Source organism: Roseobacter sp. HKCCD7870 (assembly GCF_037830315.1).
Taxonomy (GTDB): Bacteria; Pseudomonadota; Alphaproteobacteria; order Rhodobacterales; family Rhodobacteraceae; genus M30B80.
In genome coordinates this window covers 1-56,710 of record NZ_JBBLYO010000003.1, presented here as the reverse complement: position 1 = coordinate 56,710, position 56,710 = coordinate 1, and the positions used below count along the sequence as shown (strand labels likewise).

At 53.7% G+C, this 56,710-nt stretch carries 59 protein-coding genes (1 of these 59 cut by a window edge); 25 read left to right on the top strand and 34 right to left on the bottom strand.

What is annotated here, in order from left to right:
* The 4 genes in view from chlG to idi are tightly spaced (at most 4 nt apart) and all read left to right on the top strand, a layout consistent with a single transcriptional unit that may run on beyond the window.
* Positions 1–611: the 3' portion of a chlorophyll synthase ChlG gene (gene chlG, locus AAC637_RS11675; RefSeq protein ID WP_340303730.1), read on the top strand. 304 nt of this gene lie to the left of the window's left edge; only the last 611 of its 915 coding nucleotides appear in the window; its start codon lies beyond the left edge, outside the window; the stop codon is at positions 609–611.
* A 4-nt stretch (positions 612–615) separates the two neighbouring features.
* Positions 616–1,908, top strand: coding sequence for a BCD family MFS transporter (locus AAC637_RS11670; RefSeq protein WP_340303729.1), 1,293 nt, complete (start codon positions 616–618; stop codon positions 1,906–1,908).
* Between the two features lies 1 nt (position 1,909).
* Positions 1,910–3,094, top strand: a complete 1,185-nt coding sequence (locus tag AAC637_RS11665; RefSeq protein ID WP_340303728.1) for a geranylgeranyl diphosphate reductase — start codon at positions 1,910–1,912, stop codon at positions 3,092–3,094.
* Between the two features lie 2 nt (positions 3,095–3,096).
* The gene (gene idi / locus AAC637_RS11660) at positions 3,097–3,630 is read left to right on the top strand and encodes an isopentenyl-diphosphate Delta-isomerase (protein ID WP_340303727.1); all 534 of its coding nucleotides are present in this window, start codon (positions 3,097–3,099) and stop codon (positions 3,628–3,630) included.
* Here idi and dxs read toward each other — a convergent pair.
* From dxs to AAC637_RS11595, 13 genes are all read right to left on the bottom strand, one after another.
* Positions 3,627–5,576 (bottom strand): 1-deoxy-D-xylulose-5-phosphate synthase, encoded by a 1,950-nt coding sequence (gene dxs, locus AAC637_RS11655; protein WP_340303726.1) that lies wholly within the window; start codon positions 5,574–5,576, stop codon positions 3,627–3,629. The genes idi and dxs overlap by 4 nt on opposite strands.
* A 165-nt stretch (positions 5,577–5,741) precedes the next feature.
* On the bottom strand, positions 5,742–6,842 hold the full coding sequence (gene pufC / locus AAC637_RS11650) for a photosynthetic reaction center cytochrome PufC (RefSeq protein WP_340303725.1): 1,101 nt from the start codon (positions 6,840–6,842) through the stop codon (positions 5,742–5,744).
* A 1-nt stretch (position 6,843) separates the two neighbouring features.
* The gene (gene pufM, locus AAC637_RS11645; RefSeq protein WP_317657096.1) at positions 6,844–7,845 is read right to left on the bottom strand and encodes a photosynthetic reaction center subunit M; all 1,002 of its coding nucleotides are present in this window, start codon (positions 7,843–7,845) and stop codon (positions 6,844–6,846) included.
* 3 nt (positions 7,846–7,848) lie between these two features.
* Positions 7,849–8,709: a photosynthetic reaction center subunit L gene (gene pufL, locus AAC637_RS11640; RefSeq protein ID WP_340253523.1), complete on the bottom strand. Its 861-nt coding sequence runs from the start codon at positions 8,707–8,709 to the stop codon at positions 7,849–7,851.
* A 139-nt stretch (positions 8,710–8,848) separates the two neighbouring features.
* A complete protein-coding gene (gene pufA / locus AAC637_RS11635) occupies positions 8,849–9,004 on the bottom strand; it encodes a light-harvesting antenna LH1, alpha subunit (protein ID WP_340262652.1) in 156 nt (51 codons plus the stop codon).
* A gap of 10 nt (positions 9,005–9,014) precedes the next feature.
* Positions 9,015–9,167, bottom strand: a complete 153-nt coding sequence (gene pufB / locus AAC637_RS11630; RefSeq protein ID WP_213674587.1) for a light-harvesting antenna LH1, beta subunit — start codon at positions 9,165–9,167, stop codon at positions 9,015–9,017.
* Between the two features lie 213 nt (positions 9,168–9,380).
* Positions 9,381–9,599: a cytochrome PufQ gene (pufQ, locus tag AAC637_RS11625; protein ID WP_317657094.1), complete on the bottom strand. Its 219-nt coding sequence runs from the start codon at positions 9,597–9,599 to the stop codon at positions 9,381–9,383.
* Positions 9,599–11,077: a chlorophyllide a reductase subunit Z gene (gene bchZ, locus AAC637_RS11620; protein ID WP_340243944.1), complete on the bottom strand. Its 1,479-nt coding sequence runs from the start codon at positions 11,075–11,077 to the stop codon at positions 9,599–9,601. The genes pufQ and bchZ overlap by 1 nt, the downstream gene beginning before the upstream one ends.
* Complete coding sequence (gene bchY, locus AAC637_RS11615) at positions 11,077–12,663, bottom strand: chlorophyllide a reductase subunit Y (RefSeq protein ID WP_340303724.1); 1,587 nt, start codon at positions 12,661–12,663, stop codon at positions 11,077–11,079. The genes bchZ and bchY overlap by 1 nt, the downstream gene beginning before the upstream one ends.
* A 6-nt stretch (positions 12,664–12,669) precedes the next feature.
* Positions 12,670–13,674: a chlorophyllide a reductase iron protein subunit X gene (locus tag AAC637_RS11610; protein ID WP_340300066.1), complete on the bottom strand. Its 1,005-nt coding sequence runs from the start codon at positions 13,672–13,674 to the stop codon at positions 12,670–12,672.
* Complete coding sequence (gene bchC / locus AAC637_RS11605; RefSeq protein ID WP_340303723.1) at positions 13,671–14,606, bottom strand: chlorophyll synthesis pathway protein BchC; 936 nt, start codon at positions 14,604–14,606, stop codon at positions 13,671–13,673. Before bchC ends, AAC637_RS11610 begins: the two co-directional genes overlap by 4 nt.
* Before the next feature lie 133 nt (positions 14,607–14,739).
* Positions 14,740–15,891: a methyltransferase gene (locus tag AAC637_RS11600; RefSeq protein ID WP_340303722.1), complete on the bottom strand. Its 1,152-nt coding sequence runs from the start codon at positions 15,889–15,891 to the stop codon at positions 14,740–14,742.
* 3 nt (positions 15,892–15,894) lie between these two features.
* Positions 15,895–16,767 (bottom strand): polyprenyl synthetase family protein, encoded by an 873-nt coding sequence (locus AAC637_RS11595; protein ID WP_340253503.1) that lies wholly within the window; start codon positions 16,765–16,767, stop codon positions 15,895–15,897.
* A gap of 132 nt (positions 16,768–16,899) precedes the next feature.
* Here AAC637_RS11595 and crtD point away from each other — a divergent pair, with 132 nt between their 5' ends.
* From crtD to hslU, 4 genes are read left to right on the top strand one after another with little or no spacing between them, the layout of a single operon-like run.
* Positions 16,900–18,441 (top strand): 1-hydroxycarotenoid 3,4-desaturase CrtD, encoded by a 1,542-nt coding sequence (gene crtD / locus AAC637_RS11590; protein ID WP_340303721.1) that lies wholly within the window; start codon positions 16,900–16,902, stop codon positions 18,439–18,441.
* A complete protein-coding gene (crtC, locus tag AAC637_RS11585; protein ID WP_340303878.1) occupies positions 18,438–19,313 on the top strand; it encodes a carotenoid 1,2-hydratase in 876 nt (291 codons plus the stop codon). Before crtD ends, crtC begins: the two co-directional genes overlap by 4 nt.
* Before the next feature lie 46 nt (positions 19,314–19,359).
* Positions 19,360–19,914, top strand: a complete 555-nt coding sequence (gene hslV, locus AAC637_RS11580) for an ATP-dependent protease subunit HslV (protein ID WP_340253497.1) — start codon at positions 19,360–19,362, stop codon at positions 19,912–19,914.
* Entirely contained in the window at positions 19,911–21,224 is a 1,314-nt protein-coding gene (gene hslU, locus AAC637_RS11575) for an ATP-dependent protease ATPase subunit HslU (RefSeq protein WP_340303720.1), read from the top strand. Before hslV ends, hslU begins: the two co-directional genes overlap by 4 nt.
* Before the next feature lie 3 nt (positions 21,225–21,227).
* Here hslU and AAC637_RS11570 read toward each other — a convergent pair whose 3' ends face one another.
* From AAC637_RS11570 to AAC637_RS11560, 3 genes are read right to left on the bottom strand one after another with little or no spacing between them, the layout of a single operon-like run.
* On the bottom strand, positions 21,228–21,812 hold the full coding sequence (locus AAC637_RS11570) for a Smr/MutS family protein (RefSeq protein WP_340303719.1): 585 nt from the start codon (positions 21,810–21,812) through the stop codon (positions 21,228–21,230).
* 3 nt (positions 21,813–21,815) lie between these two features.
* Positions 21,816–22,751 (bottom strand): murein transglycosylase A, encoded by a 936-nt coding sequence (gene mltA / locus AAC637_RS11565; RefSeq protein WP_340303718.1) that lies wholly within the window; start codon positions 22,749–22,751, stop codon positions 21,816–21,818.
* A 21-nt stretch (positions 22,752–22,772) separates the two neighbouring features.
* Entirely contained in the window at positions 22,773–23,432 is a 660-nt protein-coding gene (locus AAC637_RS11560; protein WP_340303717.1) for a Tim44/TimA family putative adaptor protein, read from the bottom strand.
* 146 nt (positions 23,433–23,578) lie between these two features.
* Between AAC637_RS11560 and AAC637_RS11555 the strand changes: the two genes are divergently transcribed.
* Both AAC637_RS11555 and secB read left to right on the top strand, forming a co-directional pair.
* Positions 23,579–24,040 (top strand): FxsA family protein, encoded by a 462-nt coding sequence (locus AAC637_RS11555; RefSeq protein ID WP_340303716.1) that lies wholly within the window; start codon positions 23,579–23,581, stop codon positions 24,038–24,040.
* 55 nt (positions 24,041–24,095) lie between these two features.
* A complete protein-coding gene (gene secB / locus AAC637_RS11550; RefSeq protein ID WP_340303715.1) occupies positions 24,096–24,602 on the top strand; it encodes a protein-export chaperone SecB in 507 nt (168 codons plus the stop codon).
* Between the two features lie 3 nt (positions 24,603–24,605).
* On the opposite strand, the gene dnaQ is transcribed toward secB, so the two are convergent.
* The 4 genes from dnaQ to AAC637_RS11530 are packed head-to-tail and all read right to left on the bottom strand — an operon-like array spanning position 24,606 to position 27,305.
* On the bottom strand, positions 24,606–25,292 hold the full coding sequence (gene dnaQ, locus AAC637_RS11545; protein WP_340303714.1) for a DNA polymerase III subunit epsilon: 687 nt from the start codon (positions 25,290–25,292) through the stop codon (positions 24,606–24,608).
* A complete protein-coding gene (coaE, locus tag AAC637_RS11540) occupies positions 25,292–25,882 on the bottom strand; it encodes a dephospho-CoA kinase (RefSeq protein ID WP_340303713.1) in 591 nt (196 codons plus the stop codon). Before coaE ends, dnaQ begins: the two co-directional genes overlap by 1 nt.
* Positions 25,879–26,712, bottom strand: coding sequence for a shikimate dehydrogenase (locus AAC637_RS11535; RefSeq protein WP_340303712.1), 834 nt, complete (start codon positions 26,710–26,712; stop codon positions 25,879–25,881). Before AAC637_RS11535 ends, coaE begins: the two co-directional genes overlap by 4 nt.
* Positions 26,709–27,305, bottom strand: coding sequence for a Maf family protein (locus tag AAC637_RS11530; RefSeq protein ID WP_340303711.1), 597 nt, complete (start codon positions 27,303–27,305; stop codon positions 26,709–26,711). Before AAC637_RS11530 ends, AAC637_RS11535 begins: the two co-directional genes overlap by 4 nt.
* Positions 27,306–27,834: 529 nt before the next feature.
* Between AAC637_RS11530 and rho the strand changes: the two genes are divergently transcribed.
* The 6 genes from rho to AAC637_RS11500 are packed head-to-tail and all read left to right on the top strand — an operon-like array spanning position 27,835 to position 34,634.
* The gene (gene rho, locus AAC637_RS11525; protein WP_317657073.1) at positions 27,835–29,106 is read left to right on the top strand and encodes a transcription termination factor Rho; all 1,272 of its coding nucleotides are present in this window, start codon (positions 27,835–27,837) and stop codon (positions 29,104–29,106) included.
* Between the two features lies 1 nt (position 29,107).
* A complete protein-coding gene (gene mnmE / locus AAC637_RS11520) occupies positions 29,108–30,409 on the top strand; it encodes a tRNA uridine-5-carboxymethylaminomethyl(34) synthesis GTPase MnmE (RefSeq protein WP_340303710.1) in 1,302 nt (433 codons plus the stop codon).
* A 10-nt stretch (positions 30,410–30,419) separates the two neighbouring features.
* A complete protein-coding gene (gene mnmG / locus AAC637_RS11515; protein WP_340303709.1) occupies positions 30,420–32,294 on the top strand; it encodes a tRNA uridine-5-carboxymethylaminomethyl(34) synthesis enzyme MnmG in 1,875 nt (624 codons plus the stop codon).
* The gene (gene rsmG, locus AAC637_RS11510; RefSeq protein WP_340303708.1) at positions 32,291–32,917 is read left to right on the top strand and encodes a 16S rRNA (guanine(527)-N(7))-methyltransferase RsmG; all 627 of its coding nucleotides are present in this window, start codon (positions 32,291–32,293) and stop codon (positions 32,915–32,917) included. Before mnmG ends, rsmG begins: the two co-directional genes overlap by 4 nt.
* Positions 32,910–33,701, top strand: a complete 792-nt coding sequence (locus AAC637_RS11505) for a ParA family protein (RefSeq protein WP_340303707.1) — start codon at positions 32,910–32,912, stop codon at positions 33,699–33,701. The genes rsmG and AAC637_RS11505 overlap by 8 nt, the downstream gene beginning before the upstream one ends.
* 9 nt (positions 33,702–33,710) lie before the next feature.
* Positions 33,711–34,634: a ParB/RepB/Spo0J family partition protein gene (locus tag AAC637_RS11500; protein WP_340303706.1), complete on the top strand. Its 924-nt coding sequence runs from the start codon at positions 33,711–33,713 to the stop codon at positions 34,632–34,634.
* Here the strand turns inward: AAC637_RS11500 and hemW are convergent.
* The 3 genes from hemW to rph are packed head-to-tail and all read right to left on the bottom strand — an operon-like array spanning position 34,631 to position 37,105.
* Positions 34,631–35,794, bottom strand: a complete 1,164-nt coding sequence (gene hemW, locus AAC637_RS11495; protein WP_340303705.1) for a radical SAM family heme chaperone HemW — start codon at positions 35,792–35,794, stop codon at positions 34,631–34,633. The two genes, AAC637_RS11500 and hemW, sit on opposite strands and share 4 nt — an antisense overlap.
* Positions 35,781–36,392 (bottom strand): RdgB/HAM1 family non-canonical purine NTP pyrophosphatase, encoded by a 612-nt coding sequence (gene rdgB, locus AAC637_RS11490; protein WP_340303704.1) that lies wholly within the window; start codon positions 36,390–36,392, stop codon positions 35,781–35,783. The genes hemW and rdgB overlap by 14 nt, the downstream gene beginning before the upstream one ends.
* Entirely contained in the window at positions 36,392–37,105 is a 714-nt protein-coding gene (gene rph / locus AAC637_RS11485) for a ribonuclease PH (RefSeq protein ID WP_340303703.1), read from the bottom strand. Before rph ends, rdgB begins: the two co-directional genes overlap by 1 nt.
* A 116-nt stretch (positions 37,106–37,221) precedes the next feature.
* Between rph and hrcA the strand changes: the two genes are divergently transcribed.
* Positions 37,222–38,286 carry a heat-inducible transcriptional repressor HrcA gene (gene hrcA, locus AAC637_RS11480; protein WP_340303702.1) on the top strand — a complete coding sequence of 355 codons (1,065 nt, stop codon included), beginning with the start codon at positions 37,222–37,224 and terminating at the stop codon, positions 38,284–38,286.
* Between the two features lie 10 nt (positions 38,287–38,296).
* Complete coding sequence (locus AAC637_RS11475; RefSeq protein WP_340303701.1) at positions 38,297–38,869, top strand: nucleotide exchange factor GrpE; 573 nt, start codon at positions 38,297–38,299, stop codon at positions 38,867–38,869.
* On the opposite strand, the gene mutS is transcribed toward AAC637_RS11475, so the two are convergent.
* Positions 38,866–41,499, bottom strand: coding sequence for a DNA mismatch repair protein MutS (mutS, locus tag AAC637_RS11470; protein ID WP_340303700.1), 2,634 nt, complete (start codon positions 41,497–41,499; stop codon positions 38,866–38,868). The two genes, AAC637_RS11475 and mutS, sit on opposite strands and share 4 nt — an antisense overlap.
* Before the next feature lie 119 nt (positions 41,500–41,618).
* Here mutS and AAC637_RS11465 point away from each other — a divergent pair, with 119 nt between their 5' ends.
* Positions 41,619–43,880 (top strand): NADP-dependent malic enzyme, encoded by a 2,262-nt coding sequence (locus AAC637_RS11465; RefSeq protein WP_317657061.1) that lies wholly within the window; start codon positions 41,619–41,621, stop codon positions 43,878–43,880.
* Between the two features lie 30 nt (positions 43,881–43,910).
* Here AAC637_RS11465 and dnaJ read toward each other — a convergent pair whose 3' ends face one another.
* From dnaJ to AAC637_RS11450, 3 genes are all read right to left on the bottom strand, one after another.
* Positions 43,911–45,062, bottom strand: a complete 1,152-nt coding sequence (gene dnaJ, locus AAC637_RS11460) for a molecular chaperone DnaJ (RefSeq protein WP_340303699.1) — start codon at positions 45,060–45,062, stop codon at positions 43,911–43,913.
* 76 nt (positions 45,063–45,138) lie between these two features.
* Positions 45,139–47,037, bottom strand: a complete 1,899-nt coding sequence (gene dnaK, locus AAC637_RS11455; RefSeq protein WP_340303698.1) for a molecular chaperone DnaK — start codon at positions 47,035–47,037, stop codon at positions 45,139–45,141.
* Between the two features lie 255 nt (positions 47,038–47,292).
* Positions 47,293–48,012: an ABC transporter permease gene (locus AAC637_RS11450; RefSeq protein ID WP_340303697.1), complete on the bottom strand. Its 720-nt coding sequence runs from the start codon at positions 48,010–48,012 to the stop codon at positions 47,293–47,295.
* A gap of 158 nt (positions 48,013–48,170) precedes the next feature.
* Here AAC637_RS11450 and cysQ point away from each other — a divergent pair, with 158 nt between their 5' ends.
* From cysQ to AAC637_RS11420, 6 genes are all read left to right on the top strand, one after another.
* Positions 48,171–48,968, top strand: a complete 798-nt coding sequence (cysQ, locus tag AAC637_RS11445; protein ID WP_340303696.1) for a 3'(2'),5'-bisphosphate nucleotidase CysQ — start codon at positions 48,171–48,173, stop codon at positions 48,966–48,968.
* On the top strand, positions 48,965–49,765 hold the full coding sequence (locus AAC637_RS11440) for a 3-deoxy-manno-octulosonate cytidylyltransferase (RefSeq protein ID WP_340303695.1): 801 nt from the start codon (positions 48,965–48,967) through the stop codon (positions 49,763–49,765). Before cysQ ends, AAC637_RS11440 begins: the two co-directional genes overlap by 4 nt.
* Positions 49,762–50,985, top strand: a complete 1,224-nt coding sequence (locus AAC637_RS11435; protein ID WP_340303694.1) for a glycosyltransferase family 2 protein — start codon at positions 49,762–49,764, stop codon at positions 50,983–50,985. Before AAC637_RS11440 ends, AAC637_RS11435 begins: the two co-directional genes overlap by 4 nt.
* 105 nt (positions 50,986–51,090) lie before the next feature.
* Positions 51,091–51,984 carry a UTP--glucose-1-phosphate uridylyltransferase GalU gene (gene galU, locus AAC637_RS11430; protein WP_340303693.1) on the top strand — a complete coding sequence of 298 codons (894 nt, stop codon included), beginning with the start codon at positions 51,091–51,093 and terminating at the stop codon, positions 51,982–51,984.
* A gap of 10 nt (positions 51,985–51,994) precedes the next feature.
* The gene (locus AAC637_RS11425) at positions 51,995–52,138 is read left to right on the top strand and encodes a hypothetical protein (RefSeq protein ID WP_340303692.1); all 144 of its coding nucleotides are present in this window, start codon (positions 51,995–51,997) and stop codon (positions 52,136–52,138) included.
* Positions 52,135–52,338, top strand: coding sequence for a hypothetical protein (locus AAC637_RS11420; RefSeq protein ID WP_340303691.1), 204 nt, complete (start codon positions 52,135–52,137; stop codon positions 52,336–52,338). Before AAC637_RS11425 ends, AAC637_RS11420 begins: the two co-directional genes overlap by 4 nt.
* Here the strand turns inward: AAC637_RS11420 and AAC637_RS11415 are convergent.
* The 7 genes from AAC637_RS11415 to AAC637_RS11385 all read right to left on the bottom strand — a co-directional run bounded on the left by AAC637_RS11415 (position 52,335) and on the right by AAC637_RS11385 (position 56,479).
* Complete coding sequence (locus tag AAC637_RS11415) at positions 52,335–52,799, bottom strand: PTS sugar transporter subunit IIA (protein WP_340303690.1); 465 nt, start codon at positions 52,797–52,799, stop codon at positions 52,335–52,337. The genes AAC637_RS11420 and AAC637_RS11415 overlap by 4 nt on opposite strands.
* Before the next feature lie 39 nt (positions 52,800–52,838).
* A complete protein-coding gene (gene hpf, locus AAC637_RS11410; protein ID WP_340303689.1) occupies positions 52,839–53,405 on the bottom strand; it encodes a ribosome hibernation-promoting factor, HPF/YfiA family in 567 nt (188 codons plus the stop codon).
* Positions 53,406–53,609: 204 nt separating this feature from the next.
* Positions 53,610–54,371 carry an LPS export ABC transporter ATP-binding protein gene (gene lptB / locus AAC637_RS11405; protein WP_340303688.1) on the bottom strand — a complete coding sequence of 254 codons (762 nt, stop codon included), beginning with the start codon at positions 54,369–54,371 and terminating at the stop codon, positions 53,610–53,612.
* A 3-nt stretch (positions 54,372–54,374) separates the two neighbouring features.
* Positions 54,375–54,869 carry an LptA/OstA family protein gene (locus AAC637_RS11400; protein WP_340303687.1) on the bottom strand — a complete coding sequence of 165 codons (495 nt, stop codon included), beginning with the start codon at positions 54,867–54,869 and terminating at the stop codon, positions 54,375–54,377.
* 8 nt (positions 54,870–54,877) lie between these two features.
* Positions 54,878–55,471: an LPS export ABC transporter periplasmic protein LptC gene (gene lptC / locus AAC637_RS11395; protein WP_340303686.1), complete on the bottom strand. Its 594-nt coding sequence runs from the start codon at positions 55,469–55,471 to the stop codon at positions 54,878–54,880.
* A gap of 9 nt (positions 55,472–55,480) precedes the next feature.
* A complete protein-coding gene (locus AAC637_RS11390; protein ID WP_340303685.1) occupies positions 55,481–56,092 on the bottom strand; it encodes a ribonuclease D in 612 nt (203 codons plus the stop codon).
* Between the two features lie 150 nt (positions 56,093–56,242).
* A complete protein-coding gene (locus tag AAC637_RS11385; RefSeq protein WP_340303877.1) occupies positions 56,243–56,479 on the bottom strand; it encodes a diacylglycerol kinase in 237 nt (78 codons plus the stop codon).
* Positions 56,480–56,710: the final 231 nt, after the last annotated feature.

Genomic DNA, 56,710 nt, shown 5'->3' with positions numbered 1-56,710 from the left:
GATTGTGGATTGCAATTTTCATGTCAGGCGCCGCCGCCATCATCGGGCTTGCGCTTGGCCCTTGGGGATTTGGCGCAACGCTTGTGGCGATCGCCGCTGCTTGGGCCTACTCCGCCGAGCCTGTGCGCCTGAAAAGATCTGGCATTTTGGGGCCTGGATTGGTTGGTCTGTCCTATGAAAGCTTGCCTTGGTTCACGGGCGCTGCGGTTTTATCGGCAGGTGCGCCGTCTTGGCCCATCGTGATAACGGCGCTTCTATACGGGATTGGCGCGCATGGGATCATGACGCTCAACGATTTTAAGGCCTTGGAAGGCGACCGCCAAATGGGCGTGAATTCGCTGCCCGTAACCCTTGGCCCACGCCGCGCCGCATTGGTGGCGGCATGGGTGATGGCCATTCCCCAACTCATCGTCATTCTTTTGATGTTCCACTGGGACAGGCCTTGGTTCGGCTTTTTCATAACGGCCTCGCTGTTGGCGCAAATCGCCGCGATGCAGGTTTTGATGCAAAACCCAAAAGAACGCGCGCCTTGGTATAATGCCACAGGCGTCTCGCTTTATGTCTCTGGCATGATGATCGCGGCCTTTGGCCTGCGCGGCTTGGGGGGATAGCGGCATGAGCCTGACATGGGTGCAGATTATTCGCGTTGGATTTATTCAGCTGTGCCTTGGCGCGATTGTGGTTTTAACAACCTCGACCCTAAACCGCCTAATGGTTGTGGAATTGGCCCTGCCTGCGATCCTGCCTGGCCTCTTGGTTGGACTGCATTACGCCATTCAAATCACTCGACCCCAATGGGGTTATCGCTCGGATACAGGCCGTTCGCGTAGCCGTTGGATCATCGGGGGCATGGCTATTTTGGCGAGTGGCGCAGTTTTGGCGGCTTATGCGCTGTCGCTTTTTGCAAGCCATTACATGCTCGGCCTATCCGTCTCCATCTTGGCCTATGTGATGATCGGTGTTGGGGTTGGGGCATCTGGCACATCACTTTTGGCGCTTTTGGCAACCGCAACCGACCCTGTACGCCGTCCTGCTGCGGCCACCATCACATGGCTTTTGATGATATTCGGCATTGCCGTAACCGCTGGAGTCGCTGGTCAATTCCTCGACCCCTATAGCCATGCGCGACTGATGGCTGTGGTCAGCGTGGTGTCATTTGGCGCGGTGGGTCTGACGATTTTGTCGATCTGGGGCATTGAAGCCACGGTCACCGCCCGCGCTGAGGAACAATCCGCACCCTTTTTGGAGGGCTTGCGCGAAATTTGGGCCGAGCGCAAAGCGCGCCATTTCACGATCTTCGTGTTCCTCAGCATGTCTGCCTATTTCATGCAGGAATTGATCCTAGAACCCTATTCGGGCCTCGTGTTTCACTTCACCCCAGGTCAATCAACCTCCCTCTCTGGCGCACAAAATGGTGGCGTGTTTTTGGGTATGGTCTTAGTGGGCGTTGCGGGAACCGCGCTGCGCCTTGGCAGCCTCCGCCAATGGGTGGTGGGTGGGTGTTTAGGGTCTGCTGCCGCGCTCCTCGTGATTGCATGGCTTGGTCAAATCGGGCCAAGCGCACCGCTTTTGCCCGCTGTGGTGGCCATGGGGTTTTTCAACGGCGTTTTCGCTGTTGCGGCCATCGGATCTATGATGGCGCTTGCAGGCGAAGGCCGCACCGCCCGCGAAGGCACAAGAATGGGCCTTTGGGGGGCAGCCCAAGCAATTGCCGCAGGGTTTGGTGGTCTGATCGGCGCCGCCCTTGTTGATCTGGCGCGCCCTGTGATGGGCGATGCCGATGGGTTTGCTACCGTGTTTTTATTCGAGGCCGCGCTTTATATCGCATCCGCCCTTATGGCGGCACGCGTGATTGCAGGGCCCGCGCAACCAAGACTTTCCACGCCCCTTTCAGTGCCAGGAGAATAGAATGGATTATGATGTTGTAGTCGTAGGGGGTGGCCCATCAGGGGCGACCGCCGCACATGATCTGGCGCTGTCTGGCCATCGTGTTGCTTTGTTGGATCGTGCGGGACGGATCAAGCCCTGCGGCGGCGCAATCCCACCCCGCTTAATCGCTGATTTCGACATTCCAGACGCGCAGATCGTTGCAAAGATCACAACGGCGCGGATGATCTCACCAACAGGGCGCAAAGTGGATATCCCGATTGAAAACGGCTTTGTCGGCATGGTGGATCGGGAAAATTTCGATGAATTCCTGCGTGTCCGCGCTGCCGATGCAGGGGCTGAGCGTTTCACAGGCACCTACACAAAGATTGAACGCGATGCACAAGGCACACATGTCATCTATCGCGACAAAGAAACAGGCGACACCCGCCGTTTGACCTGTGCGGTGGTCATTGGGGCGGATGGCGCGCGCTCGAACGTGGCGCGGGACGAGGTCAAGGGCGGTGATCGCATTCCTTACGTCATTGCCTATCACGAAATTGTCGAGGCCCCCGAAGGCGGCACCGATGCTTATGACCCGGATCGTTGTGATGTGGTCTATGACGGACGGATCAGCCCTGACTTCTATGGTTGGGTTTTCCCACATGGGAAATCCGCATCCATTGGTATGGGGTCGATGGATAAAGAGGTTGATTTGAAAAAAGCCACCGCTGATTTGCGCGCGTTTTCACATCTGGCCAATTGTAAAACCATTCGCCGCGAGGGGGCGCCTATTCCCCTCAAACCGCTTGACCGTTGGGACAATGGGCGCGATGTCGTGCTTGCGGGCGATGCAGCAGGGGTGGTTGCCCCCTCTTCGGGCGAGGGAATTTATTATGCCATGGTGGGTGGCCGTGTGGCGGCCACAGCCGCCGCAGCAAAGCTGCAATCAGGCCGTATCAAAGACCTAGATCTGGCGCGGCGGTTGTTCATGCGCGAACATAAGGGCGTGTTCAAAGTTTTGGGTGCGATGCAAAACGCCTATTACCGATCCGATGAGCGGCGTGAGCGGTTTGTCAGCCTGTGTCACGATATTGATGTGCAGCGCCTGACCTTCGAGGCCTATATGAACAAGAAACTGGTCAAAGCGCGGCCTTTGGCGCATATCAAGATCGGTGTTAAAAATCTGGCCCATTTGACGGGTTTAATTTCTGCGACACGTGTGTAGCGATGGATGATGTAATGATCCCTGCATGGATCGGGGATGAGCTAAAACCCGTAGACAAGCTGTTGGCGCATCAGTGCGGACTGCGTCATAAGGCGATTTCCGTCTTTCTGATGCGCGGGACAAAGGTATTGATGCAGCGGCGCGCCTTGTCCAAATACCATACACCTGGACTTTGGACGAACACCTGCTGCACCCACCCACATTGGAACGAAGATGCACTTAGCTGTGCGCAACGCCGATTGGGCGAGGAACTGGGCCTACCCATCATCGCGTTGGAAAAACGCGATCGCGTGGAATACCGCGCGGATGTTGGCGGCGGGCTCATCGAGCATGAACTTGTCGATATATTTGTCGGCGCGTTGCCCCCTCAGATTGAGCCAACACCCAATCCCGATGAGGTGGTCGATATTGCTTGGATGGATCTCGATGGTCTATCCGCCCGCGTCAAAGCAGCGCCGCAGAGCTTTACCCCTTGGCTCAGGATCTATCTTGAGGAACACGCGGCAAAGATTTTTGGCGCTGACGCAAAGGTCTAGCGTTTCAGTTTTGCGACTTTGCTGTCTTGCTCAAAATTCGGCGCGGCGATGCCAAGCGCGGCCAAGCCTGCGCGCATAATATCATCAGCCGCCAATCCCGCATCGCGATACATCGCCTTGGGGCTTGCATGTTCAATGAACCGATCAGGCAAATGCATGGTGCGGATAGACACGCCACCATCCAAGCGCCCTGTGGCGGCAAGATGATGTAAAACTATGGCACCAAACCCAAGTGCAGAGCCTTGTTCGACTGTGACAATAGCCTTGTGATTGGCGACCAGATCATTGACCAAATCTGTATCCAGCGGCTTGGCAAATCTTGCATCCGCGATGGTGACAGAGATACCGCGCGCGGCCAAGGCGGCGGCAGCTTCCTGCACTTCGGACAAATGCGCCCCAAGGCTGAGGAGGGCAATATCACTGCCTTCTTGCAGAATGCGGCCCTTACCAATTTCCAATATCTGCCCGTTTTCAGGCATGGCAACGCCAGTGCCCTCGCCGCGCGGATAGCGCAGCGCAATTGGCCCATCGTTATAAGCCACAGCGGTCGCGATCATATCGACCAGTTCTGCCTCATCCGCGCAAGCCATCACCACCATATTGGGCAGCGCCGCGAGATAATTTATATCAAATGCGCCCGCATGTGTCGGGCCATCGGCGCCCACCAATCCTGCGCGATCAATCATAAAGCGCACGGGCAAATTTTGCAGCGCCACATCATGCACGATCTGATCATAACCGCGCTGAAGGAAGCTGGAATAAATCGCACAAAATGGCTTCAGGCCACCTGCAGCCAGTGCGGCGGAAAATGTCACCGCATGTTGTTCAGCAATACCCACATCGAAAATACGATGGGGCATGGCCTGCTGCATCACGTTCAGACCCGTGCCGCCTGGCATGGCGGCTGTGACACCCACAACTTTTGGGTCATTTTGCGCCTCAGCCAAAAGACGTTTGCCAAACACGCCCGTGTAACTGGGCGCGTTCGCAGTAGCCTTTTGTTGAACACCGGTTTTCGGATCAAACTTCGCCACACCATGATAACAATCGTCCGCCATTTCGGCAGGCGCATATCCTTTGCCCTTTACTGTCACCGCGTGGATCAAAACAGGACCTGTTGCATGGGTTTTCGTATGGCGCAGCGTCTCAAGGAGCGCGCCCATATCATGACCATCAATCGGTCCGATATAGTCGAAACCTAGATGCTCAAACAGGTTTTCCTCATGCGGCAAGTCGCCAATTTGCGCTTTTACCAACTCTCGCGCGCGGGTTGCGCCCGCACGAAATGGCTCGGGCAAGAGGGGCACCATACCATCGGCAATATCCTTTAATGCCGAAAGCGGCGAATGTTTCGCCAAATCTTGCAGATAGCGGGACATGGCCCCAACTGGAGGCGCAATGCTCATATCATTGTCATTCAAGATCACGAACAAGCGCCGCCCTAAATCGCCCGCGTTGTTCATGGCTTCATAGGCCATGCCTGCTGAGATCGAACCATCCCCGATAACGGCAATCGCATCACCAGTGGCCTCACCCAATTCACGCGCCATGGCAAAGCCCAGCGCCGCCGAAATTGAGGTTGAACTATGCGCCGCACCAAACGGGTCAAAAGCCGATTCACTACGTTTTGTAAAACCTGACAAACCGCCCTCTTGACGCAAGGTGCGGATGCGATCACGCCGACCTGTCAGGATTTTATGCGGATAACATTGATGCCCGACATCCCAGATCAGCTTGTCATAGGGGGTGTTGAACACGGCATGGATTGCCACGGTCATCTCTACGACACCAAGGCTTGATCCCAGATGGCCGCCCGTTTCCGACACAGCGGAGATCGTTTCGGCCCGCAACTCATCCGCGAGGCGAGCCAATTCGTCATCACTCATGCGGCGCAAATCTGCGGGGCTATGAATGCGGTTAAGAAGCTCGGTCGTTGGTCGTGTCATCTTTCCAGCCCTCCCAAGCCAGAAAAAACCACGGGTGGGGAAACCCCAAACCCGTGGCAAGGCGCACCTACGAAGGGACGATAGGTGAGTTCTGATGGTCTGATCTGTTCCGCGATATAGGGTCTATACCGCAGAACAGGGTTTTATTTTGGCCGCAGCCAAACATCACTGAAAGGCCGAATAGTCAGGCTCGCCTGATGTTGTGGCAAGCTCAGGCCAATTCGCGATCACGTTCAAGCCACGCAGTGGACGCTGCTGCCCTTGGTGACAGGTGCGACAGGCCAGTTTAGGCACATCACCATGTACAGGCCCAAGTCGTTCTGCAGGCAGAACATCGGCCAATGGCAGGACGTAAAGGTCAAGCGCCTCTTGCACCATCTGAATGCCAAGCGTTGCGGTCGCCCATTGTGGGGTGACCTGTGCCGCATCGTAAAAGGCCCGCGTGTTGTGACAGAAGGTGCAGTTCACGCCCAAAGAATTCGCAATATAATTCATGAAGGCATAAGTGCGTTCTGCATGTTGAATCAGCGGATCTCCTTCCATCTGCTGCACGCGCGAAGCTAGATCATGCACACCGATGCGGTTATACTGGCCATCTTCGTTCAAGAGCAGGTAGGTTTCCAGATAATCCGAGGGCAATGATGTCGAGTTTGACACCATCGTCACGCGGTTCTGGTTTGCTGACCAACCGCCTGCGTTTTCATTCACAGGCGACACTTCGAACCAGATATTATTTGGCACGGGCTGACCACGGTGACAGGTGTAGCAGGTGACACCCACTTCCGCATTGGCGTTAACGTGACCCCCCCAGAATTCATTAATATTCTGGGTCATCTCGATCATGTTCCGCGCCACCACGGTTTGGTAGTTTTCCTCGCCTGCAAAGAGGTCGGGGATGCCTGTCCAAATACGCATTGCCTCGACCAATCGATCATAATTCTCAGGTGTCAAATAACCCAAGGTTGGCTCTGCATCTGCACGCACGATACGGATCGGACGCGCATTGGCTTCGGGAACAATTGGCTCGGTGGTGTAGAAATTATCCGCGTCAGGATAAGAGGCCGCCAAGTCAGCTTGGAATTCAGGCACACCCATCCCTGTCCCGCGCGGGCCAGTTTGCAGCGTGTCTGTTTTGAACGGCTGACCGAAATTCACCAGCATTGCTGCTACAAAGACCGCAGCTCCGGCCGCACCAACTAAAATGGCAGGGCCAAATACATTAGTTGGATTTTTCTCGTTCCATTCGTTGAACCATTTAGGCAACATCTTAGTTTCCTCCCGTGGTTTGACCAAGGAAGCCCTCGTAGCTACCGTAAGCTTCATAACCATAGGGCGCGAGATACTCTGGTGCAAAATTATGCTCCTGCGCCCAGATGAACCAATTATCCACCACGGTTCCTGTCAAAAGGATGCCGATGCCACCTGTGATCGGGGTTAAGACCGCAAACCACCAAGCCCAACGGTGAATCCCCTCCATTGTGGCGTTAAAGCCCATCGTCCAGCGCCAGAACAAAGCAGCGCGTTCGGATGCCGTGCCACGATCATAGATCTGTTCCAATTCACGGTCGCCACCAAAGCGCGACACCGCCAGAATGGTCGCGCCATGCATCGCAAAGAGCAGAACCGAACCATAAAGGAACACAATCGAAAGTGCGTGGAACGGGTTATAGTAGAGGTTCCCGTAACGGATTGAGAAGGCTGTCGTCCAATCAAGGTGTGGGAAAATGCCGTAAGGTACTGCCTCACTCCACTGGCCCATCAAGACGGGACGGAACAGACCCAACACAAGGAACAACCAAATCGCTGCCAGAAAGGCCCAAGCGATATGTTTGCCCATCTTATGCTGTTCAGCCAAAAGATAGGTGCGCAACCACCAAGACATCACCGAAACAAGCAGAAAGAAGCTTGCGATGATATACCAGCCGCCTTCGTTCAGCGGTGGAATGCTCAGACCATATTCAGGCCCAGGAGGTTCAAGCGCCAACCAGAACAGTTGACGAATAAACTCGGGGATCGACCAACCCACTTGGGACAGCATGTTGAGGCCAACGATGTTGAACCACAGCAAACCTGTCGCCAAGCTGATCGTGCCTGCCCAACCCAGATAAACGGGGCCAAGCTGCGCGTTGCCAATCAAACCTGCGAGGGTCGAGAAGGAGGCCGACTTCGTGCGCTCGGCCGCCAAGTTGTTTTCATTGTCCATCCCCATCTCGGGATGGCCCTGCACCTGCACCTGCGTGAAGATGTTTTGATATTCGAAATAGGCCATGGTTTACATCCCTCCCGAAACCGCGTGGATCGGGCTTGGATCTGGCCAGATCGGCAGTGTCAGCCACCAATTCCACCATTCAGGCCAACCGCTTGTCCAAACGGGGCCAGAGATCACGATACAAACCGCGCTCCAGAAACCAGCATTCAAAGCCAGCAACAGACCCAGGCGGTGGATGCCCAAAGTGCCGATGGAATAGCCGATGAAATCACGGAAGAACGTGTCTTCGTGATCAGGGCTTTTCGCTTCTTCACCTTTTTCAGGGTTCGCCGCGGATAGGATCAAACCACCATGCAGCGCCAAGGCAAAGGTCGTGGTGAAGAAGAAGGTCACCGCGATCATATGGGCTGGGTTATAGTGGAAATGCAGATAGGAATACCCAACGTTGGATACCCAATCGAGGTGGCTAAAGATGCCGTAGGGGAAGCCATGTCCCCATGCGCCAAGCAACAAGGGGCGCACAACAACCAATGTCACATAAGCCAAAATCGCGAAGCTAAAGGCAAATGGAACATGATAGCCCATGCCAAGCTTTCGGCTGATTTCAACTTCTCTTAAGGCCCAAGATACAAAGGCACCAACGGCGCAAATCGTGATGATTTGCCAAAGGCCGCCTTCGAGCAGCGGGGCCATGCCCAACCCGTATGAGAGGTCAGGTGGGGCAATATTGATCGTCCAAGGGTTGAACGTGCCTTGCATGGCCGCCCCCCAGAAGATCAGGATGGTTCCAAGGGCAGCGAAGAAGATCGTGGTCACCCCAAAGAAGCCCACATAGAAAGGGCCAACCCAGAAGTCGAACAGATCGCCGCCAATCAGCGTCCCTCCGCGGACGCGATATTTTCTTTCGAAGCTTAGCAAAGCCATGCGTCTGTCTCCGCGTTTGGCGGCTTTGGATCATCTCCACTTAGCCGTCCGTTATTGGTCGGTTAGCTGCGGGCGGGCAGCCCGCCCGCAGCGATGTCATAAGGCATATCAGGCGCGCCGCAGGCGGCAGGCCTAACTCTTACATGCCTGCTGCAGCTGCACTCTCAAACCAGTTGAGACCCGAGCTCAGAACCACCAAGTGGATCATTGCAGCGAGCAAGAAGAGAAAGACGCCCTGAGCCACGAAGACGCGGCGCGGGTCGAAGATCAGCCAGATTTTGTAAAATTTGGACATGTCTTACTCCTCAGCCGAACCACGGGCGCCAGATATACGTGGCGATATGAGCAAGCAGGGCGATACCTGCGAACAGCCAAAGGCCGCTCATATACACCGAGTGGAGCTCTTGCGCCTGCTCGTCGGTCAGACCTGTAAAGGACAGATCGGTGTTACCAGCCATGAACTTTCCTCCGGAACGTTTGACTAGTGCCGCACACCCTGCGGCCGGGCCCCGACAAAACCTCATTGTCTTGTCGGCATTCCACCCACGCGGGTAGTCACCCCGCATTGGCGAACTTGTGTCGGCTCCGGTCGTCACGCCGAGAATTTTATCGTCTCACCTATGCGCCTCGACTGGGTCTAATCAGTCTCGAACGGCGGCTGAGTGAGAGGATCAGGCCGAAAAAATCATCGGCGTGATAATCCGCGCTTGGCTCCAAGCGCGCTTTACGGGGCCTTTTTCCGTCAAGCTTCCTGTGCGCAGCGCAGCCAAGCCCCAAGTGAGCGTGGCAAGCGGCAAGGTCGCGAGAAAAATGATCCCGAAGTAAATCATGAACTCCGTTTTGGGCGGCTTTGACCGCGCAATCTGGGTGTTGGAGCTAATATCTGTCATTATACGCCTCCCTCGTTCAGCGTCTCAAAACGGCGCGGCGCGAGTTGCGCCACCGTTTCTTTCACGACCCGCTCAGCCCCGCTTTCAAGCGCGGCTTTTTCTGCGGCATCGCGTAAAGTTTTGGCTGCCGAAATCCGTGTCAAAACGGGGTGTTCGGCAACAATTTTGTCGAGCAACGCCTGCGCATCAGCGTCCCATGGGAAATCGCGGCGCAATGTTGTCGGGGTTGCTTTGGCGCTGTCCATCTCGCTGCCAAGCGGAAGAATATGGAACAAGGCATCAAACAGGCTGTTGCAGATTTCCTGCAAAAGATAAGTGGCGCCTGCATATCCCATGAAGGGCGTGCCCGTGGCGCGGCGGATCGCGGCGCCAGGGAAACTTGCAGGGATGAAAGACGGGCGAGGGCCATGGCCCGCGCTCATTTCCGCGAGATACATCTTCTCGTTGATGGATCCCATCAAGACCAAGGGACGCTTTGCAGAAATCAGGCTGCGCACTTCGTCATTGTTGGTTTTTTTGCCTGCTGTGCGTGCCACGGCAAAGGCACAGGGCAACCCAAGATCACTTTCAAGGAAATGCCGAATGCCGCGGGTATAGGTTTCATTCGCCACGATGCCAAAATTGGCCGTTGCGAAGAAATCTTGCGTGACCGACCGCCACAGATCCCAAACAGGCTTGAGGGTCGAATGCTTTTCGCGGGTGATAAAAGGCTCGGGATCTAGGCCCAGCATCTCGCCCAATTGGCGCAGGAATTTCGTGGTCGACTCAACCCCAATGGGCGCTTGCAAATAGGGCTTGCCCAAAACCTCGGCCAAACCGCGCCCAAATTCGCGATACATCACGATATTGGCATCCGCGTTAACCAAGTTGCGCATTTCGGCCAAATGGCTGCCCAATGGCATGACCATATTCACTTCGGCCCCGATACCTTCCACAAGGCGGCGAATTTCGTGCAGATCAGAGGCCATATTAAAGGTGCCATACATCGGCCCAAGAATATTGACCCGCGGCGCAGACCCTTCTTCACGCTGTTTCTCGGGCGGCATACGCCCCTTGGTCATACCAAATTCCGTGAAAATCCACGTCATGGCACGATCTGCGGCCTCCCATTGATCCTCATCAATGGTGCGCGGCAAAAAGCGTTGAATATTGGTGCCTTGCGGTGTGACCCCCCCGCCAATCATCTCGGCAATCGAGCCCGTGACAACAACGGCAGGAAGCGCGGGGTCTAGCGTGCCCCACGCGCGTTTCATCGCGCCCTCAGTGCCATCACGGCCCAATTCTTCCTCGCCAAGACCCGTGGTCACAATCGGCAATTCATGGGGTGGCAACGCATCGGTGTAATGCAGAACCGATGTGACGGGCAGGTTTTCACAACCCACTGGGCCATCGATGACCACCTGCAATCCTTTGACGGCGGTAAAGGCGTAAACCGCCCCCCAATATCCGCCCGCGCGATCATGATCTTGGATCAACATCAGATCATCTCCTGCGCTTTGGCGGCACGGGCCGCTTTGTCGAGTTTTTTCTGATGCGTGGCGCGGAAATCAGGCCGCTCATTTGGGCTGCCTTCCCAAATGCCTGCTGTATCCGCGTGACCAACACCTTCAAAGAAGGCGCGCATATGATCCATACGATCTTTGTTTGACATGGCAGCGTTGACCACCTGCGCCAAAGACCCTGCACCCGCTGGCCCCATCAAAGGACGCGCGGAAATCAAATTGGTGAAATACAGGCTTGGGATGCCAAGCTCTTTTCCCTTCTGCACAACAGGGGTCGTGCCGATGGCAAGATCAGGCTTGATTGCTTCCATCGCGGCGCAGTCATCTTCGAGACTTGCGCGGAATTTAACCTTAACGCCCTTAGCTGTTAGCCAGTCCAAATCAGGCTCTGACCAAGGTGTTTTCGGGCAGGCCGTGCCAACATAGGGCACATCGGCCCCACTTTCGATCAACAGGCGCGCGACCAAAAGCTCTGACCCCTCATAGCCCGACAAGGTGATCGCTCCGTTGATCTTTTGGGCGGCAAGCGCACCTTTGATCGCGGGCAAAAAGGCGTTTTGTGCAGCAGCAATCTGATCCGCTGCAACACCATAAGCCGCACCAATCGCAGACAGCCATGCGGCTGTGCCGTCATATCCAACGGGGGCGCTGCCAATAATCGTGCGGCCTGCGGCCTGAAATTCTCGGATGGCGGATGTGTAAAACGGGTGGATTGCTGCCACCACTTCGCTATCCAAGGCAGAATAGAGCTCGCGCCACTCACGGCAGGGAACGACCGGACCTGCCGCCAGACCGAGCGGCGCGAGCATCCCACCAATCCCAATGGGATCAGCTGGGAACATCTCGCCCAACAGGGTCACTGTCGGGCGATCTGATTTGCCCGAAACAGGGGCTTGGACGGGGCCAGCCTCCACCTCTTTACGGGCATAATTCAACATAGCGCCTGCAAGCACATCTTTGGCTTCGGCATGGGTGGGAATTCCAAATCCTGGCACATCAATGCCCACGATCCGAACACCGTTAATCTCCTGCGGCAGGAGACGCAGCGGAACACCAGAGGCGGTCGGAACGCAAAGATTGGTCACCACAATCGCGTCATAGCGCGCGGGATCTGCCATCTCGTGAACGGCATCCCGAATATCCTCGAAGAGCTTGCCCGTAACCAAACTTTCCGAGTTGAAAGGCACATAGCCGACTGAACGGCGCGCGCCATAAAAATGGCTGACAAAGCTGAGGCCATAGACACAGCAGGCCGAGCCAGACAAAACCGATGCCACGCGGCGCATCCGCAACCCTACGCGCAAACTGCCAAAGGCAGGGCACATGCTTTGGGGTTTGTCATGCGGCCCCTGCGGGTAATCGCGGGCATATTGATCAAGGATTTCGGATTTCCCCGCCATGCGCGCGGCGGCTTCCATTTCGGCCGCCCCTGCATGGCAACCCATACCCTGCCCCAATTCGGGCGGGGTCTGCCCATCCGAAGCGGCAGATGCATCAGCGCGATCTTGGCCGAGGATTACCTCGACCTCATCGGCGGCATCATATCTCACTTCTTCGGACATTCTTCCTCAAACCTCGTCATAAATTACTTCAAGCGACTTTTTCGGCGCGGCGTTCTTGCCGCGCATATCGGCTTCGGTTGCAGGCTCTAGGACAATGCCCGCACCTGTATCCTTGCCATCGAAAAGGCCGATCAATTCATCTTGGCTCAGTGCCGTTGGTCGCAACGGCGGCGCTTCGCCGACATTTTCACCCAAAGCCGCAAAAAGCGCGCCCCATTGGCTTTGGTTCGTCCCAACGATTTGGTAATTCGCAGATTTCTTGCGCAGATCATCATCCGCAGGGATCGAGGCCAAAACGGGTATATTCACCGCATTGGCAAAGGCCTGAGCTTCGCCCGTGCCGTCATCTTTGTTGATGACCAAACCCGCGACACCCACATTGCCGCCCATTTTGCGGAAATATTCCACCGCCGAGCAAACATTGTTCGCCACATACAGAGATTGCAGATCATTTGATCCAACCAGAATCACCTTCTGCGCCATGTCACGGGCAATCGGCAGGCCAAACCCGCCGCAGACCACATCGCCCAAGAAGTCGAGCAGGACATAGTCAAAATCCCAGTCGTGGAAGCCTAGCTTCTCAAGCAGCTCAAAGCCGTGGATGATCCCACGCCCACCACAGCCGCGGCCAACTTCTGGCCCACCAAGCTCCATCGCGTAGACACCGCCACGCTTGAAGCAGACATCTCCGATTTTCACCTCCTCGCCTGCCAATTTCTTTTTGGTCGAGGTTTCAATGATCGTTGGGCAGGCTTTGCCGCCAAAAAGCAGGCTGGTCGTATCGGATTTCGGATCACAACCAATCAAGAGAACCCGCTTTCCTTGCTCGGCCATGATATGGCTGAGATTGGCAAGGGTGAAACTTTTACCGATGCCGCCTTTCCCATAAATCGCAATGATCTGCGTTTTCTTGGTGGGTTCGCCCTGAGGCACTTCGAGGGTCGGCTCTTGCTGCGCCTCATCGCGCAGGCGGGCATCGAAATCCTTGAGATTGGGAACATCGAGGGTCATTCTGGCTTCTCCCAATTCAAAATCATTTTCAGACAAGCGGCATCTTCAAAGGCTTGAGGATAGGCGAGGCTTGCCTCTGCGGCGGGCAGTTGATGCGTGATCAAACCACCAAGGCTGAGCTGTCCCGCTTCGATCAAATCGCGGGTAGCGACCAAGTCGGAGCGCGTCCATTCCGCCGCGATCCGCAGCCGCGCCTCACGCATGAAGGCGGGCGGAAAGGCGAATTCGAGAGATTCGGGATAGAAACCCGCCAAGACGACTTCACCGCCCTTGGTCAGGCGCCCGATCATTTCATCCAACAACGCCGCCACGCCCGAAGCATCGTAGATGCAGCGATAATCACGGCGCGTATCATCGGTGGAATTGGTAACGAGATATCCCTCTGCGCCTGTAACACGGGCAGGATTAACCTCCCATACAGTCGGGACGGGGCCGCCCAGCGCCAAAGTAAGACGCGCCAAGAGACGACCAAATACGCCATGTCCCACGATCAGATCAGGTAAGTCATGGCCCGCGAGCGCATGATAGGCTGTGGCAGCCAAAGCCAAAAGCGCGCCTTCAGGGCCGCTTGCACGATCAATACGCACGGCGCGCTCTGGCGCTGTAACCAACATGGAAGACGCGCCACCAAACAGGCCACGCACATCGCCGTAGCAATTCGCGCCCGGAACAAAAACATGATCACCAACCGAAAATTCACAATTTTTCGGTGTTGAAACGACCTCACCAGCGGCTTCATAGCCGGGGATCAGGGGATAACCCATGCCTGGGAAGGGCGGCATGCGGCCAGACCAGAACAGTTTTTCGGTTCCAGTGGAAATGCCAGAGTGACACACGCGCACAACCATATTCTCAGGCGAAGGCGCCACGAGGCTAACCTGTCCGAGCCCTATTTTCTTTGGCCCTTCGAGTATGACGGCGGTCGCGTGCACTGTCGCACTTCCCCTTGGTTTTCGGATCAAATCACGCCTCAAGACGCAATGAGATTCCACTTTGAGTCATGTGTCAGTTTAATATTACAGCACTGTATGTCAATTAAAATGGACAGTTTATACAAAAAGATTGTCAGCTTTTGTTGACAGTCTTTTCAGCTGTAACGATCCGCGTCACAAATGGACGCCCCGTTTTGACGGGCGAAACCCGCGCAAACCCTGCTTTCGACAATAATTCGCCGATTTGGGCGGCACTGCGGACTGTGCCTGTGCCCATCGCCATACAATAGAGCGCGAAATACGCATCCGCGCTGCGATCTGGCGTTTGCCCGCCTGACATCGGCTCGGCGATGACGATCTTACCGCCTTCGGGCAAAGCGGCGTGAACCGATTTTAACAATCGAAGGACGGTTTCATCTTCGTGATCGTAAAGAACGCGGATGAGGGTAATAAGATCTGGCCCAATTGGCAAAGGATCATCGCGGAAACTGCCCGAGACAATCGTGGCCCGCGCGGCAATGCCTGCGCGCTCAAACCGATCTTGGGCCAGTGCCGCCACCTGCGGCAAATCAAAAAGGGTCACTTGAACATCTGGATGGGCCTTGGCGCAGGCCGCCAAGAACACACCCGTGCCACCCCCGATATCCATGACGTGCTGCGCCTTCCCAAAGGACAGACTTGAGAGGATTTCGTCACTTACAAGATTTTGCGTCTCTGACATCAAATGCGAATAGCGCTCTGCCGTAGCAGGATCTTCCGCGGCGGCGGCCCCAAAAACATAGGGCCAAAACCGTGCAAGGTCTGGGTCTGTTTCCCCCCGAAAAAACCCTTCGGCAGGGCCCAAATCGCGATATAGAATATCGTGGTGCAAGACCATGTCGCGCAGGCCACCCACGCCATTGATCGCGGCCCCTAACCGCGCCAAGGCATAGCGCCCATCCCGCAAACGGGTCAAAAGCCCAAGACTGGCTGCGGCCTGACATAAGACAGAAATCCGTCTTTCGGGCGCATCCAACTTCGCGGCCAATTCGGAAGGATAAGCAGGGCGGGCGCGCAAATGGCGTGGCAGATCAAGCGCAACAAAAGCCTGCAAAATCTGGCTATAAGTAAAGCCTGCCACCAAATCAAAGAGCCGCTCGCCATCCCGTTTTGCAGTCGCACGCGTAAAGAGGGAATGCGCGGCCCATGATTGAAATGCAGCCGAACCCACCAAATTCAAATAGCGCGCGCGCCATTTATCCCAAAATTTTGGGCGCGGTTCGTCACTTGGGGAAATAGCGGCCATATCTCATTCGGCCGCGTGATGTGCGGGCAAAACAGGCGTAAGCCGCTCTGCATATACGCGCACCATGTCACACAGCGCCGCTTCACCCGCACAAGACGGGATCGAGGCAATCGCGCCAGATAAAATATCCTCCAACCGCGAAACAGCGCCGCGCACGCCCAGTTGTGAAACAGCATTGGGTCGCCCGTTGAGATCATCCTGACCTACAGGCTTACCCAAGGTTTTTTCATCGTAAAGCGCATCACGCAGATCATCGGCAACTTGGAATGCCTCACCAATCCGAGCGCCCAGTTCTGTCCAAGGTTCGGGATCTTCCCCCGCAGCAGCGGCACCCATTTTGGTGGCGGCAACAAACAGCGCGCCTGTTTTCGACCGATGATAAGCGGACAGGTCTATCTTATCTTCGCTTTCCCAGCCTTGGCCTGCGCAAATTCCATTGGGCATGCCTGTGGCTTGGCTTAGGATTTTGATCATCTCAACTGCCCGCAGTGGATCATCCACCGCGGCACGAGCCAAGACCTCAAAGGCCAAAACAATCAACGTATCACCCGCGAGAACCGCAATGGGTTGCGAATAGGCGATATGCACCGTGGGCTTTCCGCGCCGCAAATCCGCATTGTCAAAACAGGGCAGGTCATCATGAACGAGGCTGGCGCAGTGGATAAGCTCAATCGCCGCGCATGCCGCATTGGAAAGATTCGGCTTATCATCCCCACAGGCCTTCGCCACAGAAAGCGAGATTGTCGGCCTGATCCGCGCACCGCCCGGATTGACAGCATGATCCAAGGCTTGCGCCAATTTGCGCGGTGCAGGCTCTTTCATGGCTAAAGAGAGGGCAGCAGAGATCGCTGATTCTATGCGGGCGGACAGGGACATGGTCACTCAGCCTTCATCGAGGTTTGCGCGGAGGATCCCACGCATATGTAAATTAGACTGGACAGTTTACGGGAATATGTCAACAATATCTGACATAATCTCGAGAGTGGCCCTAATGAAAGACGCAACACTGTGACCCGCCCTATTGCACCTGTCAGGCCCCGCGCCGTGGTGATCGGTGCAGGTATGGGCGGTCTTTCGACCGCGCTGCGCCTCGCGCATGCGGGAAGTCAGGTCACAGTCTTTGATGCGATGCCCCATGTCGGCGGCAAAATGCGGCAAGTGCCATCTGCTGCGGGGCCGATTGATGCGGGGCCAACAGTGGTAACGATGCGCCATGTGTTTGACGATCTGTTTCAAACATTAGGTTTGAGGCTTGAGGATCATGTGACCCTAACACAGGATGACATCCTTGCCCGCCATTTCTGGCCAGATGGCAGCGAGTTAGATTTTCATGCTAATCTCGAAGAAACGCTTACAGCTATTGATCACTTTTCAGGTTCCAAGGCACGCGGCGAGTTTCTCAAATTCCACCAAGATACGGCCGCGCTTTTTTCAGCATTCGAGGGGCCAATGATGCTGCGCGCTCATCCGCGACAAGCGGATTTGACGCTCACGGTCTTGAAATCACCCCATCTGATGCGCGCAATGGCCCCGCACCAAACTTTGGCGCAAGCGGTTTTTAAGCGGTTCAGCGATCCCCGTTTGGCACAAGTTTTTGCGCGCTATTCCACTTATGTCGGCGGCAACCCTTATCTTAGCCCCGCGCTGCTTTCGCTGATTTGGCAATCCGAGGCGGCGGGTGTGTGGCGGGTCAAAGGCGGCGTGCATCAACTGGCCCGCGCGATGCAAAATATCGGGCAATCCATGGGTATCGAGTTTCAGCTTGGGCAATCCATCGAGGCCATTACAAAAGATGCGGATCATGTCACTGGCGTCACCCTTTCAGATGGTCGGCATGTTGCGGCAGATATTGTGGTGTTTAATGGTGACCCGCGCGCGATTCATATTGGGCTTTTGGGCCAAGACCACGCGCCGCGTGTCACCCGCGCACAGGTCGAACCGCGCAGCCTATCTGCCTATGTTTGGAGTTTCGCCTCCCGCGCTTGGGGCAAGACCCTGGCCCATCACAACGTATTTTTTGGTGATGACCAACGCAGCGAATTTGCCCCTATCGAAAATGGTGCGCTGCCGCGTGATCCAACGCTTTATATCTGCGCTCAGGATTCTGGGCTCCACTCTAACACAGATACGGCGCTGCAAAGATTTGAAATTATCATGAACGGCGCGCCGACCGAGGCCCCAACAGAAAGGGAGGTGGCCGCATGTCGTCATCTGACATTCCAAACATTAGCGGATCGCGGGTTGATCTTTCCCGACCCGATCCCCGACAGCGCATTGATGACACCACAGGATTTCGCAAGGATGTTTCCCGCCTCGCGCGGATCCCTTTACGGGCTGAGCCCACATGGAATGACGGCAGCATTGAAACGGCCACGGGCGCGGACCTCTCTCAAGGGTCTATACTTGGCGGGGGGCGGCACCCATCCGGGGGCGGGAATTCCGATGGCCTGCCTCTCAGGACGGCACGCGGCCGAGGCGATCTTGACGGACCATGCTTTAACCTTGCCGTCCCGCCCAACGGCTATGCGTGGTGGTATATCGACGGCATAAGCGATGACGGAACCAAGGCTATTTCGATCATCGCCTTCATCGGTTCAGTTTTCTCGCCGTGGTATCGTTGGTCGGGGCGCAAAGACCCCGAAGATCATTGCTGCTTGAATATTGTCACCTATGGCAAAGGCGGCCGTTGGACGATGACAGATCGGGGCCGAGATGCGCTAGAGCTTTCGGAAACAGAAATGAAAATAGGCCCTAGTCACCTGTCTTGGGACGGTTCAGCCCTCACCATTCATATTGATGAACGCACAACACCACATGGCGGGCGGTTGCGCGGCAAAGTGACACTAACCCCACGCGCAGTGACGAATGTGGAATTGCCGCTCTGCGATGATGGTGCGCATATTTGGCGCCCTTTCGCACCCGTTGCCGATATCCAGGTTCGTCTCGAAAATGCAGGTTGGTCATGGTCTGGGCATGGATATTTTGATGCCAATTTTGGCACTCGCGCCTTGGAGGAAGATTTTGATTACTGGACATGGGGCCGCTTTCCAACGCGAGAGGGCGCTTGTTGCTTCTATGATGCAACGCGCTGCGATGGCAGCAATCTTGCGGCCGCCATTGCCTTTGATGAAACGGGCACGGCATCACCCGTTGATGCGCCGCGCACTGCAAGGTTTAAATCCGCATTTTGGGGGGTGCGCCGTGAAACCCGCGCGGATCCAGATTTTGCCCCACATGAGGTTCGGCCCATGTTGGACGCCCCATTTTACAACCGTGCCATGGTGCGAACCAAAATCAATGGTGAGACCGTGACAGGGGTTCATGAATCGCTTGATCTTAATAGATTTCGCAAAACATGGATGATGCCGATGCTGGCCTTTCGTGTGCCCCGCCGCAAAAATTGGCCGAAGCGGTGGTTGTGATCTGATCGTGCCGCTTCCATATTGGGCGGAACATGAAAGGGTAAACATGTCGAATAGTTTTCCAGATTGGCATGGCACAACCATTATCGGTGTGCGCAAGGGTAACGAGGTTGTGGTTGCAGGTGATGGTCAAGTCAGTCTTGGCCAAACCGTGATCAAAGGCACAGCACGCAAAGTCCGCCGCCTTTCCCCGGGCGGGTATGAGGTGGTCGCAGGATTTGCAGGATCGACAGCAGATGCATTTGCCTTGCTTGAGCGTCTCGAAACAAAGCTTGAGGCAACACCAGGCCAATTACAGCGCGCCAGTGTTGAATTGGCGAAAGATTGGCGCACGGATAAGTATTTACAAAAGCTCGAGGCGATGTTGATCGTCACAGATGGATCCGAGCTCTATGTCATCACGGGCGCAGGCGATGTTTTAGAACCAGAACACGGTATTGCCGCGATTGGGTCGGGTGGAAATTACGCATTGGCCGCGGCCCGCGCGATGATGGATAGCGATAAATCCGCCGAAGATGTGGCCCGTCGCGCAATGGAAATTGCGGCTGATATTTGCGTCTATACCAATGGCAACCTCACAGTAGAGCGGATCGCAAAATGACCGACCTGACCCCTCGCGAAATCGTATCGGAATTGGATCGTTTCATCATCGGGCAAGCCGATGCAAAACGCGCAGTGGCGGTTGCCCTGCGCAATCGGTGGCGGCGCAAGCAACTTGGGGATGATTTGCGCGATGAAGTTTACCCAAAAAATATTCTGATGATCGGGCCGACTGGGGTGGGTAAAACAGAAATCAGCCGCCGTTTGGCGAAACTTGCCCGCGCCCCGTTTCTCAAAGTTGAGGCGACAAAATTTACAGAGGTGGGCTATGTTGGTCGGGATGTCGAGCAGATCATCCGTGATCTGGTAGATGCCGCGCAAATTATGGTGCGCGACTATATGCGCGAAGAGGTTACCGCCAAGGCGCACAAAGCCGCCGAAGATCGTGTGATCGAGGCGCTTGCGGGCGCCGATGCGCGCGACCAAACCCGCGAGATGTTTCGCAAGAAACTCCGCTCAGGGGAATTGGACGACACTGTTATTGAATTGGAAGTTGCGGATCAATCCAACCCAATGGCCATGTTTGAAGTTCCAGGTCAGCCCCAGATGGGGCCAATGGGCGGCGGCATGAACCTTGGTGATATATTCGGAAAGGCCTTTGGCGGGCGGAAAATCCGCAAGAAGATGACTGTGGCGGCGAGCTATGAAATCCTTATCGGTGAAGAAGCTGATAAGCTTTTGGATCAAGAAACCGTCACGAAAGAGGCCATTCGGGCCGTTGAAGAAAATGGCATCGTCTTTATTGACGAAATTGACAAGGTCGCCGCGCGCGCAGAAACCCGCGGGGCGGATGTCAGCCGCGAAGGGGTGCAGCGTGATCTATTGCCTCTGATAGAAGGGACAACAGTCTCAACAAAACATGGGCCTGTGAAAACAGACCATATCCTGTTCATTGCCTCTGGTGCATTTCACATCGCAAAACCCTCTGACCTGTTGCCAGAACTTCAGGGGCGCTTGCCCATTCGGGTGGAATTGCAGGCACTGACTGAGGATGATTTCACCCGCATTTTGACAGAAACCGATAATGCCCTGACCCGCCAATATTCCGCTTTGATGGCGACCGAAAACGTGACTGTTGATTTCACCGAAGATGGGATCAAAGCCTTGGCCAAAATCGCGGCAGATGTGAATAAATCGGTCGAGAATATCGGTGCGCGGCGCCTTTATACCATGCTGGAGCGTGTTTTCGAGGAGCTGAGCTTTACCGCGCCTGACAGAAGCGGCGAAAGCGTGGTCGTTGATGAAAAATATGTGCAAACCTATCTCGCCGACTTGGCAGGTAAGGCCGATCTTAGCCGCTATGTGCTATAGTCTCTATTTCCTGAGATAGACATAGAGCGCACCCGCCCCGCCATGGCGAATATGCGCCTCACGAATATCAAGGATATAGCCCGCGATTGATGGGTGGCGCAGCCACCGTGGCACGTTTTGCCGCAATACCCCACGGGCGGGCGCAATCGGGTCATAATGGGGGCCGCTAGACAGATTGCCCTTACCCGTGATTACAAGGGCCAAACGATATCCACGCGCATGGCAGTCAAGGATAAATCGCTGCAACACAGGATGGGCTTGGGCCTGTGTCATGCCGTGAAGGTCAATTTTCGCCTCTGGCTGCAACTTTCCCCGCACCATGCGGCCATGCAATTTTTTATCCATACGAACGGGGCGCTTTTCAGGCGGGTTTTGCGGTTTCTCAGATGGGGCTGTCAGCCCAATGTCAAAGTCACTGAGATCCAACTTTGGCGTAAAATCGACAATCTCACGTGGGGGAATGGCCGCCGTGTCGGGTTTCGCAAGATAGAAATTGACGGCGGCACGTTTCAATGGCTTAGCACTGCGTGCAACGCGATCCCATAAAACGCGGTCTTCGCTGCTTAGGTTTTTTGGTTTTTTTGCCATGGCTTATCCTGCCCATCCATTGGGCAAATCATGACCCTTGGGCCAAAGCACGGTCAAGCTGGCGGGTTCATTTATTGCGCCCGCACTCCTGCCCGCAGCATCACCTGATCCACAGAAAATATCGGCCCGCTGTGCGCCTTTAATGGCAGAACCACAATCTTGGGCAAAATAAATCCGCGCCGCACGCGTCTCGCCCGCAACCATGACGGGCAGACCATAGGGGATATATGCGGGATCAATCGCAAGCGAGCGGTTCGCGGTCAAAACCTGCCCTGTGGCACCGACCGCGCCATTTTTGTGACGCGGTTCAAAGAAGATATAGGAGGGGTTTTTCTGCAAAAGCGCGTCCATTTGGTCGGGATGGTGCCTCAGCCAATCTTTGACCCAATCTGCGGTGATCTGTTTCGCACTGATTTCGCCCATCGCGACCAATTCAGCCCCAATGGAACGATAGGGATGTCCGTTTTTTGCCGAAAACCCAAAGCGGCGCGTCTCACCATCTGGGTAGGTCACGGCAACAGATCCTTGGATATGGCAAAAATACTGGTCTATGCGCGAATTGAGATAGACCAGTTCCAATCCTTGCCCCGAAAGCAAATTGCCCGCTTCGATTTCGGCGCGTGTCGCCCAAATCTCCGGCATATCTTTTGGGGCGGCGTAGAGCGGGAACCTGTATTCAGCATCTGGCGCGACGCGGGCGGGCAAAACGGGTTCGTAATATCCCGTGATATGTCCTGCAAAGGCGGGGCCAAATCTGAGAGGCTGAAAATTTGATTGAAAAAACGCGCGGGCCTGTGAGGGGCGAACACTGCGGGCGGCTGTCACAAGATCAGCTATCGCCAAATCCGTTTGAGATTGGAAAATTGAAAGGATTTCGGCGTAATCCTCGTCATCCCAGCCCAAAAGATCGGAAAATCCTATGGGTTGGGGATAAGTCACCACGCAGTCCTTACGCTAGGATCAGCCGCCTGTGGCAACCAAAACCCAATTTGGATTGCGGCTGCCCATTTCGCGGGCGAAGGTCCAAACGTCCCGCTGGCGTTTGATTTCGGTTGCGCTGCCTTCGACAATTTCACCATCGGAGTTGCGCACCACAGAGGTCAGTTCTGCAGCGAAGCGAACCGTGACCTCACCCTCGCGCGAGGTGGCGTCAAACTGGGCTTCTTGAACAGCGATATCATTGAGGCCCACAAAGTTTGCTTCAATCTCAAAGCCTTGCGCACGGCGCGCTTCGATAACCTCATCAAAGCTCTCGGCAACCTCGGGGGATAGGAAATCGCGCACTTCCGAAATATCGCCACGTTCAAACGCCATGAGAATCATTTCATAGGCGCCGCGCGCACCAGTCAAAAATTCTCCCACCGCGAAACTGGGCTCTGCGGATTTCATCGCGGCCAAGGCACGGGCGCTTTCTGATCCTTCGGGAACATGATCGGTGATATCCCGATCAGGGCCGCCCTCGATCACCTCAAAATTACGGGATTGTGCAGATTTTGAGGTTTTTACGACCTCGGGCGATTTCTCAAACCCCTCACGCGTGCCAAGAACGGCGCGCAACCGCAGGATCAAAAAGATCGCGATTGCCGCGAGAACCAAAAGGGAAAGAAATGATGAGTTCATGTGGGTCTCAATCCAATTTTGATACCGGCTAATGTTGCCGCAGGGGTTTTAGACTGCGCTTGAGGTTCATATGTAGGGAGAGAAGGGGGCCAAGTCCATGAAGCTGGGCGCGGTTTTACCGACTATCTGCGGGAAAGGCTGAAAAAATGTGGTTATTTGTTCTTTTTCTAGCGATTCCGCTGATTGAGATTGGCTTGTTCATACAAATTGGCGGATTTATTGGGTTATGGCCAACCTTGGCTGTGGTCGTTTTAACGGCAATTTTGGGGACATGGTTGGTCAGATCACAAGGATCACTGGCGCTGTCGCAAATCCGCACCAGCTTTAACGAATTAAATGACCCAACCGAGCCTCTGGCCCATGGGGCGATGATCCTAATTGCGGGCGCCCTGTTGCTAACACCTGGATTTTTCACCGATGCGATTGGATTTTCCTTGTTGGTGCCGCCCGTTCGACAATTTTTGATCCTTCAGGTCAAATCACACATAAAAACCACCAGTTTTCAAAGCCAAGCCAATTTTCGCAGCCAATCTGGCACAATCATAGATGAAGATGGCGAGATCTTAGATACAGACCCGCATGACCCATCGGGGTGGACACGGCATTGAGGCTTTTGGATCGGGCTGTTAAGACGCCTTAAAATTTGCCTTTGGGAGATGAAAGATGTCGAAAAAAGATGCGGATGCAGCGCAGGACAGCGCAGCACAACAACAACCCGTAATGCCGCTAATGAAAATCTTGGGACAATTCGTGCGAGATTTGTCGTTTGAGAACATCGCAGCGCAAAAATCGGTTCAAGGCGCGGGTCAGCCCGACATTCAATTGCGTGTCGCGCTCGATGGCGGAAAGCGGCCCACGGAAAAGCAGTATGACGTCATCGTAAAAGTGACGATTGAAGCGAAAACCAAAGGGGACGCCCCTGAACCAATCTTTCGCGTAGACCTTGATTATGCTGGCATTTTTCACATCGACAACGTGCCCGAAGAACAGCTCCACCCGTATCTGATGATCGAATGCCCTCGGATGCTTTTCCCGTTCATCCGCCGCATCGTTTCAGACGTCACGCGGGACGGTGGGTATTTACCACTGAACCTCGACACAATTGATTTTGTTGCGCTTTATCGCAATGAATTGGCCCGCAAAATGACCGAACAAAAGGCTGATGCCTAAGCGTTAACGCATCCAAACAGCCTTGTCGCCCATCTCGGAGATGAAGTCTTGATGGGCGACGGTTTCCTCATCTGTCAAACGCGGCTTAAGGGGTTCTGGCCGCGCAGAGGCGCGCCGCATTGGCCGCACAACATCACGATCTTTATCCTGATCATCTGGCGAGAGGGTAAAGTCAGGCTGCTTGCCCCCGATCAACTCGAGATAGACCTCGGCCAAGATTTCCGAATCCAAAAGCGCGCCGTGTTTTTCGCGCATAGAATTATCGACACCAAAACGGCGACATAAGGAATCAAGACTTGCGGGTGATCCAGGGAATTTGCGCCGCGCTATAGCCAGCGTGTCGATCGCCTGATCATTCGGCAAAAGCGGTTTGTTCACCCATCCAAGTTCTGCATTCAAAAACTTCATATCGAAGCTTGCATTGTGAATGACCAATTTTGCATCACCGACAAAATCCAGAAAATCTTGCGCAATGGCGGCGAAAACTGGTTTATCGGCTAAAAACTCATCACCCAATCCATGAACATTAAACGCCTCTTGGGGCATTGCGCGTTCAGGGTTGATGTATTGGTGGTATGTCTTGCCTGTTGGCAGGTGGTTCCACAATTCAACCGCGCCAATTTCGACAATGCGATGGCCTTCGGACGGCTCAAACCCTGTGGTTTCGGTGTCTAGAACAATCTCGCGCATCACGTTGCCCTTGCCGTTAAATCGTTGATCAAATCATGCACGGCTTTGCGCGCGCCCTCAAAGCTATTTGTTTCTATCACATAATCCGCGCGGGCAATTTTTTCAGAACTTGGCATCTGTCGCACAAGAATTTGATCAAATAGCTCAGGATCCATTCCCGCCCGTGCCATGACGCGGGCTTTCTGCGTTTCGGCATCAGTTGTCACAACCAAAACGGCATCCAGCCATTGATCCGCACCTGTTTCATAAAGAAGCGGAATGTCACAAACAATCAGTGACTGTTCCGCATGGTCATCAATGAATTTGGCCCGATCTGCGGCGACAAGGGGGTGAATAAGAGATTCAAGCTGATTAAGCGCGTTCGAGTCTGTTTTGACCCAATTTTTCAATGCCGCGCGATCCACCGCATCATTTTGGATCAACCCCATATTCAACGCTGAAAGCGGTGCCACCGCAGCGCCTCCTTTGGCATATAGTTTGGCCACTGTCGCATCGGCATCCCACACAGGAACACCCGCCTCACGAAACATATCTGCGGTGGTGCTTTTGCCCATCCCGATTGAGCCCGTAAGACCAAGAAGAAAACTCATTTCGCCAAAACCGCGCGGCGCAGGTCATCGGTTACAGCGGGTTCTTTTCCGAACCATTTCGCAAAACCAGGCGCGGCTTGGTGCAAGAGCATCCCCAAACCATCAACTGCGACTGCGCCCATGGCGCGCGCTTGTTTTAAGAGATCCGTTTCAAGAGGGGTATAAACGATATCGTTCACAATGGCGGTTTTTGGTAAATTACTCAAATCCGCCGCAAGGGATGGCTGGCCTATCATGCCCAGGGATGTGCTGTTCACCAAAAGCTTACAATCCCCAAGAAGGTTTGGAAGATCTGACACCTCATGCACAGAAACACGATCCCCAAATCGGGCAGATAGGTTTTTTGCACGATCAAGATTACGGTTCAGCACCCGCACCTGCGGTGTGCCTGCCTCTAGCAAAGCATAGATGACCGCCTTTGCCGCCCCGCCCGCGCCAAGAATAACAGCAGGGCCATCCTTTGCATCGAATGCGGGCGCGTTTTGTTGAATATTGGCAAGAAATCCGTAGCCATCGGTGTTATCAGCTTCGATTTTACCATCTTTGTGAAAGGTTAGGGTATTGGCGGCGCCAATCGCACGCGCGCGATCAGTGACAATATCGGCCAAATCCAAAACAGTTTCTTTATGGGGAATCGTCACATTTGCGCCAACAAACCCCATCCGCGGCATCGCAGCCAGAACCTGTTCTAAGTCGCCAGATGTTACATGCAGCGGCACATAATAGCCCGAAATCTGATAGGCCCTCAGCCAAAACCCATGCAACATAGGGGATTTGCTGTGACCAATTGGGTCACCAATAACGGCTGCAAGCGGCACCGATGCTGTCATCTTTCTATAAACCCTCGCAGTGCCAAGAAGTTCAAAACCTCGGTTAATGGCAGGCCCAAAACATCGAAATAGCTGCCCTCGACCCGAGAAAACAGGCGAATGCCCTCGGATTCAAGCATATAAGCGCCAACTGCCTGTGCGATATCGGGCCAATTGCGGGCAAGGTAAGCGTCAAGATAGCTATCACTAAACTCTGCCATAAAGAGACGCACGACACCGATATGGCGCCAAATTGGTTGCGCCTCGTGATAGATCACCGCGGCGGACATAAGTTTGTGCGATTTTCCACGCAGCATCGTCAATTGAGCGCGCGCGTCTTCCAGGCTGGCTGGTTTTGATAGAATATTACCCTCAAATTCCAGAATCTGGTCGCAGCCAATAACAACAGCATCAGGATTTTTTTGGGCAAGTTTGGCGGCTTTAGCCTCGGCCAATTGATCTACCAAATCACGCGGCGGGGCACCTTCGGCCAACAATGATGTCTTTAACAACGATTCATCGATTCGCGCATTTTCTGCGATAAATGACACCCCAGCATTCTGCAAAAGCTGCTGTCGGACTGCCGATTGGGACGCCAAGATGATTTTTTGCATTGGATAATTCCGTGGGAAGTCTTGGGGATAATCCCTTGGATCAAGTGATGACATAGTCACATGCACCGTTTCAACCACAGGTCATTGTGACATAGCGGAAAATTATATGTCGTTTATCCACGGGTGTAATTTCTATCCGGGTGGGTCGGAGAAGATGCGACAAACACGGAGATATTCCAAAGTTTCCCACAGCTTTGCATTCGAAATTTTTCGCTAACTAATTGATATTGTGTATTTTTATAAAATTTCGATTTATGGGGGTAAATATCATCCCCAACGGAGATCCTGTTGATAAAATAATGATAAATAAGTTTCCAAGGTTTTGCACTGCACAACCAAATCATTATCCTTTTCTTAAAATTATTATTTTCTTTTTTAACATTGGCAAAATTCTACGCGCTAACCCGCAGATTGACTTGAGTTCCATCTGTGCGTAGAAGACAGGCTAAGCGATCGTCCGATCACTATCCTTCCCTATTGTGCAAAAGCCCTTAAACGCGATGCGTCTCAAGAGGCATATGGAACTCTCATGACAGTTAACTCTTTAAATCTTGCTGATCTAAAGGCAAAATCACCTAAAGATCTTCTATCCATGGCAGAAGAGCTGGAGATCGAGAACGCCTCCACCATGCGCAAAGGCGACATGATGTTCGCCATTCTCAAAGAGCGCGCAGAAGAAGGGTGGGATGTTTACGGCGATGGTGTGCTGGAAGTTTTGCAAGACGGGTTTGGGTTCTTGCGCTCGCCTGAGGCAAATTACCTTCCAGGCCCAGACGATATTTATGTCTCCCCTGACATGATCCGCCAACACAGCTTGCGCACGGGTGACACGGTCGAGGGTGTGATTGCCGCACCACGCGAGACAGAGAATTATTTTGGCCTGACCAAGGTTTCCAAGATCAATTTTGAAGTGCCAGAAAAAGCACGCCATAAGGTTGCCTTTGATAACTTGACGCCGCTTTATCCTGATGAGCGGTTGAAGATGGAGATCGAAGATCCAACGATCAAGGATCGTTCCGCGCGCATTATTGATTTGGTATCGCCCATCGGTAAAGGCCAGCGTGCCCTGATTGTTGCACCGCCACGCACGGGTAAAACCGTGCTTTTGCAGAACATTGCGCATTCTATCGAAACGAACCACCCAGAATGTTATTTGATTGTTTTGCTGATTGATGAACGGCCCGAGGAAGTGACGGATATGCAGCGGTCGGTGAAGGGTGAGGTTGTATCCTCAACCTTTGACGAACCTGCAACGCGTCACGTTGCGGTGGCTGAAATGGTCATTGAAAAAGCAAAGCGGCTTGTCGAACATAAGCGCGATGTTGTTATTTTGCTCGACTCTATTACTCGTTTGGGGCGCGCGTATAACACCGTTGTCCCATCATCGGGTAAGGTGTTGACAGGCGGCGTTGACGCGAACGCTCTGCAACGCCCTAAGCGTTTCTTTGGTGCGGCTCGTAACATTGAAGAAGGTGGATCGCTGACAATTATCGCAACCGCCTTGATCGATACAGGTAGCCGCATGGACGAAGTGATCTTTGAAGAATTTAAAGGCACGGGTAACTCGGAAATCGTGTTGGACCGTAAGGTGGCGGATAAGCGCGTCTTCCCAGCTATGGATATTTTAAAATCTGGCACCCGTAAGGAAGACCTGTTGGTCGATAAGGGCGATTTGCAGAAAACCTATGTCTTGCGCCGCATCTTGAACCCAATGGGAACAACAGACGCGATTGAATTCCTTATTTCTAAGTTGAAACAGACCAAAACGAACTCGGAATTTTTCGACTCTATGAACACCTAAGATGTCAGGCTTAATTGCGGATACCATCTTCGCGCTCGCCTCGGCCAATGGTCGGGCGGGCGTTTCCGTTATTCGGGTATCGGGTGCGGAGACAGTCGATTTATGCTCCAAATTTCTCGGCGGCCTTCCAGACGTTGGTCAATTTCGGCTTCGACCCTTCAAGGACAAAGGCCAGATTATTGACCATGTTTTGGCGTTGCGATTTCAGGCGCCGCATAGTTTTACAGGCGAGGATGTGATTGAGCTGCATTGCCATGGCAGCCCCGCAGTTGTGAAAGCCGTTCTTGCGGCTTTGTCAGAAACTGGCCGCGCCCGTATGGCCGAACCTGGCGAGTTTACCCGCCGCGCCCTTGAAAATAACAAGCTTGATCTCGCTCAGGTTGAAGGTCTGGGTGATCTGATCAATGCAGAAACAGAGGCGCAAAGACGCCAAGCCAGCCGTGTTTTTTCGGGACATTTGGGAAAGCTGGTTGAGGCGTGGCGGCAGCATTTGTTGCGCGCGACAGCACTTATTGAAGTCACGATTGATTTCGCGGATGAGGATGTGCCCACTGATGTGACCCCTGAGGTGCAGGGCCTTATCACGCAGGTGGTGCAGAGTTTGGATGTCGAAATTGCGGGCAGTTTGGTGGCTGAACGCATCCGTGACGGGTTTGAGGTTGCTATAATCGGTGCGCCAAACGCAGGGAAATCCACGTTGTTAAACGCTATTTCTGGGCGGGACATCGCCATTACCTCAGAAATCGCGGGAACAACCCGCGATGTGATAGAGGTGCGCCTTGATCTTGGTGGCCTGCCTGTGACGTTACTCGATACCGCTGGGATTCGTGATAGCACGGATACGATTGAATCCATCGGTGTTGAGCGAGCAATAAATCGCGCAAAATCCGCAGATTTGCGGGTTTTTCTGAAATCTAACCCAGACGAACAGCCGCCCTTTGATTTGGGTGCTGATGATATATCCATATTGGGTAAGGCCGACATGCAGAGCGGCGGCGGGATTTCTGTGTCAGGACAGACGGGTCAGGGCGTGGATGAGTTGATCGCGCTAGTTTCAGCGTGCTTATCGGATCGCGCCGCGAACGTTGCCACCGCAACGCATATGCGCCATCGCCAAGCGATGCTTGATGCGCGGCAAGGTCTGGCTGATGCGTTGATTGCCCTCGGAAAAGGCGACAGTCACACAGACATTGCAGCGGAATATGTGCGATATGCTATAAGAAAGCTGGATTCGCTTATTGGCCGTGTCGATGTTGAAATGGTCTTGGGCGAAATCTTTTTGCAGTTTTGCATCGGTAAATAAGAAAAGCGGAGTGTTTCACGTGAAACATCATGATTTCGATGTTGTTGTGATTGGGGGTGGCCATGCAGGTGCAGAGGCCGCTCATACAGCTGCGCGGGCGGGCGCAAAAACCGCGCTCGTCACATTATCCTTCGATAATATTGGGGTTATGTCCTGTAATCCAGCCATTGGCGGCTTGGGTAAAGGCCATCTGGTGCGTGAGATTGATGCCCTAGGGGGCGTTATGGGTTTGGCTGCGGATCGCTCAGGTATTCAGTTTCGCTTGCTGAATCGCCGAAAAGGCCCCGCGGTTCAGGGCCCGCGCACACAATCTGACCGCAAACTATACCGTGCTGCGATGCAAGACCTGCTCGCCCGAACCAAGAATTTGACAATTATTGCAGGCGAGGTAGCCGATTTTCTTGGCATAGACGGGGCCGTGTCAGGCGTTGTTTTGGCGGATGGTGCCGAGATTTCAGCGAAATCGGTGGTTTTGACAATAGGCACATTCCTGCGTGGGGTTATCCATATAGGCGATAAAAGAATGCCTGGCGGCCGAATGGGTGATAAGCCTTCGGTTAAATTGGCGGAGCGGATCGACAGTTTTGCCCTGCCACTTGGCCGCTTGAAGACAGGAACGCCGCCACGTTTGGATGGGCGCACGATTAATTGGGATATTTTGGAAACCCAACCCGCGGATGATGACCCCGTTCTATTCTCTTTCCTATCGGATAAGCCACATGTGCGCCAAATTGCCTGCGGTATTACGCATACCAATGAAAAAACGCATGAGATTATCCGCAACAACCTAGGCCGGTCTGCGATGTATGGCGGGCATATTGAGGGGATCGGGCCACGGTATTGCCCCTCTATTGAAGATAAGATTGTGCGCTTTGCCGACAAAACCTCGCATCAAGTGTTCCTTGAGCCTGAAGGCCTAGAGGATCACACTATCTATCCAAACGGGATTTCAACCTCACTTCCCGCTGATGTTCAGGTGGATTATGTTCGCTCGATGGTTGGGTTAGAGGCGGTTGAGATCCTTCAACCTGGATATGCGATTGAATATGACTTTGTAGACCCCCGCGCGCTTGGGGCCGATTTGCAGGTTAAGACTGTAAAAAACCTTTATTTCGCAGGTCAAATCAACGGCACAACGGGATATGAAGAGGCGGCCGCACAGGGGTTTGTGGCGGGTGTTAATGCAGCGCGTTCCGCGCAGGGGCGGGATGCCGTGATATTCTCGCGCCGTGAAAGTTATATTGGCGTGATGATTGATGACTTGGTGACCTGCGGTGTCAGCGAACCCTATCGCATGTTCACCTCGCGCGCCGAGTTTCGTCTTTCTTTACGCGCGGACAATGCGGATCAACGTCTTACACCGATTGGTATTGATCTCGGCACAGTGGACGAGACGCGCAAGCGTTTATTCGAAGATAAGATAGCCCAGATTGATGCCTGCTACACCGTCCTGCGGAACCATAATCTGACGCCATCTGGGGGAAAGAAACACGGGCTGAATATGAACCAGGATGGTCAGCGCCGCAACGGGGTGGAGCTTTTGGCCTTCCCGGACATAGATTTTTCCGATCTTGAGGCCATTTGGCCCGAATTAATCGACTACAGCGCGGCGACAAAGGCGCAGATCAACCGAGAGGCACAATATGCCGCTTATATTGAACGCCAAGAGCGCGATGTTCAGGCGCTTAAGCGGGACGAGGCGCAATTAATCCCCGAGACTCTTAATTTTATGGAGATCGAGGGGCTATCAACAGAATTGCGGCAGAAATTGACCAAAGTGCAGCCTCGCGATTTAGGGCAAGCGGGCCGAATTGATGGCATGACCCCAGCCGCCTTGACGTTGATCCTGACAAAACTGCGCCAAATTCAACGGAAATCCGCATGACCGAAGGAGACGCGCAGGCATATCTTAGCACCTTTGTTTCACGTGAAACATTGGATCGCTTGCAGATTTACGTTGATATGTTGGTGAAATGGCAAAAGGCGATCAATTTGGTTGCCCCTGCAACATTAGCTGATGCGTGGTCGCGCCATATCGTAGATTCTGCACAAATCTTTCCATTGGCGGCAAAATCCAGTGGAAAATGGCTAGATATGGGCAGTGGCGGCGGTTTTCCTGGGTTGGTTTGCGCGATTATTGCAGCAGAAAAATCCCCAGACCTTAGCTTTCATTTCATTGAATCCGATTTGCGCAAATGCGCGTTCTTGCGGGATGTCGCGCGTCAGGTCGGGATACCTATTAATGTGATGTCCCGCAGGATCGAAGACGCGCCACCCCAAAATGCCGACATCATTTCAGCCCGTGCGCTTAGCGATTTATCCAAGCTTTGCACGCTGTCCTATCGCCATTTAGCAACAGATGGCCAATGTTTGTTTTTAAAGGGCCAATCTGCCCCGCAAGAAATCGACACCGCAAAGGAATCGTGGCAGATGTCGATCAAGACTCATCCGAGCGTAACCAGTGACGACGGTCAAATCATAGAAATAAAGGAATTACGCCGTGTCTGAACGCGCCTCTCCACGAATTATCGCGATTGCAAACCAAAAGGGCGGGGTTGGAAAAACAACCACAACAATCAATCTTGGCGCTGCATTGGCCGCAATGGGCAAACGCGTTTTGCTGATTGACCTTGATCCGCAGGGCAATGCTTCGACTGGGTTGGGTGTCGAGGATCGCGATCTCTCAAGCTATGATTTGCTGATTGAGGGCGCGAAACTTGCGGATGTGACCCAGAAAACCAAGGTTGATGGCATTGATGTTGTCCCCGCAACAACCGATCTCAGCTCGGCTGATGTTGAACTCAGCGATAATGAAAAACGTATTGTCCTATTGCGTAATGCGTTTAGCGCGGCGGATTTACGTGCCTATGATTATGTTTTCATGGATTGCCCGCCATCCCTAAGCCTTCTGACAGTAAACGCTTTGGTCGCTGCGGATTCTGTGTTGGTGCCGCTTCAGGCTGAATTTTTCGCATTGGAAGGTTTGTCACAGCTCATGTTGACAGTGCGCCAAGTGCGTGAAGGTGCAAATTCGGAGTTGCGCATCGAAGGTGTGGTTTTGACGATGTATGATTTGCGCAATAACCTTTCAAAATTGGTTGAAGATGATGCACGGCAAACCTTGGGGGAATTGGTTTATGAAACCAAAATCCCGCGCAATGTTCGCCTGTCTGAAGCGCCATCCTTTGCGCAAACTGTTTTGGATTATGATGCAACCTCAACAGGCGCGCTTGCCTATAAGGCGCTTGCAGAAGAAATCGTGGCGCGCCACGATGCGGTAAAGTTGCGCTAGGAGAAGATAATGAGTAAACGGGATAAACGCGGTTTGGGGCGTGGTCTGTCTGCGTTGATGCAAGACATTGATGTGGGTACGAGCCCAACCCCGAATGCCGCGCTAGCGCAAGATATCGAGGGATCGCAGCCTGCCCCAGCGCGCCGTGCGGATACCAAACTGCCGATTGAACGTATTCGTCCCAATCCCGAACAGCCGCGCCGTAATTTCACCCCAGAAACACTGGAGGAGCTTGCCGCATCGATTAAGGAAAAGGGCATTATTCAGCCTCTTATCGTGCGCGCCGATCCAAACCATGATGGTGATTATCAGATTGTTGCTGGCGAACGCCGCTGGCGCGCTTCGCAAATGGCGCAATTGCATGAATTGCCCGTCATTATTCGGGATTTCACAGATGTTGAGGTTCTCGAGATCGCGATTATCGAAAATATTCAGCGCGCTGATCTGAATCCAATCGAAGAAGCAATGGGGTATCGGCAGCTGATTGATCGTTTTGGCCATACCCAAGAAAAACTGGCTGAGGCGATGGGGAAAAGCCGCAGCCATATTGCAAACTTAATGCGTCTTTTGCATTTGCCTGATGATGTGCAGGCCATGCTACGCGAAGGGCGCCTGTCAGCGGGTCACGCGCGTGCCCTGATCACAACGCCTAATGCCTCGGAACTGGCACGCGAGATCATTACCAAAGGGTTATCGGTGCGCGAGGCGGAAAAACTAGCAAGCACGGCAGGCGATAAATCTAAATCTCCGCGCCCAACAGCACCAAATAAAGACGCTGATACCCGCGCGATTGAGGCGGATTTGTCAGCCGCCTTGGGGATGAAGGTGGATATCAGTCATGATTCAGGGTCTGGGGCTGGTAAGATCTCAATCAGCTATAAAGATCTCGAAGCCTTGGATGAGCTGATGCGCCGTTTGGGGGGCGGGGCCTAGGCCAATAAGCCGCGCAACACGCCATTCAGCACGGGCCGCCCAGACGGAGTGCAACTCAGCCTGTCGCCATTTAGGTCGATTAATTCTAAATCTTTGAATTCATTCAACTTTTCTAAATTAACTGCTATATTTGATAGGTTTTTGATCCGTGCAAGAGATACGCCTTCACTGAGGCGTAACCCCATCATTAACGCTTCAACAGCTTGATCATACGAGGAAATTTCTTCCCGTGCGGTTTCACCTGAACCCGTTCGGTTCACTTGATCCAGCCACAGATTTGGCGAAAGCGGTGTCGCTGTCGCGTATTTCACGCCGCCGAGCGTTAAACGCCCATGGGCCCCAGGCCCTATGCCGAGATAATCGCCGTAGCGCCAATAAACCAAGTTATGCCGAGACTGCGCCAAATCGCTGGCATGGTTGGACACCTCATATGCCGGCAATCCCGCACTATCGCAGAGTTCTTGGGTCACATCATACATATCAACGGCCAAGTCTTCATTGGGTAGGCCATTGAGCTTGCCGATCTTGGCACGTGCGCCAAAGGCGGTGCCCTCTTCGATTGTGAGCTGATAGGCGGATAAGTGATCTAACCCTAAAGAGAGGGCGCGGCGCAACTCCGTGCGCCAATCCTCTAGGCTTTGATGCTGCCGCGCATAGATCAAATCAAAACTGACACGGGGAAAGATGCCGCGCGCAATGTCAAAGGCGCGCAAGGCTTCCTCGGCGCTATGCAGGCGACCGAGTGCTTTGAGATCAGGGTCATTTAGGGCCTGGATGCCCATAGACAGTCTCGAAACGCCCGCTTCGTGATACTGTTTAAATCGACTTGCCTCCGCAGAGGTCGGATTGGCCTCTAGGGTAATCTCTAGATCATTTGCCGCGGGCCAGTGCTGTAAAATCCGCGCGATAATGGCGTTGACCAGATCCCCATCCATCAAAGATGGCGTGCCGCCGCCAAAAAACACCGACTTTAGAACGCGCCCGCCGCATTCAGCGGCCAATCGATCAATTTCACTCAGATAGGCATGTTTCCAGCGTGATTGATAAATGGACTGAGATACATGCGAGTTAAAATCGCAATAGGGGCATTTGGCCTGACAGAAGGGCCAGTGGATATAAATCCCAAAGCCGCCATTTTCCCAATCGTCACGCTTGTTCAAACAGGCTCACCAATTTCGCAAATGCATCAGCGCGGTGACTGATTTTGTTTTTTTCCCAACGATCCATCTCACCAAAGGTGATGTCATAGCCTTCGGGTTGGAAAATCGGGTCATAGCCGTGTCCTTGGTCACCCCGCATTGGCCAAACCACCTGACCCGCCATAACGCCTTCGAATATCTCGTCATGGCCATCGGGCCATGCAAGGACAAGCGTGCAGCAAAACCGCGCGAGGCGTGGATGTGGGGCGTTTGCAGCCTCTAGCTCATCATGGGCGCGCTGCATGGCCATTACAAAATCGCGCCCGTTCGGCGTTTCGGCCCAATCAGCCGTGTAAACACCAGGTGCATTTCCAAGCGCGTCAATTTCAATACCGCTGTCATCGGCCAAAGCGGGAAGACCTGTTGCCTTGGCGGCAGCATGGGCCTTGATCCGCGCGTTCTCGATAAAAGTTGTGCCTGTTTCTTCGGGTTCGGGCAGATCGTGATCCTTGGCGGACACGGTCTTGATGCCAAATGGCGTCAAAAGCGCAGATATTTCCTCAAGTTTGCCTTGATTATGGGTGGCCACAAGCAATGCGTTTGAGGTGAATTTCCGCATCACGCAACCGCCGCGTTTTGCGCCAAAACAAGCTCTGCAACGCCTTTCTGAGCAAGTTTTTGCAATTCTGCGAATTCATCCAAGGAAAAAGTCGCTGACTCTGCGCTGGCTTGAATCTCGATCAGCTTACCTCCGCCGGTCATAACAAAGTTACTATCGGTTCCAGCCTCTGAATCTTCGGGATAATCGAGATCAAGAACAGGTTGGCTCGCGTAAATGCCGCAAGAGACGGCGGCAACATTATCCAAAATCGGGTCAGATGTAATGGCGCCAGAGGCAAGCAGCTTATTCACAGCAAGTCGCAATGCGACCCAACCCCCTGTGATAGAGGCGCAGCGCGTTCCACCATCCGCCTGCATAACATCGCAGTCGATGGTAATTTGACGTTCACCCAACGCGGAGCGATCCACGCCCGCCCGTAATGCGCGACCAATGAGACGCTGAATTTCCTGTGTGCGGCCCGATTGTTTGCCAACCGCAGCCTCACGCCGCCCCCGCGTATGCGTGGCGCGTGGTAGCATCCCATATTCAGCGGTGACCCATCCCAAACCAGAATTTTTCAAAAAAGGCGGCACGCGCTCTTCGATTGTGGCGGAACACAGAACATGGGTATCGCCGCATTTGATCAAACACGACCCTTCCGCATGGCGCATCACGGCAGTTTCAATAGAAATTTTCCGCATTTCATCTAGGTTTCTGCCTGAAGGACGCATAAATATCTCCTTGTGATCCACCTCTGTGGGATAGTCGCAGTAAAGGGGCAGTTGCAAGCAGGATTGACCATCTGTGGCCCATGCGGGGAAATTAGGTGATGATTTGGGGCTGAAGAATGAGTGAAACATCACAAATTCTCGCTGAGTTGAACGAGAGATCGCGTGAAGTTTTTCGCCGCGTGGTCGAGGGCTATCTTTCCACTGGTGAGCCCGTTGGATCACGCAGCCTGACCCGCAATATGACCGAACAGATTTCAGCCGCCACTATCCGAAATGTGATGCAGGACTTGGAATATCTCGGCCTGCTCGACAGCCCGCATATTTCGGCGGGGCGTGTTCCCACCCATTTGGGACTGCGCATGTTCGTGGATGGGTTGCTTGAGGTTACCGAACTCGGCAAAGACGACAAAACCCACCTTGATGCGACAGTTCAAAGCAATTCCGACACGGTTTCAACGGCTTTGGATCGGATTGGCAAGGCATTGTCGGGCATCACCCATGGCGCCAGTTTGGTGCTTGCCCCGAAACACGAGGCGCCGATCAAACATGTTGAGTTTGTATCCCTCTCAACCGAAAAAGCCCTTGTTGTTTTGGTGTTCGCCGATGGCCATGTTGAAAATCGGCTATTCACCCCACCGCCTGGATTGACGCCAAGTGCGATGCGCGAGGCTGCGAATTTTGTGAACGCATGGGCAGAAGGGCGCACCGTTACAGATTTGCGCGCGGTGATGGAGCAAGAGGTCAAAACACGCCGCCGCGAGATTGATGAAATTGCAAAATCGCTAATTGAACAGGGTTTGGCGATTTGGGAAAATTCTGGTCATCGGGGCGAGCGCCTTATTGTTCGCGGGCGGGCGAATCTGTTGGACAATGCGCCAGAAATTGCAGATCTCGAACGGATCAAATCCTTGTTTGATGATCTCGAACGCAAGCGGGACATCGCGGAATTTCTTGATTTGACCGATCGCGGCGATGGTGTGCGCATTTTTATTGGGTCTGAGAACAAGTTATTCTCACTTACGGGTTCCTCTTTGGTTGTCTCTCCCTATATGAACTCGGAACGGAAAATTATCGGCGCTGTGGGCGTGATTGGGCCAACGCGCATCAATTACGGTCGGATCGTGCCGATTGTGGATTACACGGCACAGTTGGTTGGGAAATTAATCTCTGATCGTGCATAAGAGGTGAAAGATGGCAGAGCCACAGGAAGAGCAATTCCTTGATGATATTGAAGCGCCTGAGGAGGATATCGACCTTGCCGAAGGCATTGGCGAAGATGTTGATACCAGCCCCGAAGGCGTTATTACTGCGCTGACTGAGGAGCGGGATCAGCTGCGCGATCGTTTGTTGCGCGTCATGGCGGATTCCGAAAATCTGCGCAAACGTGCCGAGCGGGATCGCCGTGAAGCCGAGCATTATGGCGGCACCCGTCTCGCCCGCGATTTGTTGCCTGTTTATGACAACCTCAACCGCGCTTTATCGGCTGTTGGCGATGAGCAACGTGATGTTGCGGGCAGTGTGATCGAAGGTATTGAGCTGACCTTGCGCGAGCTTCTGAATGTTTTCTCAAAACATGGCGTGACAGTCGTGAAACCCGAAGAGGGCGACCAATTCGATCCGCAAATGCATCAGGCGATGTTTGAGGCCCCCGTTCCAGGCACGACAGCGGGCCAGATCATTCAGGTTATGACCGAAGGATTCCTGTTGCATGATCGCCTTTTGCGCCCTGCGCAGGTGGGTGTGTCATCAACACCGAAATCCTAATCTTTCATCAACGCCTTTAGGTCGTAAATCAAATCAAGCGCCTCGCGCGCCGTCATCTCATCTGGATGCACGGCGTGCAGGCGATCCTCAAGCGGGGATGATTTGGGGGCCTGTGGCGCAGGCTGTGCGGTAAAGAGCGGCAAATCATCAATCAGCGATTTCTGCGCGCCGCCCTCACGATCATTCTTTTCCAGTTTCTTCAAAACTTCTTCGGCGCGATGGATCACCGCAGGCGGCAATCCTGCAAGTTTCGCGACCTGAACCCCATAGGATCGATCCGCGGCGCCTTCGCGTAATTCGTGAAGAAAGACAATCTCACCTTCAAATTCTTTGACCGCCACGGTTGCATTGCGCGCGCCCGATAGGGTGCCCGCAAGCGCGGTTAATTCGTGGTAATGGGTCGCAAACAGCGCGCGGCACTTATTAACATCATGTAGAAATTCCAACGTGGCCCATGCGATCGACAGCCCGTCATAGGTGGCTGTCCCGCGCCCAATTTCATCAAGGATAACTAAGGCGCGATGATCGGCTTGGTTCAAAATCGCGGATGTTTCTACCATCTCGACCATGAAGGTCGACCTGCCGCGCGCAAGATCATCAGAGGCCCCAACCCGACTGAAAACTTGGCTGACCAACCCCAGTTTTGCCGATCTGGCAGGCACGAAACCGCCCATTTGAGCCAAAATCACAATCAACGCGTTTTGCCGCAAATAGGTTGATTTACCCGCCATATTGGGGCCAGTCAGCAATTGTATGGCGGCAGCATCACTCAGCGGCGATAGCGCGCAGTCATTTGGAACAAAGCGATCTTTGCTGCCGCGAAGCGCGTCCTCAACCACGGGATGGCGACCTGCGACAATATCAAAATCGCGATCTTTTGTGATCTCTGGTCGCACCCAATCTTGTGCCCGCGCGATATGTGCCAAGGCCAGATAAAAATCCGCTGATGCGAGGGCAAATGCTGCACGCATGACGGGATCAAACTGTGCTAAAATCTCGTGGCGCAGTGCCTCAAAGATTTGCTTTTCAATCTCAATCGCCCGCGCGCCAGAATTAAGGATCTTTGTTTCGAGTTCTGACAAGTCGACTGTGGTAAAGCGCACCGCATTGGCCGTGGTCTGGCGATGGATAAACTGTTCGGACAGGGGGGCCGATAGCATCTTTTCCGCGTGGGTGGCGGTCGTTTCTATGAAATAGCCAAGCACATTGTTGTGTTTGATCTTAAGGGATGGAATGCCTGTCGTTCTAATATAGTCGGCTTGCATTTTTGCGACAATTCCACGCCCCTCATCCCGAAGGGCGCGCATTTCATCTAGCTCAGGGTGATAGCCTGACGCAACAAATCCCCCATCGCGGGCGAGTAAAGGCGGCTCCTCAATCAGGGCATCTGTCAGCAGCCCAATCAGGGGTTCATGACCGACCAAATCAGTCACTAAATTGCGCCATAACGAGGAAAGTTCGATCCCACCAAGCTGTGCTGCCACCTCCTGCGCTTGGCGCAGACCCGAACGGATTGCGGCCAAATCCCGTGGACTGGCCCGATCCAAGGACAGGCGCGACAGCGCGCGTTCCATGTCAGGAACTTTCCGTAAAATCTCGCGCAGTCTTTCCGAAATCGAAGAATTCGACAGCGCGAAGGTCACCGCATCATGTCGGGCTGTGATTTCATCAAAATCTGTGGACGGGGCGGAAAGGCGCCGCTCCAACAAACGCCCACCTGCGCTGGTCACAGTTTTGTCGAGCACGGCCAAAAGACTGCCTTTGCGCCCGCCCGACAGCGATTGTGTAATTTCCAAATTTTTTCGCGTTGCGGCATCAATCAACATCACCCGCGTCAAAGATTGCCGCTGTGGCCGTTGCAAGCGGGGCAGATTGCCTTTTTGCGTGATGTCCAAATAATCGGCCACCGCCCCCATGGCGGAGAGATCAGGACGTTCAAACTGGCCAAAGGCCTCTAGGCTGCCGACTTTGAACAAATCGGTGATCCGTGTTTCTGCGGACCCGCTGTCAAAGCTTGACGGTGCAAGGCGTGTCACGCTTGCGCCTGTTTCTTCGATTAAGGCAATGCGGCTAGGATCAAGGTTTTCCGAGATAAGAATTTCGCGCGGTGCAAGGCGTGCCAATTCTGGGCCAAGCCGCGCGGGGGTTACAGGCATCACCCAAAACCCCCCAGTCGACATATCGCACCATGCAAGCGCGGCTGATCCGTCCCGTGATTCAAAATAAGCCGTTAGATAATTGTGACGCCGCGCGTCCAGCAGGCTGTCTTCGGTCAAAGTGCCCGGGGTGACAACGCGCACAACATCGCGCTTGACAACCGATTTTGACCCGCGCTTTTTCGCCTCGGCGGGGTCTTCGAGCTGCTCACAGACGGCAACGCGAAATCCTTTGCGGATCAATGTCAGCAAATAGTTCTCAGCGGCATGGACGGGGACACCGCACATAGGAATGTCTTCACCCAGATGTTGGCCGCGCTTTGTTAGGGCGATGTCCAATGCCTCGGCGGCGGCGACAGCATCATCAAAAAACATCTCATAGAAATCGCCCATGCGGTAAAACAATAACGCATCCGCGTGGCGGGCTTTCACCTCAAGATATTGCGCCATCATTGGCGTGACTTGGCCTGTCATTCCTGCCCCCTTCTTTGGGCTTACCCTACTGTCTCTGTGGCATTGTTTGAAGGGACAAAAGAGATGCGTTGTCGCCACGGTCAAGGGATTGTACACCGAATGAAAGAGGAGGCGAATTTATGGCAAATAAACCAAAGGTCACGCGTGAAGAGGCTTTGGCCTATCACTTGGAACCCCGCCCTGGGAAAATTGACATTTCCGCGTCAACGGCGATGTCGACCCAACGGGATCTCAGCCTTGCCTATTCGCCAGGTGTGGCCGTTCCCTGCGAGGTGATCGCACAAAACCCCGAAACCGCTTATGATTATACGACCAAGGGCAATCTGGTTGCCGTGATCTCAAACGGGACGGCTGTTCTAGGTCTTGGAAATCTAGGCGCACTCGCCTCAAAGCCCGTGATGGAAGGTAAAGCGGTCTTGTTCAAACGCTTTGCCGATATCAACTCGATTGATATCGAGCTTGCCACGGAAGATGTCGATGAATTCGTGAACGCCGTGCGCTTGATGGGGCCCACCTTTGGCGGGATTAATCTTGAGGATATCAAGGCCCCCGAATGTTTCATGATTGAACAGCGTCTCAAGGAAGAAATGGATATTCCTGTCTTTCATGATGACCAACACGGAACAGCGGTGATCTGTGCGGCGGGTTTGATCAACGCGCTGCATTTGACGGGCAAAAAAATCGAAGATGTCCGTATCGTTTTAAACGGTGCAGGCGCGGCAGGGATCGCTTGCCTTGAGCTGCTGAAATCCATGGGGGCGCAGCATCAGAATTGTATTATTTGCGACACGAAAGGTGTGGTTTACCAAGGCCGCACCGAAGGGATGAACCAGTGGAAATCGGCCCATGCGGTGAAAACCGATTTGCGCAGTCTTGAAGACGCGATGCGCGGCGCTGATGTTTTTCTTGGTGTTTCGGCAAAAGGGGCGGTCACGCAAGACATGGTCAAATCCATGGCCGAAAACCCTGTGATTTTCGCCATGGCAAATCCTGATCCAGAAATCACGCCAGAAGAAGCCCACGAGGTGCGCCCGGATGCGATCGTGGCCACAGGGCGCAGTGATTACCCCAATCAGGTGAATAACGTTCTTGGTTTCCCGTATTTGTTCCGCGGTGCGTTGGATATTCACGCCCGCGCCATCAATGATGAAATGAAAATCGCCTGTGCGCGCGCCTTGGCCGAACTTGCGCGCGAAGATGTGCCTGATGAGGTCGCAATGGCCTATGGTGAAAAGCTGTCTTTTGGCCGCGATTACATCATTCCAACACCTTTTGATCCGCGATTGATCTATACGATTCCGCCCGCTGTTGCGCGCGCGGGTATGGATACGGGCGCAGCGCGGCGGCCAATCTTGGATCTCGATGCCTATGCCAATGATTTGCAGGCGCGGATGGATCCGACCTCCTCCATCATGCAGGGCATTTATGCCCGCGCCCGTAATGCGCAGGCGCGTATGATTTTTGCCGAAGGGGATGATATTCGCGTCTTGCGCGCCGCGGTGGCCTATCAGCGCAATGGTTTGGGCAAGGCACTGGTCGTTGGGCGTGAGGCTGATGTTGCGGAAAAACTCTCAGCGGCGGGTTTGGCGGATGCCGTGCGCGAGCTTGAGATCGTGAATGCCGCAAAAACGCGCCACTTAGATGCCTATAAAGATTTTCTTTACAACCGCCTGCAACGTAAAGGCTTTGATCGGCATGACATCCATCGACTGGCCGCGCGGGATCGTCATGTGTTCTCGGCTTTGATGCTTGCACATGGGCATGGGGATGGTCTGGTCACAGGGGCCACACGAAAATCTGCGCATGTTTTGGGCTTGATCAACCATGTTTTTGACGCCTCCGCCAAGGATGGCGCGGTGGGTATCACAGTGCTGATGCATAAGGGCCGTGTTGTTTTGGTGGGCGACACGCTTGTCCATGAATGGCCCGAAGCCGAAGATCTGGCCCTGATTGCCAAGCGCGGTGCAAATGTTGCGCGTATCTTGGGCCTTGAGCCGCGTGTCGCTTTTGTCAGTTTTTCAACATTCGGCTACCCGGTCTCTGAGCGCGCGGTGAAAATGGGGGATGCCCCTGCGATTTTGGCGCGCGAAGGGGTCGATTTCGAATTTGATGGTGAAATGGCGGTGGATGTTGCGCTTAATCGGGACGCGATGCAGCAATATCCATTCTGCAAACTCTCTGGCCCTGCCAATGTTTTGGTTGTTCCTGCGCGTCACTCCGCCTCGATTTCCGTGAAATTGATGCAAGAAATGGCGGGGGCTACGGTCATTGGCCCGATTTTGACAGGGCCAGACCGGCCTGTGCAAATTTGTTCAACTGTTTCCACCGCCAATGACATTTTGAATATGGCTGTCATGGCGGCTTGCGAAATCGGAAAATAATAAAAACCCCCGCAACACCGGGGGTTTACGTTAGTTTTTCAGATCATCGAAAAAGCTTTTGACCTTGTCGAAAAAGCCTGACGCGTGGGGGTTATTCCCCTTATTCAGGCTTTCCTCGAATTTCCGAAGCAGGTCTTTTTGCTCGGAATTCAAGTTCACAGGCGTCTCAAGCGCCAATTCGATATACATATCACCTGTGCCATTGCCGCGAAGTGCGGGCATACCTTTGCCGCGCAAACGCATTTGGCGACCAGATTGGGCGCCTTCGACCACCTTCACGCGGCTACGTCCGCCATCAATGCAAGGTACCTCGACATCGCCACCCAAGGCAGCGGTGACCATCGACACGGGCACGCGGCAGTAAAGATCAACGCCATCGCGTTTGAAAATTGGATGTTCGGCGACTTCGATGAAAATATAAAGATCACCCGCTGGCCCGCCGCGTAGACCTGCTTCGCCCTCGCCCGAGCGCCGAATGCGTGTTCCTGTTTCAACACCAGGGGGCACTTTGATGGAAAGATGACGATCTTTTTGTTCGCGACCCGCGCCCCCGCATGATCGACAGGGGTTTTTCACAATTTGACCCACGCCTGAACAGGTGGGGCAAGTGCGTTCCACGGTGAAAAAGCCTTGTTGCGCGCGGACTTTGCCCATGCCTGAACAAGTGGGGCAAGTGACGGGTTCAGATCCGCCCTCTGACCCGCTGCCAGAGCAGCTTGAACACATTATGGCCGTGGGAACGGTAATCTCGCGGCTGAAACCCGCATAGGCTTCTTCCAAGGTGATCCGAATATTATAGCGCAGATCAGAGCCGCGCGTGCTGCGCTGACGCCCACCGCGGCCACCGCCGCCGCCCATGAAATCGCCAAAAAGGTCTTCGAAAACATCGGAAAAGGCGCTGGCGAAATCCCCGCCTGCGTGAGGGCCGCCCGCACGGGGGCCGCCTGCCATACCGCCATCAAACGCCGCATGACCAAAACGATCATAAGCCGCTTTTTTATCGGCATCTTTTAGAACTTCGTAGGCTTCATTCGCTTCTTTGAACTGCGCTTCCGCATTCGGATTGTCAGAATTGCGGTCGGGGTGCAGTTCTTTCGCCTTTTGACGATAGGCTTTCTTGATTTCTTCAGGCGAAGCGCCACGCGCCACACCCAAAACATCATAATAATCGCGCTTCGACATCGGTAGACACCCTTTTCTTAACGCATAGACCAGCCAAGGCGCGCCCCAGCTGGTCTATCGGGATTAAATTTCCCGATTAGGAGCGCTTTCTGTCGTCCAGATCTTCGAAATCGGCATCTACGATGTCATCATCGACACCAGATGGCTCATCACCGCCTTCGCCATCCTCGGCTTGGGCTTTGTAAATCGCCTCGCCAAGTTTCATCGCGGCTTCGGTCACGTTTTGGATGCCAGATTTGATCTTGCCCGCATCATCGGTCGCGATCTGTTCTTCCAAGTTTTTGATGGCCAACTCGATTGCTTCGACTGTGGTCGGATCAACCTTGTCGGAGTGTTCTTCCAAGGATTTCTGGGTCGAGTGGATCAGGCTTTCCGCTTGGTTCTTGGTCTCTACCAATTCCTTGCGCTGCTTATCGGCATCAGAGTTTTCCTCAGCCTCTTTGATCATGCGATCAATATCCTCATCGCTGAGGCCACCCGATGCTTGGATGGTGATCTTTTGCTCTTTGCCTGTGCCTTTGTCTTTCGCAGAAACCGAGACAATCCCGTTCGCGTCAATGTCAAAGGTCACTTCGATTTGTGGCATGCCGCGCGGTGCCGGTGGGATATTTTCCAGATTGAACTGGCCCAACATTTTGTTGTCAGCGGCCATTTCCCGCTCGCCTTGGAAGACACGGATTGTCACCGCATTTTGATTGTCCTCAGCGGTCGAGAAAATCTGGCTTTTCTTGGTTGGGATGGTCGTGTTGCGGTCGATCAGACGGGTAAAGACGCCGCCCAAGGTTTCAATCCCCAGGCTTAGTGGGGTGACGTCCAAAAGAACAACATCCTTCACATCGCCCTGCAAAACGCCCGCTTGAATGGCCGCGCCCATGGCTACAACCTCATCAGGGTTCACGCCTTTATGGGGTTCCTTGCCAAAGAAGTTAGACACTTCTTCGATTACCTTAGGCATACGGGTCATGCCGCCGACCAAAACCACCTCGTCAATATCACCTTTTGCGAGGCCCGCATCTTTCAATGCGGCCTGACATGGTTTCAGCGAGCGTTTGATCAGATCACCCACAAGGCTTTCCAATTTCGCGCGGGTCAGCTTCAGCACAAGGTGCAAGGGCTGGCCGTTTGACCCCATCGAGATGAACGGTTGGTTGATCTCGGTCTGGGTCGAAGAGGAAAGCTCGATCTTTGCTTTCTCCGCCGCTTCCTTGAGACGCTGAAGCGCCATTTTGTCTTGCGTCAGATCGACATTGTTTTCTTTTTTGAATTCCTGCGCGAGGTAATTCACAATCGCCATGTCGAAATCTTCACCGCCAAGGAACGTGTCGCCATTGGTGGATTTTACCTCAAACAGGCCATCATCAATCTCAAGAATTGTGATGTCGAATGTGCCCCCACCAAGGTCATAGACCGCGATGGTCTTGGTGTCTTTTTTGTCCAACCCATAGGCCAACGCGGCCGCTGTTGGTTCGTTGATGATGCGCAGCACCTCAAGGCCTGCGATTTTACCCGCGTCTTTGGTCGCCTGACGCTGTGCATCGTTGAAATAGGCAGGAACGGTGATCACGGCTTGCGTCACATCTTCGCCCAGATAATTCTCGGCGGTTTCCTTCATCTTGGTCAGGATTTGTGCAGAAATTTGGCTGGGGCTGAATTTCTCGCCCTTTACCTCGACCCATGCGTCACCATTGCCGCCGTCAATGATATTGTAGGGAACAAGGTTCTTGTCCTTTTCCACTTCAGCATCGGTCAAACGACGCCCGATCAGACGTTTTACAGCAAAAATTGTGTTATCAGGATTGGTAACAGCTTGGCGCTTTGCCGATTGACCCACCAGACGTTCGTCATCGGTGTAGCCAACAATCGATGGGGTGGTGCGCGCGCCTTCAGCGTTCTCAATCACGCGCGGTTGCGCGCCGTCCATAATCGCAACACAGGAGTTTGTGGTGCCGAGGTCAATGCCAATTACTTTAGCCATCTTTTCTGGTCCCTTTTCTTCAAGCGAACATGCGGCAACGGCCCGATCTCGGCTCCGTCACTGCTTATGTATAGGCCGTTCAGAACAGCCTGTTTCGGTGGCTATATAGGCAGGCACATCGCCCCCTGCAAGCAGCGCAACGCTAGGAATTTGGGAAACATCACAAGGAATTCTACGAACTTCTTGGCTAGCGCCCCATATCCCACGACATTGAGGCCCGCTTGGTTGTGAAAAACTCAGCCATCAGGCCAACAATCAACAGGCCACATAAAGCGGGTATTCCCAATTCGTATGATGCGGAAAGTAATTCACAAACACGGCGCCGCGCATTTGTTCGACAATGTGAAATAATGGGTTCCAATCAAACATCGAAATGATGAATCCCAGCACCATATTAGCGACAAACATCTTGCCTGACGCGACCATATTGATCCGCATATAGGCCTGTTGCGCAAATTGCGTTACTTCGGGCGACCATGGGCGCATCGCGCGAAACACCAGCCCAACGCCAAAGCCAGAAAACCACGCCAAAAGGTAAATCATTAAAGCGGCTTTCCAGTTGTGGAAGGTCACCGTGCCGCTGAACGTGTGCAGCGCGAATAAAATCACCAAGAGCGAAATGGTTTGCACGTAAAATGCCGAGATCAGTGAGGATGCAATCGCCACAATTGGATTCATCGGCCCATGTTGCATCAGGGATGAGGTGCCGCCTTCTGCGGCTGAGACAGCAGCCACCGCGCGGATATGGCAGAGGTATAAATAAATCCCTGACAAGAGATACATCATGAAATCGCCGCGCAGTTTCGCCTCGCGCGCGCCGTTGAAATAGAACATCAGATAAAATCCGCCGACAAACATGCCCGCCTGTAATATGCTGGTCATGATGGCCCAAACGGCGTTGCGGTGCGATGAACGCACCTTTTGAACCGAGGCGTGATAGGTCACCTCAAGCATGGAAAAAAGGCTACGCCTCATCGTGTTCGTTTGTCGCGCTTCAAACATGGATGCTGGCCTTGATCCATAGATGTCGGTTTGTTTGGCAAGATATATATGATCTACTTGCCCCATCCAACGAGATTAGGATAACCGCAAACGGCCATTTAAGGCAATCTGGTTAAGGAAATTGTTACAAAATGGATTTTGACAAGATCGAGCGCGTGTTTCGAAGCCTGGCCTTGGGGGCAGGCGAAAAAATCATGGAGGTTTATGCCTCGGATGATTTTGGTGTTGAAAGCAAATCAGATGACAGTCCCGTAACTCGCGCTGATCAGGCGGCGGATGCCTATATCTCTGCGGGTCTGCGCGCAGCCTTTCCCGATCTTGCGCTTGTGACCGAAGAACAGGCTGAAACCCATCGGCAATCTTTGCGGGATTTCATCATTGTTGACCCGCTTGATGGCACAAAGGAATTTGTGCAGCGCCGTGGGGATTTTACGGTCAACATTGCCCTTGTTTTGGATGGCCGCCCTAAGCGTGGTGTTGTTTATGCGCCCGCGAAGCAGCGATTGTTTTACACCCGTGCGGATGGCCAATCGATTGAGGAATTTACGCCCTATAACCACGATGAAATTGGCCCGCAGAAATTGCTTTCCGTGGCAGAGGCCGACAATAGCGCCTTGCGCGTTGTCGCCTCGAAATCACATCGCGATGCCGCCACGGATGCCTATATCAGTGCCTATGAAATTTCAGATTTACGCAGCGCAGGCTCATCCTTGAAATTCTGTTTAGTTGCTTCGGGTGAGGCGGATTTTTATCCGCGTCTTGGCCGCACGATGGAGTGGGATACGGCCGCGGGCGATGCAGTGTTGCGCGGTGCGGGCGGCCAGATGGTGGAGTTTTCGACCCATCAGGAATTTACCTATGGCAAGGCAGGTTTTGAGAATAGCTTCTTCATCGCTTATGCCCCAACCGTGGAGTTGATCGAGCCATGAGCGTCATTTGTGTAATACCCGCGCGGTATCAATCTTCACGCTATCCGGGCAAACCCTTGGTGCAGTTGCGCGGGGTTTCGGGCAAATCTATGAGCCTGATTGAACGCAGTTGGCGCGCCGCTTGTGCCGTAAGCGGTTTTGACGCGGTCTATGTGGCCACGGATGATGATCGTATTCGAGACGCGGCCCAAGGTTTTGGCGCGCAGGTTGTGATGACCTCGTCCGACTGTGTGAATGGGACGGAGCGCTGCGCAGAGGCCCTCAATAATCTTGGACAAAATGTTGAGATGGTGGTGAACCTTCAGGGGGATGCGCCGCTGACGCCTGCATGGTTCTTGGAGGAGTTGATCACAGGCCTGCGCTCTGATCCGTCTGCGGACATTGCTACGCCCGTTTTGCGCTGTGATGGTGAAACCTTGGCCGCATTCAAAGCGGATCGTAAGGTAGGCCGCGTTGGCGGAACCACGGCCGTTTTTGGCAGCGCGCACCAAGCACTCTATTTTTCAAAGGAAGTGATCCCCTACACCACGGGTATTTCTGAGGACGCTGAAGAAACCCCCGTCTTTCATCATGTGGGTGTTTACGCTTATCGCCCCGAGGCTCTATTGGCCTATCCGACCTGGCCGACAGGGCCGCTAGAGACACTTGAGGGGTTAGAACAATTGCGCTTCCTCGAGTCGGGTCGCCGTGTGTTATGTGTCGAGGTCGAAGCACAAGGGCGCAAATTCTGGGAATTGAACAACCCTGAAGATGTGTCACGGATCGAAGCCATGCTTGCGGAGATGGGCCAAGAATGAGCCAGCCGCGCGTCAGCGTGATCGTGGTCAGCCACGGACGCCCTGATCTCTTGTGCCGCGCCGCGCTGTCTGTATTTCATCAAAACCACCGCCCTGTGGAATTGATCATTGTGGCTGATCACGTGGGTTTGGCGGCGATTTCGATTTTGCCCTTTGCAAGCCGCATTAAGCGGGTTTTGTTCGAAAATGAAAATATCTCAGCCGCCCGAAACATCGGGATTGATCATGCGGCGGCGGAATATATCGCCTTTCTAGATGATGAGGCGGTGGCCGAGCCGATGTGGCTGTCGCTGATGCTGAATGAGATGTGTCAGCATCCATGGGCCGCGCTCACGGGCACTGTTTTGGGGCGGAATGGAATTTCGGTGCAATGGGGCGATGTTCGCTTTGATGAATTGGGGCGGGATCAGCCCAAATCTGGCTCAGGCCCACGTAAATTACATGGCACAAATATGCTGTTCAGAGCCGATATTTTGCGCCAAATAGGCGGCTTTGATGAGGCCTATCGTTTTCTTAATTACGACACAGATCTTGTGATGCGATTGCATCATACTGGGCATGAAACGGGCTATCTTGATGGGGGATTGATCCATCATAGTTTTGCACAAAGCGCGCGCCGATCTGCCCGCCGTGCGCCGAAAACCCTGTTCGAGATTGGTGCAAGCTATGCAGGATTTTTGCGCCGCTATGCACCCCCAGCGTCAATGGATGCTGCATTGTTGGATTTTGAATATACGCAAAAACGGCGTATTGATCGGTTCGTGCTGTCAGGGGATCTGTCGCCCTTTCGTATTGCGCGCCTTTTGGCAGAGCTGCGTTCAGGGTTTGAACAAGGGCGAATGCGGCCCCTCATGCTGCGCCAATCCTTTGACCAAGCCCCCCGTTTTAGCCCTTGCGCGATGATGATCCACAGCCGCCTGTCATTCTACATGGCGCGTGGCGTGATCGTCACCGCTTGCGCATCCAAGCGGCGCAGCATGCGGCAGCGGGCGAAAACACCTCCTTGTTTCTGTTTCATCCAACCGCCGTTCCGCATCGGGTGCGGTTTCATCGCCAAGGATATTGGGAACAGGTCGGGGGTCTTTATGGCCCGTCCCTCCGTGATCAAAAGCGGGTTGTCGTGTGGCAACTTGCGGACCGTGTTCAGGCCGAGACGGCGCGCGTTGCCACGGCACGGGGTCTTCCATGAAATCATAGGCGCATCACACTGGCCCCTATGATTTAGCGAGAAAATTCGTTACACAATTCCTCAATACATACCAAGTTGGGGTGAGGCGGCATGTCTTAATGGGCTTGGGTATAAAAATTGGCCAGAGAGAGCGAAGATGAAGAAAAAAATTACAAAAGCAATTTTTCCCGTTGCAGGACTAGGCACGCGATTTTTGCCCGCGACCAAATCAATCCCGAAAGAGATTATGACTTTGGTCGATCGTCCCTTGATCCAATACGCGATTGACGAGGCGCGCGCGGCAGGGATCAAGGAATTCATCTTTGTTACATCGCGCGGAAAAAGCGCGCTTGAGGATTATTTTGACCACTCCCCCGAGTTAGAGGCGACCCTGCGCCGCAAGGATAAAAATGATCTTTTGGATTTGCTGAAAAGCACCAATATGGACAGCGGCGCGATTGCATATTTGCGCCAGAACCGACCCTTGGGATTGGGCCATGCAGTGTGGTGCGCGCGGCGCCTGATTGCGAATGAACCTTTCGCGGTTATTTTGCCTGATGATGTTATTGCGGCTGAAACGCCATGTTTGCAGCAGATGGTTGAAGCCCATGCGGAAACTGGCGGCAATATGGTTGCCGCAATGGAGGTGCCCGCAGATAAGGCCTCTTCTTACGGGATCTTGGACGTGAAGGAAGATCATGGCGCGATGGTGTCGGTCAAAGGCATGGTTGAAAAGCCGAATGAAGGCACCGCCCCTTCAAACCTTGCCGTGATTGGGCGCTATATTCTGACGCCTGAAATCATGACCAATTTGAACAAGATCAAATCTGGTAAGGGTGGTGAAATTCAGCTGACCGATGCAATTGCGCATGAGATCGAAAATTCTGACAATGTTTATGGCTTCCGCTTTAAAGGTCAGCGTTATGATTGTGGCTCAAAGGCGGGCTTCTTGCAGGCCACGGTGGCATTTGGACTGTCGCGCCCAGATCTTTGCGATGAATTTGGCGATTTCTTGCAAGATTTGATGTCGATTCGCGCCGCAGCCCAGTAAACGCCACCTCATGCATATTTTGCCAGACGTGACGCGGCTGGTGTCGCGGATCGGGCAAAGCCAGTTGACGGGCGTGGATCGTGTAGAGCGGGCCTTCCTGTTGATCCTGCTTGGGCCAGCCAGACTGCGATTTTGCAAGGCATGGCGCAGGTGAAACTGCCTGAGCTCTTGTTGCGGGCCGAGGAATTGCCAAATGCCCTTCCTGCTTTAGCAGGGCAAGATCAGGCCTTCGTTCTGCCCAATTCCTGCGATCCAATTTCGCTTTCCGAGATATACACGACTGAAATTGAGGAGGTCTGCGCTGAGGCCTATCGGCGCGACTATGTCAGTTTTGGATTTGGGGCTTGGGCTTAGGCCGCTTGGCTTTCTGCGCCGCCTGTCAACAAGGCGTGCAGTGTCATTGGGTCAGAATTTGCCCGCAATTTTTCGCAAAGTTCCGCATCCCGCAATGTGCGCGACACGCGTGCTAGCGCCTTGAGGTGATCCACGCCCGTATCGGCAGGAGCAAACAGCGCAAAGACCAGATCAACAGGCTGTCTGTCTGCGGAATCAAAGTTGACGGGACGTTCGAGACGGAAAAATACGCCTGTGATTTTCGTGAGCGCCGACAAACGTGCATGGGGCAAGGCCACGCCATGTCCCACGCCTGTTGGCCCTAGGCTTTCACGCCCTTGCAGAGCTTCGAAAATTTCCGAGGCGCTGACGTCAAGCAAACCTTCAGCCACATCTGCAAGAGATTGCAGAAGCCGCTTCTTGCTTGTCACATCAGAAACAACCTTCACGCCTCGCGGCTCAAGGAGCATCGAAAGTTCCATTCGCGTGTATTCCTTACCCGTCAGGGTCATTATTTCGGTCTAGCGGGGATCAATCCAGCCGATATTTCCGTCTTCGCGGCGATAGACGATGTTTACGCCTGCGCTCGCTTCGTTTCGGAATACCAAGACAGGGGCGCCCGCCAATTCCATCTGCATTACAGCCTCACCCACAGAGAGCGAAGGGATTTTAGTTTCGGTTTCTGCGATGATGATGGGCTGCAAGGTGTCATCCGCATCATCTTCGTCTTTGTCTGTTGACGCGAGGATATACGAGGCCGCAGCGAAATGTTCAACGGGTTCTGCGCGTTCGCAGTGATGATCTTTCAATCTGCGCTTGTATCGGCGTAGTTGCTTTTCCATTTTCTCACAGCACTTATCAAAGGCCGCGTAGATTTCTGTATCGCTGCCTTTGGCAGATGCGCTGAGTCCAGTGGAAAGGTGAACATTGGATTCGCATACGAACTCATGCCCACTTTTTGAGAAAACGACATGTGAATCCGTTGGTCTTTCAGCATATTTTGCAACTGCCGTGCCAAGCCCGTCTTTCACATATGTTTGGAGTGCTTCGCCAATATCGATTTGTTTCCCACTGATTTGATAGCGCATGTTACCTCCATTACGTAAAGATAGCGTTGAAGCGAGGTTGCAACGCTACACTATAAAAGAAGATGTCAGGGATACCGCCTGCCCAAATCTTTTTCTGCCTGCGGTCAGCAGCGCGACAGGAAATAAGAGGGTTTTGGCTCTGTCAAACATCACCCCTATTTGGCGACGAATCCCCGCCATCTGTCAACGTAAAGCAGAAGATGATCAGCCGATTTTGAAATTTTGACCCAAATAGACGCGGCGCACATTCTCGTCTTGCACGACATCTTTGGAGGTGCCGCTCATTAAGATTTTGCCGTCATGCAGGATATAGGCGCGATCCACGATCTGAAGCGTCTCACGCACATTATGGTCGGTGATCAAAACACCAATGTCGCGCGTTTTGAGGTCGGCAACAAGGCTGCGGATATCAGTCACTGCAATCGGGTCAACGCCCGCGAAGGGCTCATCCAGCAACACATAGCGCGGGTTTGACGCCAAGCAGCGCGCGATCTCCACCCGCCGCCGTTCCCCACCTGACAAGGATAGGGCGGGCGCGCGGCGCAAATGTTCAATCGAGAAATCGCTCAGCAAATCTTCAAGGCGTTTGCGCCGTGTTACGGCGTCTTTCTCGGATATTTCTAAGATTGATAGAATGTTTGCCTCAACCGATAGGCCGCGGAAAATCGACATTTCCTGTGGCAAATATCCGATGCCCGCCCGCGCGCGGCGATACATTGGCAACCGCGTCACATCGTGGCCATCCAACATTACTCTGCCACCATCAGGCGTGACCAAGCCCGCGATCGCATAGAAACTGGTGGTTTTGCCCGACCCGTTTGGGCCAAGCAGGGCCACGACCTCGCCTCTGCGCAATTCCATGGAAACATCACGAATGACGGGTCTGCGGCGATAGCTTTTGCGGAGGTTTGAAACGATCAAACCCGCTGCGCCCTCTTCGACCTTTAATGTCACCCGCTTTGCCATGACTTACTGGTTTGCCCCCTGCAAAGTTGTGCGCACACGCCCATCCACCGTGCCCTGCCCCGTGGCAATATCCAGTAGCATCCGCTCACCCGCAATAACACCGCTTTGTTGACTGACCAAAACATTGCCAATCATTTCCATTTCGTTGCGAGCTACGAAATAGGTGGCGGTTTCAGCCTCGGCTGCGTCCACACCGCGGGTAATCAAAACCCCGCCCAGAGCTTGCACTTGGTCGATATCGTTTTGACCGCCGGTTTTGGCATTGCTTTGATAGAGGACGTGGATTTCAGCAGCTGAGATGCGCAAATCGCCCTGCACAGCGATCACATTGCCGCGAAATATTGCATTTCCGCTGGTGTCATCGACCTCAAGACTGTCGGAGACAACTTCGATTGGGGCGCTGCTGTCATGCGGGGTGCCGCCAAAGCCCACTTGCGTCTGCGACTGCGCAGGTTGGCCTATGGCCATCAAGAAAATAGCGATGAAGAATTGCCGCATATGCCCCCCTATTTCCCCTCGTATAGCAGCCGCACGCCACCCTGAAAATGCACAACCTGATGATCTGACGGGCCAGTGATTGCCATTTGCCCCGCTTCAAGGCGAATCCCGTCCGATGTGATCAAAACCGCCACGGGCGCAATAATGTCACCAGATGCGGCATTTATAGATAATTCCTCAGTATCTAGCCTATAGCCTTCGGGTGATGTTGCAACAATATTTCCAGTTAAACGCGTGTCAGCGGTTTGGCTATTCCATAAGGCTTGATCGGCCGTGATTTGATCGCGCCCGCCCGTTAACCGCGTTATTTCTGCCGTTACATTGGTGGCAAGAATTTGATTGGTATCTCCATCACTTGGCTCTGCGGAAGATGCGATCAATTCCACCGCATCGCCAGATCCTGTAACCATCGCAAAGCGGGGGTTGGTCATCCCTTGCTGGCCCAATTGGTCATCGGCGCTTCGCGTGGCAAGAGGTAACGCTTGATTCGGATCAGGGCGCCCCGAAAACAGAAACATTAGAGACAACACCACCAAAGCAGCAAGCGGAAGAACCAACTTGCTGAATGTTATGATCCGAGAATAGGTGGCACCTTGGGGCATGGGGTTGGATCAATGCGCAAAGATGTCAATCTCTGGCCATCCCGCCAAATCAAGCTTGGCACGGGTTGGCAGGAAATCAAAACACGCCTGCGCCATCTCTTGGCGGTTCTCACGGGCGAGCATGGCGTCAAGTTTATCCTTGATCTGGTGCAGATAAAGCACATCCGAGGCCGCGTAATCCTTTTGGGCATCGGTCAAATGGCTTGCTCCCCAATCAGAGGATTGCTGATATTTTGACATATCCACGCCAATCAATTCTTGAGCGAGGTTCTTCAGCCCGTGCCGATCTGTGAATGTGCGCACCAGTTTTGAGGCGATCTTTGTGCAATAGACAGGGGCGGCCAAAGCACCAAAGCGATGATACATTGCCGCGATATCGAAACGCCCGAAATGAAATAATTTCAGCTTGTTCGGATCCGTCAAAAGCGCGCAAAGATTTGGGGCTGCTGTTTGATCCTGGGTGATCTGCACCAGATGCGCATTTCCATCCCCGTCAGACAATTGCACCAAACACAGGCGGTCACGATGTGGGTTTAACCCCATTGTCTCGCAATCAATCGCCACAATCGGCCCCAGTTTCAGGCCGTCAGGAAGGTCGCCAAGATAAGTATGGATGGTCACGTGTCTAGCCTTTCACGGGCGGATATGGTGATGCCCTCTTGCGGCCATCTTTGCCCATTTCCCATCTGATTACGAATAAAAATTGGGTATAGGCGGCGCCCATTGGGGTCAAGGCAATGATCTGTGAATTTATGCTCAGTGATGCAGAGGTTACAGGCTGAGGAAGATGAACGCGATATAGCCAGCCACGACCAGAGACACGAGGCCAACGGCGAGCGATCCCAAATCCTTGGCATTGCGTGCGGCCAGCGACCATTCTGGAGAAATGCGATCAACAACTTCTTCAATGGCTGTGTTCAGCGCCTCTGTCGCGAAAAGCATTAAGAATAAACAGCCAAGTGTAAAAAATTGCGCAGACGCCGCGCCAGAAAAACCAACCGCCCCAATCGCAATTTGAGCACCTCATCGCACCCTTTGAGACGAAATTAGATAGTCCCGAACAAGTCGCGCGCAAAGCATAGCACGGCATCACCAAACGGCGCAGCACTGTTTACCCAGACATGGCTGAACGGATTTTTGCAGGGCTCAATGCGCTCATTCCCGCGGTGGTGGATAACGCTCTCATCAAGCAGTCCAAACGGATCCCCACGCATCCCTTGCCCTATGTGCCGTCAGAAA

Excerpts from the sequence above, each read along its gene's own strand:
- cysQ (WP_340303696.1), top strand. The coding sequence starts at position 48,171 with ATGGATTTTGACAAGATCGAGCGCGTGTTTCGAAGCCTGGCCTTGGGG.
- rho (WP_317657073.1), top strand. The coding sequence starts at position 27,835 with ATGACAGTTAACTCTTTAAATCTTGCTGATCTAAAGGCAAAATCACCT.
- dnaQ (WP_340303714.1), bottom strand. The coding sequence starts at position 25,292 with ATGCGCGAGATTGTTCTAGACACCGAAACCACAGGGTTTGAGCCGTCC.
- hpf (WP_340303689.1), bottom strand. The coding sequence starts at position 53,405 with ATGCGCTATCAAATCAGTGGGAAACAAATCGATATTGGCGAAGCACTC.
- hslU (WP_340303720.1), top strand. The coding sequence starts at position 19,911 with ATGACCGACCTGACCCCTCGCGAAATCGTATCGGAATTGGATCGTTTC.
- AAC637_RS11600 (WP_340303722.1), bottom strand. The coding sequence starts at position 15,891 with ATGGCCGCTATTTCCCCAAGTGACGAACCGCGCCCAAAATTTTGGGAT.
- AAC637_RS11570 (WP_340303719.1), bottom strand. The coding sequence starts at position 21,812 with ATGGCAAAAAAACCAAAAAACCTAAGCAGCGAAGACCGCGTTTTATGG.
- rph (WP_340303703.1), bottom strand. The coding sequence starts at position 37,105 with ATGCGTCCTTCAGGCAGAAACCTAGATGAAATGCGGAAAATTTCTATT.
- mnmE (WP_340303710.1), top strand. The coding sequence starts at position 29,108 with ATGTCAGGCTTAATTGCGGATACCATCTTCGCGCTCGCCTCGGCCAAT.
- AAC637_RS11610 (WP_340300066.1), bottom strand. The coding sequence starts at position 13,674 with ATGACCCTCGATGTTCCCAATCTCAAGGATTTCGATGCCCGCCTGCGC.
- AAC637_RS11425 (WP_340303692.1), top strand. The coding sequence starts at position 51,995 with ATGCATATTTTGCCAGACGTGACGCGGCTGGTGTCGCGGATCGGGCAA.
- bchY (WP_340303724.1), bottom strand. The coding sequence starts at position 12,663 with ATGTCCGAAGAAGTGAGATATGATGCCGCCGATGAGGTCGAGGTAATC.
- AAC637_RS11475 (WP_340303701.1), top strand. The coding sequence starts at position 38,297 with ATGGCAGAGCCACAGGAAGAGCAATTCCTTGATGATATTGAAGCGCCT.
- AAC637_RS11415 (WP_340303690.1), bottom strand. The coding sequence starts at position 52,799 with ATGGAACTTTCGATGCTCCTTGAGCCGCGAGGCGTGAAGGTTGTTTCT.
- AAC637_RS11535 (WP_340303712.1), bottom strand. The coding sequence starts at position 26,712 with ATGACAGCATCGGTGCCGCTTGCAGCCGTTATTGGTGACCCAATTGGT.
- pufL (WP_340253523.1), bottom strand. The coding sequence starts at position 8,709 with ATGGCTTTGCTAAGCTTCGAAAGAAAATATCGCGTCCGCGGAGGGACG.
- AAC637_RS11665 (WP_340303728.1), top strand. The coding sequence starts at position 1,910 with ATGGATTATGATGTTGTAGTCGTAGGGGGTGGCCCATCAGGGGCGACC.
- bchZ (WP_340243944.1), bottom strand. The coding sequence starts at position 11,077 with ATGTTGATCCAAGATCATGATCGCGCGGGCGGATATTGGGGGGCGGTT.
- AAC637_RS11500 (WP_340303706.1), top strand. The coding sequence starts at position 33,711 with ATGAGTAAACGGGATAAACGCGGTTTGGGGCGTGGTCTGTCTGCGTTG.
- AAC637_RS11465 (WP_317657061.1), top strand. The coding sequence starts at position 41,619 with ATGGCAAATAAACCAAAGGTCACGCGTGAAGAGGCTTTGGCCTATCAC.
- dnaJ (WP_340303699.1), bottom strand. The coding sequence starts at position 45,062 with ATGTCGAAGCGCGATTATTATGATGTTTTGGGTGTGGCGCGTGGCGCT.
- pufQ (WP_317657094.1), bottom strand. The coding sequence starts at position 9,599 with ATGACAGATATTAGCTCCAACACCCAGATTGCGCGGTCAAAGCCGCCC.
- AAC637_RS11560 (WP_340303717.1), bottom strand. The coding sequence starts at position 23,432 with ATGAACTCATCATTTCTTTCCCTTTTGGTTCTCGCGGCAATCGCGATC.
- pufA (WP_340262652.1), bottom strand. The coding sequence starts at position 9,004 with ATGTCCAAATTTTACAAAATCTGGCTGATCTTCGACCCGCGCCGCGTC.
- dnaK (WP_340303698.1), bottom strand. The coding sequence starts at position 47,037 with ATGGCTAAAGTAATTGGCATTGACCTCGGCACCACAAACTCCTGTGTT.
- coaE (WP_340303713.1), bottom strand. The coding sequence starts at position 25,882 with ATGAGTTTTCTTCTTGGTCTTACGGGCTCAATCGGGATGGGCAAAAGC.
- pufB (WP_213674587.1), bottom strand. The coding sequence starts at position 9,167 with ATGGCTGGTAACACCGATCTGTCCTTTACAGGTCTGACCGACGAGCAG.
- AAC637_RS11400 (WP_340303687.1), bottom strand. The coding sequence starts at position 54,869 with ATGCGGCAATTCTTCATCGCTATTTTCTTGATGGCCATAGGCCAACCT.
- lptB (WP_340303688.1), bottom strand. The coding sequence starts at position 54,371 with ATGGCAAAGCGGGTGACATTAAAGGTCGAAGAGGGCGCAGCGGGTTTG.
- dxs (WP_340303726.1), bottom strand. The coding sequence starts at position 5,576 with ATGACACGACCAACGACCGAGCTTCTTAACCGCATTCATAGCCCCGCA.
- rdgB (WP_340303704.1), bottom strand. The coding sequence starts at position 36,392 with ATGCGGAAATTCACCTCAAACGCATTGCTTGTGGCCACCCATAATCAA.
- hslV (WP_340253497.1), top strand. The coding sequence starts at position 19,360 with ATGTCGAATAGTTTTCCAGATTGGCATGGCACAACCATTATCGGTGTG.
- pufC (WP_340303725.1), bottom strand. The coding sequence starts at position 6,842 with ATGTTGCCTAAATGGTTCAACGAATGGAACGAGAAAAATCCAACTAAT.
- AAC637_RS11530 (WP_340303711.1), bottom strand. The coding sequence starts at position 27,305 with ATGCAAAAAATCATCTTGGCGTCCCAATCGGCAGTCCGACAGCAGCTT.
- hrcA (WP_340303702.1), top strand. The coding sequence starts at position 37,222 with ATGAGTGAAACATCACAAATTCTCGCTGAGTTGAACGAGAGATCGCGT.
- AAC637_RS11555 (WP_340303716.1), top strand. The coding sequence starts at position 23,579 with ATGTGGTTATTTGTTCTTTTTCTAGCGATTCCGCTGATTGAGATTGGC.
- AAC637_RS11450 (WP_340303697.1), bottom strand. The coding sequence starts at position 48,012 with ATGAGGCGTAGCCTTTTTTCCATGCTTGAGGTGACCTATCACGCCTCG.
- AAC637_RS11670 (WP_340303729.1), top strand. The coding sequence starts at position 616 with ATGAGCCTGACATGGGTGCAGATTATTCGCGTTGGATTTATTCAGCTG.
- galU (WP_340303693.1), top strand. The coding sequence starts at position 51,091 with ATGAAGAAAAAAATTACAAAAGCAATTTTTCCCGTTGCAGGACTAGGC.
- secB (WP_340303715.1), top strand. The coding sequence starts at position 24,096 with ATGTCGAAAAAAGATGCGGATGCAGCGCAGGACAGCGCAGCACAACAA.
- mutS (WP_340303700.1), bottom strand. The coding sequence starts at position 41,499 with ATGACAGGCCAAGTCACGCCAATGATGGCGCAATATCTTGAGGTGAAA.
- idi (WP_340303727.1), top strand. The coding sequence starts at position 3,097 with ATGGATGATGTAATGATCCCTGCATGGATCGGGGATGAGCTAAAACCC.
- AAC637_RS11435 (WP_340303694.1), top strand. The coding sequence starts at position 49,762 with ATGAGCCAGCCGCGCGTCAGCGTGATCGTGGTCAGCCACGGACGCCCT.
- pufM (WP_317657096.1), bottom strand. The coding sequence starts at position 7,845 with ATGGCCTATTTCGAATATCAAAACATCTTCACGCAGGTGCAGGTGCAG.
- AAC637_RS11440 (WP_340303695.1), top strand. The coding sequence starts at position 48,965 with ATGAGCGTCATTTGTGTAATACCCGCGCGGTATCAATCTTCACGCTAT.
- AAC637_RS11595 (WP_340253503.1), bottom strand. The coding sequence starts at position 16,767 with ATGTCCCTGTCCGCCCGCATAGAATCAGCGATCTCTGCTGCCCTCTCT.
- rsmG (WP_340303708.1), top strand. The coding sequence starts at position 32,291 with ATGACCGAAGGAGACGCGCAGGCATATCTTAGCACCTTTGTTTCACGT.
- lptC (WP_340303686.1), bottom strand. The coding sequence starts at position 55,471 with ATGCCCCAAGGTGCCACCTATTCTCGGATCATAACATTCAGCAAGTTG.